Origin of the sequence: Streptomyces sp. NPDC013455, assembly GCF_040632975.1 — a bacterium.
Classification (GTDB): domain Bacteria; phylum Actinomycetota; class Actinomycetes; order Streptomycetales; family Streptomycetaceae; genus Streptomyces.
This window is the reverse complement of sequence record NZ_JBEYCX010000005.1, coordinates 1-56,096: the sequence shown is the minus strand read 5'-3', so window position 1 is coordinate 56,096 and position 56,096 is coordinate 1. Positions and strand designations below refer to the sequence as shown.

Below are 56,096 nucleotides of genomic sequence, written 5' to 3'. Positions count from 1 at the left end.
GCGCGCTCCTCGCCGCCGGCACGGTACCGGCCGCGGCGCACCCCGCACACCCCGGCCGCGGGACCGCGTACGTGGCGCTCGGCGACTCCTACACCTCGGGCCCCGGCATCCCGCGCCAGGTGGACGCCGAGTGCGCCCGCTCGGACCACAACTACCCCTCCCTCGTCGCCGCCCGGCGGCAGGTGGCGTCCTTCACGGACGTCAGCTGCGGCGGCGCCACGACCGCCGAGATGTGGCGGGCGCAGGGCTCCAACCCGCCCCAGCTCGACGCGCTGGACCGGCACACGGACCTGGTCACGCTCCAGATCGGCGGCAACGACGTCGGCTTCGGCCCGATCATCGGCACCTGCGCCCGCCTCGCCGCCCAGGACCCGGCGGGCAACCCCTGTGAGCGCTTCCACCGGTCGTCGGGGTACGACCGGCTGGCACTGGCCGTCGCGCGGGCCGCGCCGAAGGTCGACCGGGTGCTGCGCGAGGTGCGCGCCCGGGCGCCGCACGCCCGGGTGGTCGTCGTCGGCTACCCGGACCTGCTGCCCGACGACGGCAGCGGATGCTTCCCCCAGGTTCCCTTCGCGCGCGGGGACTTCCCCTACCTCCGGGACACCGAGAAGCGGCTCAACCTCATGCTGCGGCTGGTCGCCGGGGCGAACCGGGCCGAGTACGTCGACACCTACGGCCCCACGGTCGGCCACGACATGTGCAAGGCGCCCGCGGACCGCTGGATCGAGCCGCTCCAGCCCGCCTCGCCCGCGGCCCCGGCCCATCCCAACGCCACAGGCGAAGAGGCGATGGCGCAGGCCGTGCTGGCCCGGCTGGACCACGGGCGGGGGCGGGACTGAGCCGCGCGGGGCGGCCCCGTGACGGGGCCGCCCCGGCGTCCGGTCAGCCGCCGAGCGCCGCCAGCACCACGGCCCGGGCCTCCTCCTGCACCCGGGCGAGGTGGTCGGCGCCGAGGAAGGACTCGGCGTACACCTTGTACACGTCCTCGGTGCCCGAGGGCCGGGCGGCGAACCAGGCGTTCTCGGTGGTCACCTTGATGCCGCCGATGGCGGCGCCGTTGCCGGGCGCCTCGGTGAGGACACCGGTGACCGGCTCCCCGGCCAGCGTGTCCGCGGTGACCTGCGCCGGCGACAACCTGCCGAGCAGCGCCTTCTGTTCGCGGGTCGCGGGCGCGTCGACGCGGGCGTAGGCGGGCGCGCCGAAACGGGCGGCCAGTTCCGCGTAGTGCTCCGACGGGGTCTTGGCGGTGACGGCCGTGATCTCGGAGGCGAGCAGGGCGAGGATGATGCCGTCCTTGTCGGTGGTCCACACCGAGCCGTCCCGGCGCAGGAACGACGCGCCGGCCGACTCCTCGCCGCCGAACCCGAGGGAGCCGTCGACGAGTCCGTCCACGAACCACTTGAATCCGACGGGCACTTCGACCAGCGGGCGACCGAGGTCGGCGGCGACCCGGTCGATCATGGAGGAGGAGACGAGGGTCTTGCCGACGCCGGCCGTGGCCGGCCACTGGTCGCGGTGCCGGTACAGGTAGGAGATGGCGACGGCGAGGTAGTGGTTGGGGTTCATCAGGCCCGCGTCCGGCGTGACGATGCCGTGCCGGTCGGCGTCGGCGTCGTTGCCGGTGGCGATGCGGAAGCGGTCGCGCTGCTCGATGAGGGAGGCCATCGCGTACGGCGAGGAGCAGTCCATGCGGATCTGGCCGTCCCAGTCCAGGGTCATGAACCGCCAGGCGGGGTCGGTGTGCGGGTTGACCACCGTCAGGTCGATGCCGTGCTGTTCGGCGATCCGCCCCCAGTAGGCGACGGAGGCGCCGCCCAGCGGGTCGGCCCCGATGCGCACGCCGGCCGCGCGGATGGCGTCCAGGTCCAGCACGCTCGGCAGGTCGCCTACGTAGGTGCCGAGGAAGTCGTACCGCTGGGTGGTGTCCACCGCGAGCGCGCGCTCGTACGGCAGCCGGCGGACGTCCTTCAGGCCGCCCGTGATGATCTGGTTGGCGCGGTCCTGGATCCAGGAGGTGGCGTCGGAGGCGGCGGGGCCGCCGCTCGGCGGGTTGTACTTGAAGCCGCCGTCGGCGGGCGGGTTGTGCGACGGGGTGACGACGACGCCGTCGGCGAGGCCGGCGGTGCGGCCCCGGTTGTGGGCGAGGATCGCGTGCGAGACGGCGGGCGTGGGCGTGTAGCCGTCGGCGCTGTCGATGAGCACGGTCACACCGTTGGCGGCGAACACCTCCAGCGCGGTGGCCCGCGCGGGCTCCGACAGGGCGTGCGTGTCGGCACCGAGGAAGAGGGGCCCGTCGGTGCCCTGGGCGGCGCGGTACTCGCAGATGGCCTGGCTGGTGGCGGCGATGTGGTCCTCGTTGAAGGCGCTCGCCAGGGACGAACCGCGGTGCCCCGAGGTGCCGAACGCCACCCGCTGTCCCGGGTCGGCCGGGTCGGGATGCAGCGTGTAGTACGCCGTGACCAGCCGGGCCACGTCGACGAGGTCCTCGGGACCGGCCGGCCGGCCGGCTCGTTCGTGCGGCATGAGTGTGGTTCCTCCGCATCGGTGGGGTCGTTCGCTCACTGTCCATCTTTCCTCGTCAGCGGGGTGCCGTGCGAGTGCGCCCCTCCGGCCGGGGCGCACCGCGCGGCCCGCGATCAGCCGAGGTGGTAGCTGTCCCCGTACACCTTCCAGTCCAGCGGGGTGTTCAGGTCGAGGTTGCCCTCGCGCAGGAAGACCCGCTGCGCGGTGTCGACGCGGCTGGTGTCGCTGTGCGCCTCCTCCTGCTTCATGGCCCACACCCGGGCGTCCAGGAAGGCGTTCAGGTACGCGGTCTCGTCGCCGCCCCGGGCCGGCGGCTCGGCGGTGCGCAGGGCGCGCCTGCGGATGTTGCGGAAGCCGGTCGGGTCGTCGCCGTCGCCGTGCATGACGAGGGCGTCGTAGTAGACGAACTGGCCGAGGGCGCGCAGTCCGTCGGCCTTGCCCCGGGCGACGGCGGGGTTGAAGTAGACGCGGTCGCGTTCGTCGTCCTGGGCCCTTCGGAAGGCGGTGTCCCGGGCCGCCCTGCGCCAGTCCGCGGGGTAGTCGGGGTCCAGTCCGCGGTGCGAGTCGGTGCCGTCGACCTCGCGCAGGGCGGGCAGGTACCCGGCGAGGACGTTGCCGGGTCTGCGGTCGGTGTAGAGCCGGACGAGGTCGAGCATGTCGCCGGTGCCGGAGCAGAAGCCGATGATGCCCGCCGTGTAGCCGCGGCCGTCGCCGATGTCCTCGATGTACTGGTACTGCGCCTTCCAGTCGAGCGAGGAGTTCTCCGCGCTCGACACCAGCTTCATGGCCGTCTCCTTCTTCGCGGGGTCGTCCAGGCCCGGCGCGGCGGTCTGGTCCGCGGTCGCCCGGGAGGCTCCGAGGAGGGCGCCGGCGGCGACGGCGCCGAGTGCGGCGACGGCTCTCCGGCGGGAGGGGCCGGAGCGGCGGGAGAGGGCTGCCGTGTCACGGTCTGCCTGCGTCACAGGGGGCTCCAAGGACTGGTGGCGGGTGGGGAGTCGGTTCCGCACCATGACTGACAGGAAAGTTTCCTATCAGGTGCTGCGGAGGCCGGTAACCCGGCAGGCGTGAACTTCGTACCATCGGACAAGTATCGCGGCGCCTCCGGCCCGGTTCAGCCGCGCCGTACCGTCTCGCCCTTGCGCGCGAGGGCGTACAGCTCCTCCGACGCGGTGACGAGTTCGCGCCTCTCCTCGCGCGAACCGACCATCGGCTGCGACCCCTTCAGCGGGACCTGGGCACTCTCGGGCAGGAACCGGACGGTGAGCAGCCCGATGGCGCCGGCCAGCATCAGGTAGTAGGCCGGCATGAGGTCGTCGCCGGTGAGGTCGACCAGCGCCGCGGTGACCAGCGGGGTGGTGCCGCCGAACGCGGCGACGGCGAAGTTGAAGCCGATCCCCATGGCGGCGTAGCGGACGGCGGTCGGGAACAGCGCGGGCAGGGTCGCCGCACTGGGCGCGGCGAAGCACGCCAGCAGGGTGGCCAGGAGCAGCACACCGAGGACCGGCGGCCAGGTGCCCCGCGCCTTGATCAGCAGGAAGGCGGGTACGGCGAGCAGGACCAGGCCGGCCGCGGCACCGGCGTACAGCGGCCGCCGGCCCACGTGGTCGCTGAGCCGGCCGAGGAAGGTGATCAGTACGACGATCCACACCATGCCGACGAGCACCAGCACGTCCGCGGAGCCGCTGGAGCGGCCCAGGGTCTCGGTCTGATAGGTCGGCAGGTACCCGGTGAGCATGTAGTTGGTGACGTTGTAGAGCAGCACCAGGCCCATGCAGACGAGCAGGGCGCGCCAGTGGCCGCGGACGATGTCCTTGAACTCGCCGGCCGCCGATTCCTGCGCCACGGACTTCTCGTGGTCGTCCAGTTGCTTCTGGAAGGCCGGGGACTCCTCCAGTTTCAGCCGCATGTAGAGGCCGATCACGCCGAGCGGTCCGGCGATCAGGAACGGGACGCGCCAGCCCCAGGAGAGCATCTGATCGTCCGTCAGGGCCAGGTTCAGCACGGTGACCAGAGCCGAACCGAGGGCGTAGCCGACGAAGGTGCCGAAGTCGAGCCAGCTGGAGAGGAAGCCGCGCCTGCGGTCCGGTGAGTACTCGGCGACGAAGGTCGTGGCACCGCCGTACTCTCCGCCGGTGGAGAACCCCTGCACCATGCGGGCCAGCAGGAGCAGTACGGGCGCGGCGATGCCGATGGTCGCGTACCCGGGGATGACGCCGATGGCGAAGGTGCCCACCGCCATCATGATCATGGTCGTGGCGAGCACCTTCTGCCGGCCGATCCGGTCGCCGAGCGGCCCGAACACCAGCCCGCCCAGGGGGCGCACGAGGAAGGCGGCGGCGAACGTCGCGAACGAGGAGATGACCTGGGCGGCCGGGGAGGCGCCCGGGAAGAAGACCTTGCCGATGGTGGCGGCGAGATAGCTGTAGACACCGAAGTCGAACCACTCCATGCAGTTGCCGAGCGCCGAGGCGCCGACGGCCCGCCGGAGCAGCGTCGGTTCGACGACCTGGACGTCGTCGGCGCGGAAGGCCCCCCGGTTGCGGCGGAGCCTGCGGGTCAGCTCCTCCCTGACCTGCCGGGGCAGCCGCGCCACCGCCCCCGCCGCCCGCGGCCCGCTCCGGCCCTGCCGTTCCTCACCGGACCTCACACCGCTCACGGGCGCCTCCTCTCCCTCGCCGTTTTGATCATCCGCCTGCCCCGCCGGCCGATTCAGAAACGGAACCGCTCAATCCCATCCGGGACGGCGGTTGGACTTGCGCGGCGAGGGAGCGCAGGGTGGACGGGCTCGTGCGCACACGCAGGGGCACCCCTACGGCACCACCCGGAGAACACCCGATGACGTACGTCGCGGACCCCGCTCGCTACGACGGCACCATGCGCTACCGGCGCACCGGCCGTTCCGGCCTGGACCTGCCGGTCCTGTCCCTGGGCTACTGGCACAACTTCGGCGACGACCGCCCGTTCGAGACCCAGCGCGAGATCGCGCTGCGCGCCTTCGACCTCGGGATCACCCATCACGACCTGGCCAACAACTACGGACCGCCGTACGGCGCGGCCGAGAGCAACTTCGGAAGGCTGCTCCGGCGCGACCTGGCGCGGTACCGGGACGAGCTGGTGATCTCCACCAAGGCCGGCTGGGACATGTGGCCCGGCCCCTACGGGCAGGGCGGCGGCTCCCGCAAGTACCTGCTGGCCTCGCTGGACCAGTCGCTCCGCCGGACGGGCCTGGAGTACGTGGACGTCTTCTACTCCCACCGGCTGGACGCGAGCACGCCGCTGGAGGAGACGATGGGCGCGCTGGACACCGCCGTCCGCCAGGGCAAGGCCCTCTACGTCGGCATCTCGTCCTACGACGCCGAGCGCTCCCGGCAGGCCGCGGCGATCCTGCGCGACCTCGGCACCCCCCTGCTGATCCACCAGCCGTCGTACAGCATGCTCAACCGCTGGATCGAGACGGAGGGCCTGCTGGACGCCGCCCGGGAGGAGGGCTTCGGGGTCATCGGCTTCACGGCGCTCGCCCAGGGACTGCTCACCGGCCGCTACCTGGACGGCGTTCCGCAGGACTCACGGGCCGCGCGGGGGACGTCCCTGGACGCGGCCTGGCTGACGGACGACCTGCGCGGCCGGCTGCGCGCGCTGAACGACATCGCGGCCCGGCGCGGCCAGACACTGGCGCAGATGGCGCTGGCCTGGGCGCTGCGGGACGAGCGGGTGACCTCACTGGTGATCGGTGCCTCGCGGGTCGAGCAGCTGGAGCAGAACGTCGCCGCCCTGGAGAACCTCTCCTTCGACGAGGAGGAGCTGGCCGAGATCGACACGTACGCCACCGACGGCGGGGTGGACCTGTGGCGGGACGCCCGGCTGGGGAACCTGGGATGACCCGCTGGATGTGACCTACGTCACAGACATAGGGGAAAAGTAGGACATACTGGAAGCCATTCGGACAGCGTTGTCATCCCTGCCCTCGCGACATCCCCGCGACTTCGAGGAGCCGCTCACCGTATGGCGCACGGAGCCCACCACGCCCCCCTCCTGCCTCCCCACCCCGACCTGAGCCTCGCCCGCGACTGCGAGCAGTGTCTGGGCTGGGGGACCGTCGTCACCCGTGACGGGGACCACGAGCTGTGCCGCGCGTGCCAGCCCGAGACGGGTGACGACGAGGGCGGGACCGCCTCCGCCTGACCGCTCCTCCCCCGTTCCGCCCGCAGCGCGCCATCTGGCGCGCGCCAGGGTGTTACCTGCGGGTAATCCCGGATGGTTTGATGTGCGGCGCCACTTCGCCCCTTCATCGACAGGGAGATCCAGTGACGCCCTTCGCACCGCGCCGCGCCCTCGCCGCGGCCGTGCTCGCCCTCGCCCTGCCCGCCGCGGCGATCGCCGGGCCGGCACCGGCCGCCGCCGCCGAACCGGCACCGGCGCTGCGGGTCCTGACGTACAACGTCTTCCTCATGAGCAGGAACCTGTACCCCAACTGGGGGCAGGACCACCGGGCCGCGGAGATACCGAAGGCGTCCTTCTTCCAGGGCAACGACGTGGTGATCCTCCAGGAGGCGTTCGACAACTCCGCGTCGGACGCGCTGCGGCGCGCCGCGGCGGCCGGGTACCCGTACCAGACCCCGGTGGTGGGCCGCGGCCGGGACGGCTGGGACGCCACCGGCGGGGCGTACTCCGCCGCCACGCCGGAGGACGGCGGGGTCACCGTGCTGAGCAAGTGGCCGATCCTGCGCCAGGAGCAGTACGTCTACCAGGACGCCTGCGGCGCCGACTGGTGGTCCAACAAGGGCTTCGCCTACGTCGTGCTGAACGTCGGCGGCGCCCGGGTGCACGTCGTCGGCACGCACGCGCAGTCCACGGACCCGGGGTGCGGGGCGGGCGAGGCGGTGCGGACGCGGTCCCGCCAGTTCCGGGCCATCGATGCCTTCCTGGACGCCAAGAACATCCCGGCTGACGAAGAGGTGCTGGTCGCCGGCGACCTGAACGTGGACGCGCGCAGCGCCGAGTACCCGGCCATGCTCGCCGACGCGGGCCTGGCCGGCGCGGACGCCCGCACCGGGCACCCGTACTCCTTCGACACGCACGAGAACTCCATCGCCCGCGACCGCTACCCCGGCGATCCGCGCGAGGACCTGGACCACGTCCTCGCCCGCGCCGGCAACGCCCGGCCGGCCGGGTGGCGCAACGAGGTCGTCCAGGAGCGGTCGGCGCCCTGGACGGTGACGAGCTGGGGGACGCCGTACACGTACACGAACCTCTCCGACCACTACCCGGTCCGCGCCTTCGCCCCCTAGACCGCCCACTAGACCGCCCACTGGGCCGCCCCCTGGGCACGGCACACGGCGGCGGGCCCCGGCCGAAGCCGGGGCCCGCCGCCGTTCCGGAGCGAGTGGCGCGCTACCAGCGGTACCAGCGGCCCCGCCGGCCCCCGGTCCCGGCCGGGCGGACGACGAAGCCGACCAGCCACAGCACGAGCACGATGACCGCGAGCCACCACAGTGCCTTCAGCGCGAAGCCCGCGCCGAAAAGAATCAGAGCCAGCAGAAGAACCAGAAGCAAAGGAACCATGCTTATCAACCTCCGCTACGGCGGGTTCCCGCAAATCTCGCGCTCAGGCCTCCCGATGCGCGGCCGGAATGAATCCGATTTTCTGGTTTGGATGTGAGCGGAGCGGCAATCCGAATGGCGACCGCAGACCGAGTCGACGTTGGGATGTGACACGCGATGGCCGGCAATCAGAAGTCGAAGGCCAAGGCGGAGCAGGCCAAGGGCAAGCTCAAGGAGGCCGCGGGTCGCGCCGTCGGAAACGAGCGCATGGAGGCCGAAGGCCGTATGGAGGGCGCCCGCGGGGACGCCCGGCAGGCGAAGGAGAAGGCGAAGGACACCTTCAAGCACTGAGGGCGTTCACCTTCTCGCGCCGAGTGCGCCGATAGGACGTGTAACGGGTCCGGAAATCCGACGGAAGCGGATTTCCGGACCCGTTCGCGTTGTGCGGAGCCGCCGCGCCGCCCCTCAGCAGGCGTTCATGAGCATCCGGAGGATTCCTTGTGGACGTTCCTTTGACCGGCGGCCGAGCGGGTAGCCGGTCAGGGACGGCACGACCTCCCTGTGCACAGGAAGGGACCCTGACCCCAGAGGAAAAGGGCAACGAGGTATGGACATCCCGCTCAGGACCCACGCGACGACGCAGGAACGCCCCCGAAGCCTGCGCTACAGCCGCACCTGGGAGACCGGCGTGTCGAGCATCGCCGAGGCCAGAGACGCCGTCGCGGCTCTGCTCTCCCGGGCACGGCCCGCCCCGGTGCGACGCTCGGTGCAGGATGCCCAGCTCGTGGTGAGCGAGCTCCTCGCCAACGCGGCCGCGCACGCACCGGGCCGGTGCGCCCTGCTGCTGGAACTGCTGCCCGGAGCCGGTGCGCTGCGCGTCGCCGTGTCGGACACCTCCGGGCAGCCGCCCCGGCGGCGCCCGCCCGACCCCGGACGGGTCGGCGGCCACGGCCTGCACCTGGTGTCGATGCTCTCCCGCGACCTGGAGGTGACCTGGCTCTCCCTCGGCAAGCGGATCACGGCGACCGTGCCGCTTTGCCACGGAACCCCCGGCTGACCGGACGGGCCGGCCCGGATCCGACGGGCCGGCCTGATCCGACGGACCGGCCGGCTCAGTCCACGCGGATTCCGACGATGCAGGTGTCGTCGTCGGTGTCCGACCTGCTGTAGGTGAGCAGCCGGTCGAGCTGCTGGTCCAGGGTGCCGGGCGCGGTGCGCGCCGTGTCCACCAGGTGGGATAGGGACTCCTCCACCGACCGGTCCCGGCGCTCGATCAGGCCGTCGGTGTACATCAGCAGGGTGTCCCCGGCGGCCAGCTGCACCTCCGTCTCCTCGTACCCCGCCTCCGGCACCGCCCCCAGCAGCAGCCCCTTGACCGGGGGCAGTGCGGTGGCCTCCGACTCCCGGACCAGCACCGGCGGCAGATGGCCGGCCCGCGCCCACCGCAGGGTGCGCCGCTCGCCGTCGTACAGGCCGCACACGGCGGTCGCGGTCACGGCGCCCGTCAGATGGTGGGCGACTATGTTCAGCCAGGACAGCAGCTGCGCCGGGCCCGCGCCGGTCACCGCCAGGCCGCGCAGCGCGTTGCGCAGGACGACCATGCTGGTCGCCGCCTCGATACCGTGCCCGGCGACATCGCCGACGCAGAGCAGGACCATCCCGGAGGGCAGCACGACGGCGTCGTACCAGTCGCCGCCGACCAGGTTCTCGGTCTCCGCCGGCCGGTAGCGCACCGCCACGTGGAGGCCGGGCACCCGCAGCGGGGCCTGAGCCGGTGGCATGATCGCGTGCTGCAGCTGGAGGGCGAGCCGGTTGCGCTCGACGGCCTGCTGCTCGGTGTGGGCCAGCTGGTCGCGGGTGGCGGCGAGGGCTACCTCGGTCCAGTGCTGGGCGGAGATGTCCTGGTAGGCGCCGCGGACGACGAAGAGCTGGCCGGCCGTGTCCAGGACGGGTTCGGCGACGACCCGCATGTGCCGGGTCACGCCGTCGGGGCGCAGCAGCCGGAACGCGGCGGAGGCGGGCCTGCGGTGGTGCAGCACGGTCCGCAGGAACCGGCGGAGGGTCACCGCGTCGTCGGGGTGGGCGTGGGCCGGCAGATCCTGCAGGGCGACCGGGGTGCTGGTGGCCGGCCGGCCGTACAGGCTGAACAGCTGGCCGTTCCAGGTGATCTCGCCGGTGAGGAGGTTCTCCTCGAAGCCGCCGATCCGGCCGAGCCGCTGGGCGTGCTGGAGCAGGCTGGCCAGGCGCGCGGCCTCGTCCTCGATGCGCCAGATGAGCAGCACCGCCGTGCCGTGCCGGCTGATGCTGATGTCGGCGACGGCGGACAGCGGCACCTGGTCGACCAGGGCGGTCAGCCGCATCCGGTGGGCGCGGAACGGCTCACCGGTGGCGTAGACGCGCTCCACCCGCTGGAACAGCTCGCTGACGCCGGCGGCCAGCGGATAGGCCTCCAGCAGCAGGGCACCGCCGACGACGGCCCGCGGCCGGCCCGCGGGGTCGAGGAAGCGGTTGTTGACGTGCTGGATGCGGAAGTCGACCAGCTGCCCCGAGTCGTCCAGGTGCGGCACGAGGACCAGGGCCGGATCGTGCAGCCCGTCGGCCAGGTCCATCAGCTCGACCACGTCGGGCAGCAACCTGGGCTCCGGCCCGGTGGCCGGCAGCGCGGACGTCTCCAGGGTGTGCGCGCACAGCTCGGCGAGCGCCTCCACCTGCCGCACCACCGGGCGCGGCAGCGGTTCCTCGGGCTTGGGCCAGGCGATCTCCAGCACCCCGTGGATCCGGCCGCCGGTGCCCGCGGGTACGGCGATGCGCGCGCCGTCGGCGTACTCGCGGCGGCCGATCGTGGGCAGCCCGGACCCGGACAGCGAGGACAGCCACTGTCCTTCCGGCTCGGTCAGGCCGCGCCGGGCCACCGTGGCGACGTCGGGCGGGACGTAGCGCCAGCGGGCGGCCTCGCCCGGCGGGAACCCGGCGCTCCCGGCGAGGGTCAGCGAGCCGTCCGGGCCGGCCGCCCAGATGGCCACGGCCACCGCGCCCAGGGGGCGCAGGGCGTGTTCGAGCAGCGAGTCGGCCATCGCCTGGGTGTCGTCGGCGGCCAGGACACCGCTCTCGGCGGCGCGCAGCCGTACGGCGGCGCTCTCCTCGGCCGGCCCGGACGGGTCCGCGGCGGCCGAGAGGAAGGCCTCGGTGATCTCCGCGACCCGGTCCCGGGCCGCCTGGTTGATGACGTCCACCGCGAACTCCAGCGGCGTCATCTGCGCCTGCGCGGTCAGTTCCGCGAGCTGGCGGGCGGCCTGGGCCGGTCCGCAGCCGAGGCGTTCGACCAGGATGCCCTTGGCCAGTTCGAGGAGCGCCCGGCCCTCGGCCTCGGCCTGCGCGGCCCGTACCTCCTCGCGCAGCCGTTCCACGGTCGCGGCGAGCCGGCCCACCGGGGAGCTGGCCGGGACGTCGGGCACGACCACTTCGACGACGGGGAGTTCGAGGGGCGCACCGGCCGGGGCGTCGGGTCCGGCGGGCGGTTCGTGGGTGGTCACCGGATCGGTACTCCTCGGCCTGTTCGGCCTGCGAAGGGGCGGGCGTGCGGTGCCGTGCTCATGCGGGGAGCCAGCGCCGGACACAGGCGATGAGGTCATGGGTGTCAACGGGTTTCGTGACGTAGTCGCTGGCGCCGGAGGCAAGGCTCTTCTCCCGGTCGCCCTGCATGGCCTTGGCGGTCACCGCGATCACCGGCAGGTCGGCGTACTGCGGCATCCTGCGGATCTCGGCCGTGGCCGTGTAGCCGTCCATCTCGGGCATCATCACGTCCATCAGGACCAGTTCGACGTCCGGGTTGTTCACCAGTGTCTCGATGCCCTTGCGGCCGTTCTCGGCGTGCAGGACGCGGAAGCCGTGCAGTTCGAGGATGCCGCTGAGCGCGAACAGGTTCCGCGCGTCGTCGTCCACGACCAGGATGGTACGCCCGCGGGTCCGCTCGTCGATCAGGTGCGGGGCGGTGCGCTGGGGCTCGTCGCCGCGGACCAGGGTGAGCACCTCGCCGGGCTCCTCGGCGGACAGGTGCAGGGCGATCCGCTCGCGCAGCTCGTCCAGGCTGTAGAGGTACTCCGGGGAACCGCCCGCGGCGGACTCGGCGAGGGGCTCGGTGCGGTGCGAGACGTGGACCAGGACCGGGACGCCGGCCAGGGCCGAGTCGCCGCGCAGGGCCTCCAGGAAGCGCGCCGACTCCCCGCCGGGCATGCCCAGTTCCACCACGACGCAGTGGCAGGGTTCGGCGGCCAGCGCACCGGCGGCCTCCTGGGCGCCGACCGCGGTGATGATGTCGACGGGGGTGCCGCCACCGTCGGCGCGGCCGGAGTCCAGGTCCCCGACCACGCTCTCGGCGACCAGCGTCAGCAGCCCGCGCGGGCGCTCCTCCACGACGAGCAGCCGGCGCGGCCGCTGTCGCCCGTAGGAGGTGGCCGACTGCGGTTCCGGGGCCGCGCCGGGCCCGTGCGTGCCGTCCGCCCGCTCCCCCTCGGCTTCGGCGACCGGGTGCCCGGCCGGCGGGCTCAGCTCGAAGTCGGGCCGCGAGACCGGCAGGAAGAGGGTGAAGGTGCTGCCCTTGCCGGGGGTGCTGTCCACGCTGACGGCGCCGCCGAGCAGATGGGCGATCTCCCGGGTGATCGACAGACCGAGCCCGGTGCCCCCGTACTTGCGGCTCGTGGTGCCGTCGGCCTGCTGGAACGCGCCGAAGATGGTCTCCAGCTGCTGCTCGGGAATGCCGATGCCGGTGTCCGTCACCCGGAAGGCGACGACCGCGCCGCCCCGCACGACGCCCTCGGGCACCTCGTCGTCGGCGGCGGGTTCGACGCGCAGTCCGACGCCGCCCTGTTCGGTGAACTTCACCGCGTTGGACAGCAGGTTGCGCAGGATCTGGCGGAGCCGGGAGTCGTCGGTGAGCAGGTCGGCGGGGGCGCCGGGGGCGGTGGTGACGGTGAAGTCCAGGCTCTTCTGCGTGGTCATCGGCCGGAAGGTGGCCTCGACGTAGTCGATGAGCTGGCGCAGCGGGACGCGCTCGGGCGTGACGTCCATCTTGCCCGCCTCGACCTTCGACAGGTCCAGGATGTCGTTGATGAGCTGGAGCAGGTCGGAGCCGGCGGAGTGGATGATGCCCGCGTACTCGACCTGCTTGGGGGTGAGGTTGCGGGAGGGGTTCTGGGCCAGCAGCTGGGCGAGGATGAGCAGGCTGTTGAGCGGGGTGCGCAGCTCGTGGCTCATGTTGGCGAGGAACTCGGACTTGTACTTCGAGGCGAGCGACAGCTGCTGGGCGCGCGCCTCCAGCTCCTGCCGGGCCTGTTCGATCTGGAGGTTCTTCGCCTCGATGTCCCGGTTCTGCTCGGCGAGCAGCGAGGCCTTCTCCTCCAGTTCGGCGTTGGAGCGCTGCAGTTCTTCCTGGCGGGCCTGCAACTCGGCCGAGCGCGACTGGAGTTCGCTGGTGAGGCGCTGCGACTCCTCCAGCAGTTCGTCGGTGCGGGCGTTGGCGACGATGGTGTTGACGTTGACGCCGATGGTGTCCACCAGCTGCTGGAGGAAATCCCGCTGGACGGGGTTGAACGGGGTCACGGCGGCGAGCTCGATGACGCCGAGGACCTGCTCCTCGAAGACGATGGGCAGCAGCAGCAGCGCGGTGGGCTCCACCTGTCCGAGACCGGAGGAGATGGTGACGTAGCCGGGCGGCAGCTGGTTCACGGCGATGGTGCGCCGGCTGCGCGCGGCCTGGCCGACCAGGGAGCGGCCGAGGGCGAAGCGGACCGGCCGGGTGTCCTCCTCGGGCCGGCCGTAGGAGCCGACGAGCCGCAGCTCGGGCCCGGAGTCGCCGTCCTCGGCGAGGTAGAAGGCGCCGTACTGGGCGGACACCTGGGGCACCAGCTCGTCCATGATGAGCTCGGCGACGACCGGCAGGTCGCGGTGGCCCTGCATGAGGCCGGAGATCCGGGCCAGGTTGGTCTTGAGCCAGTCCTGTTCCTGGTTGGCGCGGGTGGTCTCGCGCAGGGACTCCACCATGGAGTTGATGTTGTCCTTGAGGTCGGCGACCTCACCGGAGGCGTCGACGGTGATGGACCGGGTCAGGTCGCCCTCGGCGACGGCGCTGGCGACGTCGGCGATGGCGCGGACCTGCCGGGTGAGGTTGCCGGCGAGCTCGTTGACGTTCTCGGTGAGCCGCTTCCAGGTGCCGGAGACACCCTCGACCTCGGCCTGGCCGCCGAGCCGGCCCTCGGTGCCCACCTCCCGGGCCACGCGCGTGACCTCGTCGGCGAAGGCGGAGAGCTGGTCGACCATCGTGTTGATGGTGGTCTTCAGTTCGAGGATCTCGCCGCGGGCGTCGACGTCGATCTTCTTCGACAGGTCGCCCTTGGCCACGGCGGTGGTCACCAGCGCGATGTTGCGGACCTGGCCGGTGAGGTTGTTGGCCATGGAGTTGACGTTGTCGGTGAGGTCCTTCCAGGTGCCGGCCACGTTGGGCACGTGGGCCTGGCCGCCGAGCCGGCCCTCGGTACCCACCTCGCGGGCCACCCGGGTCACCTCGTCGGCGAACGCCGAGAGCGTGTCGACCATGGTGTTGATCACATCGGCGAGGGCGGCGACCTCGCCCTTGGCCTCGACGGTGATCTTCTGCGAGAGGTCGCCCCGGGCGACGGCGGTGGCCACCTGGGCGATGGAGCGGACCTGGCCGGTGAGGTTGGAGGCCATCACGTTGACGTTGTCGGTGAGGTCCTTCCAGGTGCCGGCGACCCCGCGCACCTGCGCCTGGCCGCCGAGCCGGCCCTCGGTACCCACCTCCCGGGCCACCCGGGTCACCTCGTCGGCGAACGCCGACAGCTGGTCCACCATCGTGTTGATGGTGTTCTTCAGCTCCAGGATCTCGCCCCGGGCGTCCACCGTGATCTTCTGCGACAGGTCGCCCTGCGCCACCGCGGTGGCCACCTGGGCCACGTTGCGCACCTGGGCCGTCAGGTTCCCGGCCATGAAGTTCACCGAGTCCGTCAGGTCCCGCCAGGTGCCCTTGACGCCCTTGACGTCCGCCTGGCCGCCGAGCCGGCCCTCGGTACCCACCTCCCGGGCCACCCGGGTCACCTCGTCGGCGAACGCCGACAGCTGGTCCACCATCGTGTTGATGGTGCTCTTCAGCTCCAGGATCTCGCCCCGGGCGTCCACCGTGATCTTCTGCGACAGGTCGCCCTGCGCCACCGCGGTCGTCACCTGCGCCACGTTGCGCACCTGGGCCGTCAGGTTCCCGGCCATGAAATTGACCGAGTCCGTCAGGTCCCGCCAGACGCCCGCGACCCCGGGCACCTGGGCCTGGCCGCCGAGCCGGCCCTCGGTACCCACCTCCCGGGCCACCCGGGTCACCTCGTCCGCGAACGCCGACAGCTGGTCCACCATCGTGTTGACGGTTTCCTTCAGCTGGAGGATCTCGCCGCGCGCGGGCACGTCGATCTTCTGGGAGAGGTCGCCCTTGGCCACGGCGGTGGCGACCTGGGCGATGTCGCGGACCTGTGTGGTGAGGTTGCCCGCCATCGCGTTGACGGAGTCGGTCAGATCGGCCCAGGTGCCGGAGACCCCGGGCACCTGCGCCTGACCGCCGAGGGTGCCCTCGGTACCCACCTCGCGGGCCACCCGGGTGACTTCGGAGGTGAAGACGGACAGCTGGTCGACCATGCCGTTGAAGACGGTGGCGATGTCGCCCATCAGTCCGGTGGAGTCGTCCGGCAACCGGGTGCCGAAGTCCCCGTCGCGCACCGCGGTGAGCCCCGCGAGCAGTCTCCTCAGTTCGTGGTCACCCGGGACAGCCTCGGTCGTCCCGGTCGCCTTGCCGGCCATGCGCACCCTCGATCCGCTCCCCAAGAGCCCTCGCGCCGAGGGCTCGGAACCGCGGCCGGGAGCGGTACGCCGCCCGGCCGGTGGTGTGTGCATTTCCGCAGTTCACGGATTTGCATGATGAGAAAAATACGCCGCAGGCTAACCCACCTGGACGGCCTCGGACAAAGTAATCGGCCAACTCGCCAGACGCCTCGAAAAGCTCCTGTGCCGCCAGGTGTGAGAGTGCGACGACCGGGTACTCGAGGAGGTTTGTTCCCCCTCGGTCCACCGGTCACGCGCCCTTCGGTGCCGGAGCGTCCTCGCTGCCGGCGGCCGCCGTCCCGGGCCTGGCCGTGGCCACCGAAACCGCACTGCTGGGCCATGCTCATGCCACAATCACCCTCGTCGTCGCCGTGACCGGGTGGGCGGCGCGCGGGGCGCGGGCATGTGTGGGGGGAACGTGGGGCGGCGCGAAAGCAGCATCGATCCGACGAGAGGGCCCTTGGAGCGGTTCGCTCACGACTTGCGTCTGCTGCGGAAGCGGGCGGGGTCGCCGTCCTACCAGCAGCTGGCGGCGCACACGCATTTCGCGCCGTCCACGCTGGCCGCGTGCGCGTCGGGCAAGCGGCTGCCCAGCGCCGCCGTGCTGCGGGCGTACGTGCTGGCCTGCGGGGGCGATGCCGTGGCGTGGGAGGCCCGCCGGGTGCGCACACGGATCCTGCTGGACACGGGACAGGCGGACGACGCGTCCGGAGCCCCGGCGGCACAGCCGCCGTCGCCTCCCGCCTCGGCGCCGGACGGGGACGACTTCGCGGCGGCGGGCGGTCACGACTTCGCGGGGCCGGGCGGGGCCGTCCCGGCGGGTACGGCCCCTTCCGCCGAACCCGGTGCCGCCCCGTCCGCCGCCACCGGACCCACTGCCGCGCAGCCCGCCGCCACCGACACCACCACCGCCGACACAGCTGCTGCCGGCATCCGCCTCGTGGCGCCGCCCGGACCGCGGCCGGCCGCCCGGCGCGCACGAGGACCGTGGGTGCCGCGCCCGGCCGCGCTGTGGTGGCGTATCGCCGTGCTCGGGCTGCTGCTCTTCGGCTGCGTCGCCTCACAGCTGCGGGCGGCACCGGACACCTCCGCGGCCCTGTCGGCCGACACGTCGAAGTGGCTGAACCCGCGCGCCGCGATACCGGACAGGTACCGGCCCGCCATCGTGCGCGCCGGGACGATGTGCCCCATTCCCCAGATCACGCCCGCCCTCGTCGCCGCGATCCTCGCCGCCGAGAGCGGTTTCGATCCCGACCTGGCCGATCCCGCCGCGCAGGAGTACGGCATCGCCCGCTGGACGCCCCGTGTGCTGCGGTACTACCTGCCCGAGGACCGGCAGGACCGCGTGCCGGTGCCGCCGTTCGACCCCGAGGAGTCGATCCTGGCGCTGGGCCGCATGCTGTGCACGCTCACCCCGCAGCTGGAAGGTGTCGCCGGTGACCCGGTGATGAACCTGGCCGCCGCCTGGCGCACGGCGACCTACGTGGTGCAGAAGGAGAACGGCGTCCCCGAGCGCCTGCGGCCGTACACCGACCGGGTCCGCGGCCACCTGCTGGACTTCGCCCCCGCGCACGGGGCGTGCCTGCCCTACGACGTCGTGGACAGCTCGTACCCGGCGCCCTGTGCGGGTGTGCGGCAGCGGCGGTGAACGGCGCGGCACCGGCGCCGGTGACGCGCTGAGCGCCCGCCGCGCGATGGGCGCGGCGGGCGCTCCGTCCGGCGGACGCTCTGTCCGGCGGACGCTGCGTCCGGCGGTGCGTCGGACGACGTCCCTGTCAGACGACGTTCGGCGGGTCGCCGGGGCGGCGGCTGGCACAGGCCGGCACGTCGTCCAGCCAGGCCGGGCCCTGGATGAAGATGTTGCTGATCCAGCCGCCGTAGTCCGGGAGGTAGGACCAGGCGCTGTTGGTGATCCCTTCGGCCGTCACCGACTCCCCGCGGTCCTGGCACAGGACGCGTACGGTGGTCGGGCCGGTGAAGGTGTGCACCGTGGCGGTGGCCGTCGAGGCGTCGGCCCGCACCTTCACCCCGGACCCCCAGGTGCTGTAACCGGAGTTGCCGACCGGTGCGTCGTTGCCGCCGCAGGGCGGTACGCCGTCGAGCCAGGCCGGGCCCTGGATGAAGATGTTGCTGATCCAGGCCTGTTGGTCGGGCAGGTACGACCAGGCGTCGTTGGTGACGCCCGCGGCCGTCACGGACTCGGCGTGCTGCTGGCACGAGACGGTCACCGTCGTGGGCCCGGAGAACACCGGCCCCAGGGGGGCGGAGGTGCTGGGCCGCTGGCGGGTGTTGACGTCCGAGCCCCAGGTGCTGAACCGTCCGTGGCCCGCGCCCGTGTTGCCGTCGCACGCGGGGACGCCGTCGAGCCACTCGGGGCCCTCGAGGTAGATGTTGCTGACCCAGCCCCGGTAGTCCGGCAGGTACGACCAGGCGTCGTTGGTGTAGCCCTCCGCCGTCACGGACTCGGCCCGCTTCTGGCACTGGACGGCCACGGACATCGGCGCGGAGAAGGTGGCCACGGGTGTGCCCGCGCGGGAGGGCAGTGGCCGTACGTTCACGCCCGAGCCCCATGTCCGGAAGCGTCCCGAGCCCCCTCCCGTGCCGGAGCCGTCGCAGGCGGGCACCCCGTCCAGCCACTCGGGTCCCTGGACGTAGATGTTGCTGATCCAGCCCTGGAAGTCGGGCAGGTACGACCAGGCGTCGTTGGTGTACCCCTCCGCCGTCACGGACTCGGCGTGCTGCTGGCACTTGATGTTGACGGCGGTGGGGCCGTCCAGGGTGAGCACGACGGACGCCGACCGTGAGGCGGAGGCACGGACGTTCACCGAATCGCCCCAGGTGCTGTGCGTCGCCGAACCGCCGCCCGTTCCGGAGTGGGCGAGCCGGATGGCACCGGCGTACCGGTTGTGGCTGCCGAACGCCGACACCATCAACCGGGTGTCCGACTCCCGCGCCTCGACGATCTTCCCGTCGCCCAGGTACATGGCGACATGGGTGATCGGCGCGCCCCAGAAGACCAGGTCACCGGGTTCCAGCGGGGCGGAGCCCTGGGCGGCGGTGAAGCGTTGGGTGGCCGGCAGCTGGAACTCCTGGGCGGCCGTGCGCTGTCCCATGAGGTCGTAACCGACGGCTTTCGCCCAGGCGTAGCGTACGAAGCCCGAGCAATCGAAGCCCTGGCGGTACGGATCGTTCTTGCTGCGTTCGGGGTCCGAGGCGTCGACCAATCCGTAGGTCGGGCCGGGGGCCGGGCCGTGGCCGCCGCCCCAGGTGTACCAGGTGCCCAGTCCGACCTCGCGGCAGGCCCACTCGACGGCCCGGCCCGCGGCGTCGTCGGGCGGGACGACCGTCACGCCGCAGTGGCGGCCCGGGTTCCAGCTGGGGGCCGGCGGCGGGCCGCTGATGCCCTTCATCTGACGCGCGAACCAACTGCCCAGACTCTGCCGGTAGTCGACCTGCCCGCAGCAGCTCTGGTAACTGGTGTGGATCTCGCCGCCGTTCGACCCGCTCTGCCTCGGGTCGCAGACGGGGTCCCCGATGATGCAGAAGTCCAGGCTGCGCCCGGCGATGTCGGAGGGCAGCACCCTGGGTTCGAGGACCCCGCCCTGGGTGGTCTTGTCGGTGGCGCCCGAACGGTAGTCCACGTGCAGTCCGTAGGAGCTGCGGCCGGCGGCGCTGTGCGGGTCGGCCAGCAGCAGTACGGCCCCGATGTGGCCGCGCTCGTCGGCGGACAGCAGGTCGAGCGCGTCGTGCACCACGTTGGCGCCCTGGGAGTAGCCGACCACGCCGATCCGCGAGTCGGGGCAGGTCCCGGCCCAGTACCGCACCACCTGGACGAGCTGCTTGGTCCCGGTGTTGCGGGAGTTGACCCACCGGGAGTCACCGAACCAGGACAGGATGTTGTCCGCGGTGGCGTCGGCGGCCTCGTAGGGCAGCGGGTAGTAGTCGGTGGAGGATCCGCTGAGACCGGCGATCTGGGCCTGCCTGAGGTAGGCGCCGACCCGGTTGCCCATGTGCTCGAGCCCGGGGTACGCCGGGTTCTCGGCGTAGTTCTCCCCCGAGCCGCGGACGCCGATGACGAGGTTCGTCGAGCAGAACAGGGGCAGGCCCTCGTCCCACGGCTGGGCGTCGACGGGCGAGAACCGGGCCGCGTGGGCCGGTGCCGCCGTGACGAGTGGAAGCAGGGTCAGGGCCAGTGCGGCGGTGACCAGCCGCGCGATCCATGTGGCCCACGGGGACAGTCGGCCCTTCAGCACTGCGGTACGCCGTCGATCCAGTTGCTGACGTTGGAGATGTAGTACCCGGCCATGTAGCCGCGGGCACCGCTGGGCGTGCGGACCCACACCCAGTACGGGTTGCCGCCGACCACCTGGGCGCCCTCCTGCTGGCAGTACACCCACACGGACTGCGGGGCGCCCACCGTGCCCTCCACGGTGGGGCAGTTGGCGACGGACGGGTACAGGTAGCAGGTCTCTCCCCCGCCGGCCCGCACGTTGACGCCGGACGCCCACACGCCGTAGTAGCCCTCGCCGTGGCCGTCGGCGTGGGCCACCCCCGCGGCGGACAGGCCCGCGGCGGCCGCGGCGAGCGCCACGGCGCCCACGCTCGCGGCGGTACGCGAGCCGCGCCGGCGGACGGGACCGCCCTGCGCGGAGTGACTTCCTCCGCTTCCTCGCGCGGTCGCGTCTCTTCTCGCACGTGTACGGAACATGTCTGTCTCTCCCCGATGAGATGGGTGATGGCTGCCCGGCCGTCGGCGCGACCGGCGAGCACCACGGCGACCGTGGGCGCCGCCCGCCGCGTCCGGCGGCCGACGCCCATGCAACACGCCACCGGACGCCCGGCGCGGGGAGGTGGAGAATCCGCGGACAATCCGTCGACAACGCGTTCCGGCTCGTCCGGGGAGCCGGGCCGTGCCCGGCCTGCGCACAGGCTCCGGTCCGGCAGCCGCCCCCGGTCCGGGAAGGGACCCCTGGGCGCCGGAAGGGACCCCTGGTCCCGGAAGGAACCCCTGGTCCGGGGGGAAGCCCTAATGCAGGAGGGGCCCCTCGTCGTCCTCGCCCGCGTCGACCAGTCGCTGCTGGGCGCCGAGGCGGTCCGCCAGATCCCGCACTCCGGTGGCCTCCAGCGCGGCGGGCAGCTGGGCCGCCGGGTAGGGCTGGGGGGTGCGCCGCAGCCAGGCGGTGGCCAGACCGGCCCGGGCGGCGCCGTCGATGTCCCAGGGATGCACCGACACCAGCACCACCTCGTCGGCCGGGACGCCCGCGGTCTCCACCGCCTGTGCGTACGCCTCACGGGCGGGCTTCCAGCGGCCCACCGCCGCGACGTCGAGATGCGTCTCGAAGCAGTCGGTCAGCCCGGCCCGGCCCAGGACCGCGCGGGCGGTGTCGGCGGAGCCGTTCGTCAAGGTCACCAGGCGGAAGCCGGCGGCCCGCAGGGCCCGTACGCCGCCCGGCACGTCCGGACGCAGGGGCAGCTCGCGCAGTCCGGCCAGGACGTGGTCGGCGGCGGCCTCGGGGTCGGTCACGCCCGGCGTGCCCATCGCCAGCGTGCGCAGCCCGTCCCGGGCCACGGCGGCGAACGGGGCCCGGCCGCCGGCCAGCGTCAGGGCGACCCCGTCCCGCAGCACCCCGGCGTACCAGGCCGGCAGCAGCCGGCCGGGCAGGCCCGCCTCCGCCAGACGGGTGCCGAGCGCGGAGAGATCGGTGAGCGTCTCGTCGACGTCGAACACGACGACGTGCGCGCGGTGGTCACCGGGCATGGGGCTCACCGTCGCGCACCTGCGTCCCCGGCGCCGCCGTCCCGCGTGCGACGCTCCCGTCCTTCGCCCGGGACCGTGACCACATGACGACCATACCGCCGCATACCGGCACGGATACACCGCAGGCGGCAGGGGTACGCCTCCGGGGGCCGGGCGGCTTCGCTGCGGCGGCCGGGCTCCGCGGGGTGTCCTGGTCTGTCCGTCCTGGTGCCGGCCGCTGCTCCGTGCCGCCGCTGTCCCCTTCGGTCCGGCCCGGCCCCTGTGCGGCGCCCGCACGGGCTGCGCCCCTCGTCTGCCGTGGCGTTCGGCGGGCCGTCCGGCGCCCCGGGAAGGACGTTGACGGAGCCACGGCCCGGGTACTCGGCGGCGCATGGACGACCACGACCGCAAGCGCCAGGACGAGAACGCGACCGAGGCGGAGCGGGCCGCACGCCGGCAGCGTGAGGCGGACCGCGAACGCGCAGGCTCCGAGCCCTTCGACTACCCCTACCCGGAGCGCCGGGCGGGGGTCCGGGCCCGGCGCCACATCAGCGAGGCGGCGGCCGCCGCGGACACACCGCCGGGGATTCCCGGCGGCTACGGCACCACGGGCGGCGGACAGCCCGGCGCCACCGGTGCCGCCCACCCGCCGGCCCCGGGCCGCCGTGCCACGGCGGCGGGCACACCGGCCGCCGAGCCGGGCAGCGACGACGAGGGACCGGTGAACCGCTCGAAGGACTGACACCGCCGAAGGACTGACACCGCCGGGCCGGCCCCCGCACACCCGGCTGAGCAATCGCGCCCGGCCGAGCGGCCCGTCCGCCGCCCCCGGCCGAGCGGCCCACCCTTGCCCCGGCCCGCCCCCGGCCGAGCGGCCCACCCTTGCCCCGGCCCGCGCCCGCACGGCCCACCGCTGCCCCGGCCCGCCCCCGCACGGCTCACGGGGCTCCGGTCGGCCACGGCCGGTCGTCGCGGTGGTCACTGCTCTCGGCGGCGCTCTGCGGGCGGGGCGGCGGGGCCTCGCCCGCGTTGAGGTGCTCCAGGACCTCGACCAGTTCCTGACACGCGTGCTCCACCGAGCGCCGGGTGTTGCGCTGCTCGGTGATCACGGCGGACAGCAGCAGCGCGGTCAGGGCCATGGCGCCGTTGAACGCCTGCAGCTTCAGCATGACCTCGATCCGGTTCAGCCCCGCGAACGCCCCGTGGCGGTCCGTCGCCGCGACGGTGGCCGTCACGGACGTCAGCAGCACGCAGAGCGCACTGCCCACCAGCTGGAAACGCAGGGCCGCCCAGATGATGAGCGGGTAGACGAGGAAGAGCATGCTGATGGGGCTGTAGGCGGCCAGCGGGATGAGCAGGCAGGCGACGACGGCCAGCGCGGTCGCCTCCTTCCAGCGCCGCAGCGGCAGCGGTCTGCGGGCGCCGCTGAGCAACAGCAGCAGCGGGGTGACGATCAGAACACCCATCGCGTCGCCGACCCACCAGGCGAGCCAGACGGTCCAGAAGCTGTGGGCGGGCAGGCTGTTGTTGAGCACGAGGAGGCCGACGCCGACGGTCGCGCTGATCAGCATGGCGCCCAGCGCGGCCAGGAACACCAGGGCGAGGCCGTCGCGCAACCGGCTCAGACCGGTGCGGAAGCCGGCCCGGCGCAGCAGCAGGGCCGCGCACACGGGGGCGGCGGTGTTGCCGAAGAGGATGACGAGGACGTCGGGGCCGGGTGTGGTGAGGGACAGGACGGAGAAGAAGGCGCCCAGGGTGATGCCGGGCCAGCAGCGCAGGCCGAGGATCAGCAGCGCGGCGACGGCGACGCCGGTGGGCGGCCAGACGGGGGTGACGATGGCGCCCTCGACGGTCAGCTGACGCAGCAGGCCGAGCCGGGCCGCCGCGTAGTAGCAGGCGGCGACGGCCAGTACCTGGACGGCGCGTCCGCCCGGCCGGCGCAGCTGCTCGATACCCACCACAGCAGCAATCTCACACCGGTGGCCGCCGGTCGGCGAGGCGAGACCCGTTCCGGACCGGCCCTCCGGCTGAATACCGGGCCGTAGCGGGCCCGGACCCGAGCGGAACCGGATCTGAGCGGAACCGGACCCGAGCGGAACCGGCCGCGAGCGGTACCCCGAGCGGATCCGGCCGGGCCGGTCTCCGGTCAGGGTGCCCCGCCGATTCCGTCGAGGCCCACGACCAGGACGGCCGCGTCGTCCTCGTGCCCGACGCTCTCGGCGCCCTTGATCACGGCCGCTGCGAGCGCGTGCGCCTCCAGGCCGGCGACGGCGGCGATGCCCGCGAGCCGTACCACCTGGTCCAGACCGTCCTCGATGTTGAGCGACGGCCCCTCCACGACTCCGTCGGTGAGCAGGACGAACACCCCGCCGGTGGTCAGCCGGTGCCGGGTGACCGCGAACTCCATGCCCTGCTCGATGCCGAGCGGCGGCCCGCCCTCGTCGTCGACGACGCCGGACTTCCCGTCGGCCGTGGCCCACACGAACGGGATGTGGCCGGCGCGGGCGCTCTCCAGCACGCCGGTGGCCGGGTCGAGCCGCATGAAGGTGCAGGTGGCGAAGAGGTCGCTGCCCAGGGAGAGCAGCAGGTCGTTGGTGCGGGCGAGGAGTTCACCCGGCTCGCCGGTGACCGAGGCGAGCGCCCGCAGTCCGGCCCTGACCTGGCCCATGAAGGCGGCGGCCTCGATGTTGTGGCCCTGTACGTCGCCGATGGCGAGCCCGATCCGGCCGTCCGGCATGACAAAGGCGTCGTACCAGTCGCCGCCCACGTTGAGACCGCGGTTGGCGGGCGCGTACCGGACCGCGAGACGCAGGCCCGGTACGGCGGGAAGGTCCCGGGGCAGCATGCCGCGCTGGAGGGCGATGGCCAGCTCGACCTGGGTGCGCTGCTGCTCCGCGCGCTGGCGCGCCTGGGCGGTGAGCGAACCGAGTCGGGACAGCAGCTCGTCGCCTTCGTCCGTGGAGCGCTTGCTGGGCATCGATCACTTCCGGGGCGGTGACTGGCCGACCGCCTGCGTTATCGGCAAATGCCTAGATTTTACCCATTTAGGGTGATCGCGCCCAGGGGGTGATCGGGCCGGGGCCCGCAGCCGGACCCCGCGCCGCCGTTCGGTCAGCGGACCTCGGAGTCGATGCCGGTGATCACGGCGGGCCCGAGCGGTGCGGACCGCTCGTCCAGGCCGGCGTCGCGCAGCGCGGAGTGCGCCAGCCGGTGCGCCGCCTCCTCGGCGTGCGGGCCGGTGTCCGCCTCGACGGTCAGGCGCAGGGTGAACGTGTTGTCCTCGTTGACACTGAGCACGTCCAGGTCCTCCGCGCTGCCCATCTTCGTGCCGTGCGGATCGGCGGGCCGCAGCGCCTGGGCCAGCCGGGTGCGGGTACCGGCCTCGACCCCGGTGGTGAAGGTGCCGGGGACGCTGATCACATAGGTCGTCATGGGACGGTCCTTTCCTCGGGCGTACCCCCGCCTACCCCGATTCCCGGCCTTCGCACAGTGGACGGCGGGACCCCCACGGGATCTCCCCGCCCACCCCCCCCGCCCGCTGCCCTCGCCCGCCCCGTCCCGCCCCTGCCCGTTCCCCTCGCCCCGCCCCGCCCCCGCCCCCCGTCCCCCGTCCCCGTCCCCGTCACCCGGACGGTGGACGTGCCCGTGTCGGCTCCGGGGCCGGGCGGGGCGCCGGTGGGACATTACGGATGCGGCCTCGGTCCGCTCCCCTACCGTCCCCGTCAACGAAGGACACCCTCATGCGCCTGTGTCGTCCGCTCGCCGCCGTGCTCGGCGGTGTGGCCCTCGTCCTGACCACCACCGGTTCCGCGCTCGCCGCCGACGGCACGTTCGTCTGGGTCGGGCCCCAGGGCAAGGCGTACGCCCTCGACAACCCTCCGGACAACAAGTGCTTCGACATGGCCCAGGAGGCGCGCGGCGCCCGGAACTCGACGAAGAAGCCGCTCGTCGTCTACACGCAGAAGAAGTGCAAGGGATCGGCGACGCGCCTCGCCCCGGGCAAGTCGGCGCCCAGCGGCGCGCGCTTCGCCAGCGTGATTTTCAACCCGCGCTGACCCCGCTCCGCGCCGAGGGGGGCGCGAGCCCCCCTCAGATCCAGCCGTCCAGCGCTCCCATGAAGCCCTTGAAGTCGTCCCGGTACACGGTGTGCCCGGCACCTTCCACGGTACGGACCTCGAAGCCCCGCCGCGTCAACTCCTCGGCCCGTCCGGGCCGTACGAGCGCGCCCGTGCCGGCCAGCACCACCAGCGAGGGCACCACCGGGTACTCCGGTGTCCGGTCGACCGCGAAGATCTCCGGGTGCACGCGAGCCGTGTCCGGGTCCCAGTCGGCGAGCGTGGCCATCTCCACGTCCAGGTCGTCGTCGTCCCAGCCCGGGTTGAGGCCGCTGATCATCGCGCGCGGCGCGGTCTTGAAGACGGTGAAGTACACGGCCGCTTCGGCCACCTTCCCGCGCAGGTCCCAGGCCGGGTCGCAGTAGACCGCCCGGGCGGGCGCCAGCCGTTCGACGGCCCCGGCCAGCGCCAGGGCTCCCAGCGAGTGGCCGATCGCCAGCTCGGGACGCTCCGGCAGGGTCTCGACCAGGTCGCCCGCCCAGCTCTCGGGGCTGTACTCGCCCCGGCCGCTCTTGCCGTGGCCGCGCAGGTCGACCCCGATGACCCGGTATCCCTTGTCCGCCAGGACAGGTGCGACCCGGTGCCAGGTGCGGTGGTCGGACATCAGCCCGTGCACGAGGACGGCGACCCGGTCGCCGGTCCCCCACTCGTGCGTGTGCAGCCTCATCGGCGATCCTCCCCGTGGATTGACTCGGATCATGCCATCACGGGACGCGCCGCATCCACCCGTGCCGGGCGGTCACCGCGCGCCGGACCGGTGAACATCCGACGGCGTCCGCGCGTTCGCGCGTTCGCTCGTTCCCGTCTCCGTCTCCGTTCCGGGCGCTCACAGCGGGGAGTGGGCCACCGCCGTCACATAGGCGCCGCACAGCAGGGAGACCAGGACGAGGGCGCCGTAGACGACCAGCGCCTGGGGCCGGCGCAGCCACCAGGTGCGGGTGAGCGCCCGGGCCGCCGGGATGAGCAGCGGGAAGGCGGGCAGCAGGAAGCGCGGCTTGGAGGAGAAGGAGCCGGAGCCGCCGACCACGAGCAGCACCAGGACCCCGGCGAAGACCAGCAGCGCGAGCGGGGCGCGCTCCAGGCACAGCAGCGTGAACAGCAGGACGCCCACCGCGACGGTCAGCAGCGCGGCCGGGTACACGACGTTCCCGCCGTGCAGCAGCAGGGCCTTGAGGAAGCGCAGGGAGCCGGCTCCGAAGTCGAAGCGTGACCCCCAGGCAGCCTGGACGGTGAAGTAGCCGCCGAGGAGGTCTCCCGTCCGGCCGCCCACCCAGAGCACGTAGCCGGTCCAGCCCAGGGGTGCCAGGAGCGCACCGGCCCAGACGCGCGCCGGGGCCCGTCCCCGCCGCCGCAGCGCCTCGTGTGCGGCAGCGGTGCAGACGGCCGCCGCCACGGCGAAGCCGCTGGGCCGGGCCAGGCCGGCCAGCGCGGCCAGGGTGCCGGCCCACAGCCAGCGGTCTTTGAGGACGCAGTACAGGGACCAGGCGGCGAGCGCGGCGAACAGCGACTCGGTGTAGGCGATGGTCAGTTCCACCGCGTGCGGCAGGGCGGCCCACAGGGCGACCAGCGTGGTGGCGGCCCCCCGGCCGTACAGGTGGTGGCCGACGAGGTAGACGCCGTGCGCGGCCACGCCCGCGGCCGTCCAGGCCAGGAGCAGCGCGGCCTGGCCCGGGGTGAGCGGCAGCACGGCGGTCAGCGCTCTGATGAGCGCCGGGTAGAGCGGGAAGAAGGCCCAGTCGGTCTGCACCGCGCCCTGCGGGCTGATCCAGATCAGGTCGCCGTAGCCGTGGGTGGCGATGTGCAGGTACCAGCGGGAGTCCCAGGCGTGGGCCAGGTTGCCGACGAGTGGGTGCCCCCTGAGGTGGTTGGTGAGGATGACGGCGAGGATTCCGGTGAGCCGGACGGCCGCGAACAGGGCGAGTGCCGGCAGCAGCCCGGGGGGCGCGCCGGAACCGGTCGGCCGGGGCGGCCGGGGCCGGCTCAGCGGTCCGGCGGGCGCCGTCGGCTCGGGCCGCGGGGCGGAGGAGGTGCGCACACCTGCGACCTTGGGCACGCCGGGGAGGACGCGCAATCCGCGACCCGGGTTTCTCGCGTACTTCCACCTGGATTCAGGAGGGGTTACGGCGATCCGGCCGAGTCCGCGCGGTGTGTGCGGGAGGGCCTGCCGATCCCCGAAAAGCGTGTGGTTATCATATGAGCGCTGCCTAGCTCGAAAGATGGATCTTGTGACTGTCAACGACGACTCGTTCACCAACTGGAAGATCCGCGAAGAGATCGCGGAGTCGATGATCCCGCTCATCGGGAAGCTGCACCGCGAGCGGGACGTGACCGTCCTGCTGCACAGCCGCTCCCTGGTGAACAAGTCGGTGGTCAGCATCCTGAAGACCCACCGCTTCGCCCGGCAGATCGCGGGCGCGGAGCTGTCGGTCACCGAGACCATGCCGTTCCTGGAGGCCCTGACCACCCTGGACCTCGGGCCCTCCCAGATCGACCTCGGCATGCTGGCCACCATGTACGCGGCCGACGACCGCGGCCTGAGCGTGGAGCAGTTCACGGCCGAGGCCGTCGCCGGCGCCACGGGCGCGAACAAGATCGACCGCCGTCAGCCGCGTGACGTCGTCCTCTACGGCTTCGGCCGCATCGGCCGCCTCGTCGCCCGCCTCCTCATCGAGAAGGCCGGCTCGGGCAACGGCCTGCGGCTGCGCGCCATCGTGGTGCGCGGCGGCGGTGGCCGGGCCGCGGAGGACCTCGTCAAGCGCGCCTCGCTGCTGCGCCGCGACTCCATCCACGGCCAGTTCCAGGGCACGATCACCGTGGACGAGGACCGCAGCACGATCGTGGCCAACGGCAACGAGATCAAGGTGATCTACGCCGACGACCCCTCGCACGTGGACTACACCGAGTACGGCATCCGGGACGCCATCCTCATCGACAACACCGGCAAGTGGCGCGACCGCGAGGGCCTGTCCAAGCACCTGCGCCCCGGCATCCAGAAGGTCGTGCTGACCGCGCCGGGCAAGGGCGACGTCCCGAACATCGTGCACGGCGTCAACCACGACACCGTCAAGCCGGACGAGCAGATCCTGTCCTGCGCCTCGTGCACCACCAACGCGATCGTCCCGCCGCTGAAGGCGATGGACGACGAGTACGGCGTGCTGCGCGGGCACGTGGAGACCGTCCACTCGTTCACCAACGACCAGAACCTGCTGGACAACTACCACAAGTCCGAGCGCCGTGGCCGCTCCGCGCCGCTCAACATGGTGATCACCGAGACCGGTGCCGCCTCCGCCGTCGCCAAGGCGCTGCCCGACCTCAAGGCGAAGATCAGCGGCAGCTCGATCCGCGTCCCGGTGCCGGACGTCTCGATCGCGATCCTCAACCTCCAGCTGGCCCGCGAGGCCACCCGCGAGGAGGTCCACGACTACCTGCGCGAGGTGTCGCTGACCTCGCCGCTGAAGCGCCAGATCGACTTCATCACGGCGCCCGACGCGGTCTCCAGCGACTTCATCGGCTCGCGCCACGCCTCGATCGTGGACGCCGGCGCCCTGAAGGTCGACGGTGACAACGCGATCCTCTACCTCTGGTACGACAACGAGTTCGGCTACTCCTGCCAGGTCGTCCGCGTCGTCCAGCACGTGTCGGGCGTGGAGTACCCGACGTTCCCGGCGACGGCGGTCTGATCCGCCACGCTCCGAGGACCCGTACGGCCGCCGACCGGGGTTTCCGGTCGGCGGCCGTCGTCATGGGCGCGGGTGCGGTCAGGCCGCGGCCGGCCTGCCGCACGCGCCCGCGGCGCACGCCGTGAGCCACTGGTCGAAGTCGGCGTCGTAGCGGGTGCCGATGCCGTCGTGGTAGACGGCGTATCCGCCGGTGTAGTCACCGACGCGGAAGCGGGCGAGCATGCGCTGGACGTCGTCGGGGTGCTCCTCGACCATGTAGCGCACGGCGAGGTAGCCCCAGGGGTAGGTGCGGGTCACGTCGCTGTTGTCGTAGGTGTTCTCGAACAGGGTGCTCAGCTTGTAGGTGTGCCTGCCGGCCTCCTGCACCGCCTGCTCGTCGACCAGGCCCCGGTAGCCGTAGGAGACGTACTCGGCGATGCCCTCGATCCACCACACGTCCGGCACGGAGATCTGCCGTGCGAAGTCGCCCTTCATGTCGTCACGGGCGTCCAGGAAGTGCGCGTACTCGTGGTTGAGGTTCCAGATCCGGGCCGGGAAGCCGTTGTCGTAGCCCTTCTGGTACATGACCGACATGGGCTGGTTGGCCGGGTCCGACGGGTCGCCGCCCAGCGTCATGCCGCCGTTGTCGGTGCTGATGCCGTACATCGCGCCGGCGTACGTCTGGTAGTCGGCGCGGCTCGCGAAGACCACGAGCCGCAGGGTCGAGGCGTACTGGCCGGGTATCGGTCCGTCGGCCCGCACGGCCGAGCGGAAGTAGGCGTCCTGGCCGAGCACGCTGGCGCAGGCGGCTTCGAGGTCGGCGGCGCCCAGGGACTGGGCGCGGACGGTGACGTTCGTGTCGCAGGGGTGCGTGACCGGCAGGACGGCTCTGGTGAGCTTGTCCGGCAGGTCGCAGACGCCGTAGTAGGCGCAGTTCGCCCTGTCGTGGTAGTCGGCCTGCGTGGCCACCGCCACCCACAGTCCGGCCGTCGGGCCGGTGATCCGGGTCCGGTCCAGCAGGTCTTTGGCCAACGGCCGTACGGTGTCCCGCAGTCGCGGGTGCTCGACGTAACGGGCCAGGTTCATCCCGGCGTTGGAGTCCAGGAAGGCCAGATCGGTGCCGAGCAGGTCGGTGTGGGCCAGCGCGAAGCCGTAGAGCGTGTCGACGATCCGCGGGTCCGCCTCGACCGCCTGCACGTACCGCGGGTTCCAGTTGCCGCGCCACAGGGGCGTGTAGACGTCGTTGACGGCCCTGATCATGCTGTCGACCGCGTCGTAGGAGCTGTCGTAGTCGTCGAGCAGCCGCCGGTAGACCTGCAGGTAGCGGCCCTGCTGGTCGGCGCTGTCGGTGAGGATGACGGTCTCGCCGAGGATGTCGCCGTTGGCCGCCGTGACGTCACGGGAGTGGGAACGGGCGAAGAAGGTGTCCATGCCGCTCGTGACGGAGGCGGTGAGGCGGGAGGTGTACGGGCCCACGTCCCCCGGGTGGTTGAACTGCACGTAGTAGCCGGCGCGCAGGAAGAGGACCAGCTGCAGGAGGCCGCCGGAGTTGTCCCCGCGGTACCGCCCGGCGGTGCGTGTGAAGGCGTTCGCCACGGTCAGCATCTGGTCCTGGCGGAAGACGTCACGGGCCTGGGTGCCGGTGACCGAGAAGAGCGTGTTGACGCAGTCCGGCGTCGCGGCCTTGACGAAAGTGACGAGGGCGGAGCCGGTACGGCTGCCGAAGTCCGCCGGGGTGCAGGCGGCCGCCTTCGCCGCGACGACGGACGGCCGGGTGAACGACGGCTGCACGGGCGGGAGTTGGGCGGGGCTGAGCCGCTCGGCCTGCGTCGCCGGACGCTCGGTCGCGGCGGTGGGCGCGGCCGAGGGCGACGGCACGCCGAGGTGCGTACGGGGCGCGCCGGCCGTGCCGGGCGGCTGCGGTGCCGCCAGCGCCGGTGCGGACAGCAGGGCGGCCAGGGTGGCGCAGACGGCGGCGACGCCGGCTGCGCGCCCGGCCGTGCCTCTCGGCACGCGTCCGGGCAGCGCGAAGCGATAGCGCATCGGGATTCCTCCAAGGGATGCGCCTCTGTGGGGTGTCGAGGCGTGTGAGGCACTGTCTCAGCGCACCAGTCGCCCCAACAATGGCGTGTGACATAGCACATGGCACTCGCCGCTCATAACACCGCGGTGTGGCGGCGCGGCACTACGCCCCGGTGACGCTCCAGGTGCGCGAGGCCCAGGTACGCAAGTGCGGCGCCTGCGCGACCAGGTCGCGGTACGCGTCCATGGCCGCCCCGAACACCGTCTCCACGGTGTCGCCGGTGACGGTGTCCGGCCGCCAGGCCAGCACGTAGCGGCACCACAGCGGGGAACCGGCCAGCGGCTTCACCACGACGTGCGGGATCGGCCGCAGCGTCGGCTGCACGAGGGACACCCCGAGACCGTCGGCGATCATGCTCTGCAGCTGGGTCTGGTCACCGAGGAACTCGTGCACGGCGACCGGGGCGAACCCGGCCGCGGCGCAGGCGTCGTAGAAGACCCCGGGCCACCCGGCGCCGTCGTCCGGGGTCACGAACCAGGCGTCCTCGGCCAGGTCGGCGAGGTGCACCTGGGCACTGAGCCGGAGCCGGTGGCGGGCGGGAAGGGCGACGAAGGTGGGCTCGGTGACGATCCCGCGGTGCCGCACGGCGGTCGAGTGCCGCAGTTCCATGCCCGGGTAGTCGGCGGCGATGGCCACGTCCACCGCGCCCTCCTCCAACAGCTCCACGATCCGCGAGGACGCGTAGACGCTGGTGACCGCGAGGGTCAGTTCCGGCAGCCGGGCGCGGACCCGGGAGAGCGTGCCGGAGAGCATGGGCGAGTTGGTCGCGGCGACCCGCAGGGTGCGGCCGGGCCGGGCCGGGGCCGGGCGGTGTCCGATCGCGGCGGCCCGCACCAGGACGTCCCGGGCCTGCTCGACGACCTCGGCGCCGTACCGGGTCGGCCGGACCCCGCTCGGCCCGCGCTCGAAGAGCGGCTCGCCCAGGTGGCGTTCGATGCGCCGCAGCTGGGTGCTCACGGCGGGCTGCGAGTAGCCCAGCTGGGCGGCGGCCCGGCCGACGCTGCCCGCGTCAGCGATCGCGCACAGCACCCGCAGGTGCCGCAGCTCCAGCTCCATCGGTCACTCCCCGCTCGTCCCCGGGGCCGGTCCGGCGCCCTGTGCCGCGCCGCCGGGCGCGGCCGGCGTCCACCGCCCGCGCCGGCCGTGGCCCCGGCCGGCGGACCGAAGCGTTCCATGCCGCCTTCCACGACACAAGTCGCAGGTCCGCCAGGGTGCGGCCGATCACAGGAGCCGCGGGGCGCCAGGGCCGCACGGCCTCAGGAACGCACGGGCGCACCGGCGCACGGCCTCAGGGACGCAGGCCCCACGGCCCTCGGGACCCCAGGCCGCCCTCGGGACCCCAGGCCCTCGGGGCCTCAGGGAGTCAGGCCCTCGGGGAGTCAGGCCCTCGGGGCCTCGGTGCCCCGGTGGCGTCCCAGGACCTCGGCCGCCCGGATGAATCCGTCCGTGCCGTGACCGAGGCCGATCACCCGGCGGGCCAGGCCCTCGACGGACCGCATGACGCCCGCGTCGATGCCGTGGGACTCGGAGACCTCGACGACGTGGGCCATGGTGGAGGCGGCCGAGGTGACGGGGTTGATCCTGCCGGAGTAGGTGCCGCTGTCGGCGTCCTCCGCGAACTCCTCGAACAGCGGCGGCAGGATCGCGCCGATGCCCTGGGCGAAGGGGGCGAGCTCCCGGGCGGTGACGCCCTCCGCCCGGGCGATCGCGACGGCGTGCGCGTAGCCCGCCATCGCGGTCCAGAAGAGGTCGAGCAGCGCGATGTCGAAAGTGGCGGCGCGCCCGATCTCCTCGCCCAGGTGGGTGTGCGTACCGCCGAGGAACTCCAGCACCGGCCGGTGCCTGTCGTAGAGGTCGCGCGGGCCGCTGTGCAGGAAGACGGCCTCGGGGGTGCCGATGCTGGGGGCCGCCGTCATGATCGCGCCGTCCAGGTAGCCGATGCCGTGGGCGGCCGCCCAGGCGGCGGTGTCCCGGGCGCGGTGCGGGGTGTCCGCCGTCAGGTTCACGACGGTTCGGCCCCGCAGCGCGCGGGTGACGTCGTCGGGGCGCAGGATCGCGTCGGAGGCGTCGTTGTTGACCACGCAGACGACGGTCAGCTCGGAGGCGGACACGGCCTCTTCGGCCGTCCGGGCGCCGGTGGCGCCGCGCTCGGTCAGCTCCCGGTCCTTGCCGGGCGTGCGGTTCCACACGGTGGTCCGCAGCCCCGCCTCCAGGAACGCGCCGGCCAGCGAACGGCCCATGGGACCGAGGCCGAGCACCGTGACGGCAGGAAGATCCAGGGTGGTGGACATGTTGTAACTCCCGTTGGTGTTGAGGAATAAGCGGCCGAGAGGCCATGGAGAGACAGAGGACGACGATGACGCGCAGCCGCGCCCAGGACCCCGGCGTCTGCGGAGTGACCGCCGCGATCGCCGTGATCGACGGCAAGTGGAAGACGTCGCTGCTGTGGCTGCTGGAGTCCGGCCCGCGGCGGCCGGGCGAGCTGCGCCGCCGGCTGGCGGGGCTGAGCGAGAAGGTGCTGACCCAGGCACTGCGTGAGATGGCGGAGGACGGCCTGGTGCACCGAGAGGTGCACGACGTGCTCCCGCCGAAGACCGTGTACTCGCTGACCGGGTTCGGCCGTGATCTGGCCGCGGCACTGGACCCCATGGCGGAGTGGGGCCACCGACGTCTGGAGCGGCTCCGCGAGCGCGAAGCGGCGTCCCGACGTCCTGCGGCTGTCACCTCCACTTCGTTGTCCGGCAGCCCCTGACCTCGGGAAAAGCCTCTCCCGACGGTCGGGAACTGCCAAGTACCCACAAAAAAGTGGGTGTTCGCCCGCCCGCTCCCCCGGGCGGACGGCGACCGGGGCCCGTCGCCCCGCACCGGGCAGCCTGACCTCCTCACCCATTTGCCTAAAGGGTTTAGGCAGCCGCACAATCCGTTTCGGCAGGAGGGAGAGGAACGATGGTGCGTGCGGGCTTGTCCGCCGAGCGGCTGGTCCGGGCCGGCGCGGAGCTGGCCGACCAGGTCGGCTTCGACCAGGTGACGGTCTCCGCGCTGGCCCGGCGGTTCGACGTGAAGGTCGCGAGTCTGTACTCACACCTGCGCAGCTCCCAGGACCTGAAGACACGGATCGCGCTGCTCGCCCTGGAGGAACTGGCCGACCGTGCCGCGGAGGCGCTCGCCGGCCGGTCGGGGAAGGACGCCCTCGGGGCCTTCGCGAACGTCTACCGCGATTACGCCCGCGCCCACCCCGGCCGCTACACGGCCGCCCGTCACCCGCTGGACCCCGAGACGGCGGCCGCCGGCGCGGGGGTGCGGATCGCGCAGCTCACCCGGGCCACCTTGCGCGGTTACGACCTGGCCGAGCCGGAGCAGACCCACGCGGTCCGCCTCCTCGGCAGCGTCTTCCACGGCTACGTCAGCCTGGAGGCGGCCGGCGGCTTCAGCCACAGCGCGCCCGACTCGCAGGAGTCGTGGACGCGGATCCTGGACGCCCTCGACCACCTGCTGCGCGACTGGCCCACCGCCCGACCCTGACGAAGCAGGCACCCGACCATGCACACCATCCGCCTCACCCCCGCCCTCGTGCGCGGCGCCCTCGAACTGGAGCGCACCACGCACGGCCTGCTGCCGCACCGGCTGCCGGCCCGGGCCCGCGCCCAGTGCGCCGACCCGCAACTGGCCCTGACGGAGTCCCAGCCCTCCGGCGTGCGCCTGGTCTTCCGCACCCGCGCCACCGCCGTCGAGCTGGACGCCCTCCCGACCAAACGGGTCTACCCCGGCGTTCCGCCCCGCCCGGACGGCGTGTACGACCTGCTCGTGGACGGGCGCCCGGCCGGCAGCGCCTCGCTCCCCGACGGCAACACCCTCACCATCGACCTGGGCACCGGCTCCGTCGAGCACCGGCCGGGACCGGTCGGCACGGTGCGCTTCACCGGCCTGCCGGACACCGACAAGGACGTGGAGATCTGGCTGCCGCACAACGAGACGACCGAACTGGTCGCGCTGCGCGCCGACGCACCCGTCGAGCCCGTACCGGACCGGGGCCGCCGGGTGTGGCTGCACCACGGCAGTTCGATCAGCCACGGCTCCGACGCCGCCGGCCCCACCACCACCTGGCCGGCGCTGGCCGCGTCTCTGGGCGGAGTGGAACTGGTCAACCTCGGCCTGGGCGGCAGCGCGCTGCTCGACCCCTTCACCGCCCGCGCGCTGCGCGACACGCCCGCCGATCTGATCAGCCTCAAGCTCGGCATCAACGTGGTCAACACCGACCTGATGCGGCTGCGCGCGTTCGGCCCCGCCGTGCACGGGTTCCTCGACACCGTGCGCGAGGGACACCCCGGCACCCCGCTGCTCGTCGTCGCGCCGGTGCTGTGCCCGATGCACGAGGACACGCCCGGCCCCACCGCCATGGACCCGGCCGCCCTGGGCGAGGGACGCGTGCGGTACCGGGCCGCCGGGGACCCGGCCGAGCGGGCGGCCGGGAAGCTCGCCCTGGCCGACATCCGCCGGGAGCTGGCCCGGATCGTGCGCGAGCGGGCGGCCGAGGACCCGGACCTGCACTACCTGGACGGCCGGGAGCTGTACGGCGAGGCCGACGCCGCCGAGCTGCCGCTGCCCGACGGCCTGCACCCGGACGCCGCGGGCCACCGCCGGATCGGCGAACGGTTCGCGGCGCTGGCCTTCGCCGCGGACGGCCCCTTCGCGGACCGCCCGGCCCGGCCGCGCCGGCCCACGGCGGAGGACCGGACGGCCTGACCCCGCCCGCCCGGAGCGGAGGACCGGACGGCCCGACCGCACCCGCCCGGAGCGGAGGACCGGACGGCCCGACCGCACCCGCCCGGAGCGGAGGACCGGACAGCCCGACCGCACCCGCCCGGAGCGGAGGACCGGACGGCCCGACCGCGCCTGTCGGCCGCGGCCGCTCAGACCAGATGGGCGAAGACGACCAGGTTGTCGGTGTAGTCGCGGGCCGTGCGGTCGTAGTCGCCGGCACAGGTGATGAGCCGGACCTCGGGGCGCGAGGCGTCCGCGTAGACCCGGCGGCTGGGGAAGTCGTCCTTGGCGAAGGTCTCGGCGCTGTCCACGACGAACTGCGCGCTGCGCCCGTCGGCCCGCTCCACGGAGAACCGGTCGCCGGGCGCCAGCGCGTCGAGGTCGGCGAAGACGGCCGCGGAGGTCACCGTGTCGACGTGCCCGGCGATGATCGCGGTGCCGGGCTCACCGGGCGAGACGCCGTCGGCGTACCAGCCGACGAGATTGGTGTCGCCCGCGGGCGGCGGCTCCAGCTGGCCCGACGCGCCGATGGCCAGGGTGGTGAAGGGAGCGTCCACGGAGATCTTCGGGATGTGCAGGCGGGTCGGTGCCGAGCGGGGCAGCGTCTCACCGGACGGCCGGGGGGCCGCCGACGCGGCGGCGTCGGTGCCCGAGGCACGCGCCTGCGGCGTCTCGTCCGGCTGGTGCCGGCCTCCGAACACACTGAGGGCGAGGAAGACGGCCGCCACCCCCCACAGCGTCAGCCGCCCGCCGCGGCCGGGGTGCCGCTCGTCCGACGCGGGTCCTGACGGGGGCTGGGCGGAGGGATCTGCTGCCATCGGACACCACCTCACTCGGGCACGGCAGCGCGGGGATCGGGGCACGGGGCGGACGGCGCCGGAGCCGCCGTCCGGGACGGAAGGCGGGGAGCGCGGGCCGCCGACGCGGTGGGCGGTCGGCGGCCTCCGCAGCCCCTCGGTGGTGCCGGCGGGTCACGCCACCGGCTGCGTGGCCTTCTTGCGGCGCAGCGCGTAGGCGCCGGCGGCGGCTACGCCCAGCACGGCGACGCCGCCCGCGGTGACCCCGGGCGTGGCCAGGCCACCGCCACCGGTGTGCATGCCACCGCGCGGCTTGTCGTGGTCGTCACCCCACTCCTCCTTCTCCCGTCCGCCGTCGTGCCCCTTGTCGCGGTAGCTCTCCGGGTCGAACTTGCTGTCGCGGCTGTCGCCTCCGGAGCCCCAGTCGTCACCGCCGGCCGCGGCGAGCGCTCCGCCACCCGTGTGCATTCCGCCGCGGGGCCCGTCGTGTTCGCCTCCGCCGTCGCGCTTCTTGCCGTAGTCCTTGTCGTGATCGCTGTCGGAACCCTTGTCGTGGTCACGGTCGGAGTCGCTGTCGTGCTCCCTGCTGTACGAGGAGTCGTCGTGGTCGGCCGGGGCGGCGAACGCGGCGCCGGGCGAGCCGAGTGCGAGGGCGGCGGCGGCAGCCGCCGGGGCCAGGAGCATGCGGGCAGAGCGCATAGTGATGTCCTTCCGCCGTGGCCGGGCAGCGGATACCTCATCAGCTGGTTGGACCCGGCTCCGACATGAACCACCGTCAGCGAGGCCCTCGGCTCCCACCATCCGGGCCGCCCAGCCGGGTCACCACGCCACCCGTCTGCCCCAGCGTCCCCGCTCCGCCGCCCCTCGTCCGGCCCAACCGCAGGGGCCGTCGTGCGCCCTGGCGGGTGAGCGGGTGCCGGGCGGCCGGGGGGCTGTCGGCATCCTGTCCGACCGGTCATCGCGGTCCGGCGGTGTCGCCGGGCCGAGAAGGAGGCGTGCATGCCCGCGAACACCCCGGTGGCCCGTCGGCTCGTCACCGCGTGGGCGGGAGCCCTCCTCTCCGTCGCCGTCTGCTGCGCCCCGGCGCGGGCCGGCGCGGAGACGGTGACGGAGTATCCGGTGACCACCGCGGCCGGGGCCGAACCCGCCGGCATCACCGCCGGCCCGGACGGTGCGCTCTGGTTCGCCGAGCACGGCGCCGGACGGATCGGGCGGATGGCGGCCGACGGCACGGTCACCGACTTCCCGACCTCCGGAGCGGACACCGGTCCGGCCGACATCACCCAGGGGCCGGACCGGGCGCTGTGGTTCACCGAGGCCACCGCCTCACGGATCGGGCGGATCACGACCTCCGGCCGGCTCACCGAGTTCCCGCTGCCGGCGGCCGACGCCGGCCCGGCCGGGATCACGTCCGGCCCGGACCGGGCCCTGTGGTTCACCGAGTCCGCCGGCAACCGGATCGGCCGCGTCACGGCCACGGGCCGGATCACCGAATACCCGGTCCCCACCCCGGACGCCTCCCCGCACTCCATCGCGGCGGGCGGTGACGGCGCCCTGTGGTTCACCGAGCTGAACGCCGGCAAGGTCGGGCGGATCACCACCTCGGGACGGATCACCGAGTTCCCGCTGCCCGGGCCCGCGGCCTTCCCGGCCGGCATCGTCGCCGGGCCGGGAGGCATGTGGCTGACCGCGTCCGGCACGCGCGAGGTCGTGCGGATCGACTACACCGGACGCCTCACCCGGTTCCCGCTGCCCGGCGCGGACAGCCTTCCGGGCGGCATCACCCGCGGGCTCGACGGCCGCGTCTGGTACGCCGACCAGGCGGGGCGCATCGGCCGGATCGGCGCGACCGGGGCGGTCACCACCGTCCCGGTGCCGGACGGCGCCGACAAACTGCCGCTGCACCTGACCGTGGGCCCGGACCGCGCCGTGTGGTTCACCGAGCTCCTCGGCAACGCCGTCGGCCGGGTCCGGACCGAGGCGGACTGACACCGGCATCCCCCTGCACCGGCCCCCCTGATCCGCCGTTCCTCCCGTTCCCCTTGTTATGACCGCTGTCATAACGCAGGCTGGTGCCGACGGGACGGCAGGCGACGCGGTGGGAGGAAGCGGTGGCGGACGGGATGGCACGGGCCCTGTGGGAGCGCTACGAACCGGTGCACGACCTGGTGTACTTCGCTCCGGAGGCGCACCGGGCGGCGGCGGACGGGCTCGGCCTGCGCGGGTACTGGATGGGCTACTTCGCGCTGCGTGCGGCCCCGCTCGGCGCGGTGCCCGCGTCCGTGGTGACGAGCTGCTTCTACGTCTTCCACCCCTCCCGGGTGGCCCGGGCGCTGCCCGACGCCTGGTCCTACGCGGCCCCGGCGGATGTGCTGGCGGCCCGTCAGGAGGCCATGGACGCGGCGATGACCCGCCTGTTCGGGGCGGACGTCGTCGGATCCGCCGCGTTCGCCGAGACCGCGGACCTGGCCTGGGAGGCGGCCCAGGCCGCGGACACCTCGGGCCGGGTGCTGGCCGGCGCCAACCAGGCGCTGGAGCGCCCCGGGCGGCCCGCGGCACGCCTGTGGCAGGCGGTGACGACCCTGCGCGAGCACCGGGGCGACTCCCATGTGGCGGCACTGGTGACCCTGGGGATCGGGCCGGTGGAGGCCATGGTGCTGAAGACGGCGGCCGGCGAGTCCGACGGGGCCTTCCTGCGGGAGACGCGGAAGTGGCCGGAGGCGGACTGGGAGGCGGCCGTGGCGCGGCTGCGGGCGGACGGCCGGCTCGCGGCGGACGGTTCGCTCACGCCCGCGGGGGCGGCCGTGCGGGCGGAGGCCGAGGCGCTCACCGACGCGGCGGCCGAGGGACCGTGGACCGCGCTGGGCGCCGAGCGGAGCGCGCGGCTGGCCGGGCTGCTGGAGCCGCCGGCCCGCGCGGTGGAGGAGTCGGGGCTGCTGCCGCCGGGGAATCCGGTGGGGCTGACCCGGGCGTCGGACTCCGCGAGCCGCTGAGGGCTCCGCGGCCGCCGGGCATCCGGTGGAGCCGGCCGGGGGCATGGTGCGTGAGCCGTCGCGGCATGGTGCGTGAGCCGTCGCGGCCGCCGGGGGATGCGGTGGGCCTGGCCGCGGGTCGTACCCCCTGAGCTGTGAGGGCGCCGCGGCCGCCGGGGCCCCCGCCCGGGGTGCCGGGCCGGGGACGCCGTACGGGTGGCGGGGTGGCACGGTTACCAGGACACCGGCAGCCGTTCGGGGAGCCGCTTCATGAAGCCGGTACGCCAGACCAGTTGGCCCGGCGGGACGGCGAGGGCGAGGTCCGGCAGCCGGTCGAGCAGGACCTCCAGGGCGATGCGGGCGTGCGCGCGGCCGAGCGCGGTCGCGGGGCAGTAGTGGGCGCCGCCGCCGAAGGAGAGGTGGTCGGCGGTGTTGTCACGGTGGACGTCGAAGCGGTGCGGGTCGGGGAACTTCTCCGGGTCGAGGTTGGCGCCCTCCACCAGGACGAGGACCAGTTCACCCGCGCGGACGGCGACGTCGCCGAGCCGGACGTCCTCCAGGGCGAGGCGGGGCAGGGCGTCGCCGATGGAGAGGTTGACCCGCAGCAGCTCCTCCACGCCCGGGCCGATCAGGTCGGGCCGGTCCCTGAGCAGGTCGCGGGCGATGGGGTGGGTGAGCAGGTAGACCAGGGCCATGGCCAGGAAGCCGGAGGTGGAGATGACGCCGGCGCCGAACAGGGTGACGCCGACGGTGGCCAGCATCTCGTCGGTGAGGTGCGCGTACTCGGGGTCGTCGCGCAGGGCGGCGAGCTCGCCCATCAGACCGTGCGTCGCGGGGTCGTCCAGCAGGGCCGCCATCCGGGCGATGTCCCGGTCCCAGTTGATCCGCGCCCCGCCGACCGGGCACGGGGAGTTCATGAAGGCGATGTCGAGGCTGCGCAGGAAGGCCGGGGCCTCGGCCTGCGGGATGCCGAGGATCCGGCAGTGCAGGCCGGCCGAGTACGGTTCGCAGAACGCCGCGCGCAGATCCGCCGTCGGTCCCTCGGCGACGATCAGGTCCACCAGCCGGTGGGCCTCGGTGCGCAGCCACTCCGTCAGGCCCGGCGCCTTGGGGTTGAGCGCCTTCATCACCGCGCGGCGCAGCCCCGCGCCGGTGATGTTGCCCATGTTGTTCACGACCTCGGGCGGGATCGTCAGCACGTACTGCCGGGGCACGCCGGGTGCGGAGGTGTCCTTGAGGGAGAACCGGTCGTCCTTGAGCACCTGCGCGCACAGGTCGTACGACGAGACCAGCCAGGCCTCGTCGCCGGCGATGGTCCGCACGCGCCGCACCGGGGTGGCCGCGCGCAGCTCTCCGACCTCGGTGGGCACCCGGGTGCCGTCCCAGGAGAACGGGAAGTCGAGCAGGGGCGGTTGGCCGGTACGGGTGTCGGGGGCGGTGGTCATGGTGTGGCTCCTTCCGGGGCGGTGGGGGTGACGATGGCGTGGCCCTGGTTGCGGGAGGCCCGCAGACCGGCACCGCGGGAGTACAGCAGCTCGGCCATCGGCAGGAGCTGGTGGTAACAGTTGAGCGAGGAGGGCACCTTGAGGATGGCCGGGGTGTCCAGGAAGAGCGGGGCCTCCGCGCACACGTACTCCAGGCACACGGCGCGCCGGCGCTCGGTCGGCTCCTCGCCGCGCGCGGTGAGGAAACGATTCACCAGAGCCTCGCAGACGGCCCGGAAGGCGTTGTCGGAGCCCAGCCGGGACTTCAGGTGCCGGTGGATCTCCTGGTAGTCGGGGTTGGTGCGGAACTCCGACATCGGGTGCCAGTCCAGCCGGGCGCCCGCCGGGTCGGCCGCCGAGACCGCGTCACGGACCTTGGCGCGCACCCCGCGCAGGTTCTTCACGGCCTTGCGGCGGGCTTCCTCCGGCGGGTAGCCGGAGGCCTCGAACATCTCGGCGACGTACAGGTCGGTGTAGACGAAGTCGACCCGGTCGAAGTGGTCCAGTCCCCAGCGGGCGAGGTCGTGCAGGCGTTGGGCGGAAAAGTAGCTGTTGCCCGGGGACACACCGATCACGGCGTGCGCGCCCTCGCCGAGGATGACCTCGCAGTGGGAGGTGTATGGCTGGACTTCGAAGACGTCGGCCATCAGCACGGATGCTGTGGTCACGGGGGAAATCCTCCGCCGCGCGCTAGTCCCTGGAAGGCCCTGTGCCCCCGGTGTGGCGACGCGGCGCCCTCACGCTAGCCGTACCGGATCAGCACGGGTAGTAACTGCCTGGGTTTGGCCGAAAACCGTCGTATCAACCATTGAAGTGCCCTGCGGGGGCCTCGATCGGGAGCCGTACTCTGGGGCCGTGGTCAACCGAGACGAGGCTCCAGGAGAGGTGGCGGCCCGGCTCACCGGGCGCCCGGCGAGGGCGGCCCGGCGGCCGTCGGACTCACCCGCCGAAGTACTGCTGGACGGCGGCACACCGGTGATGGTCAAGCGTGGCGACGGCCCCGGGGCGGTGCGCGCGGAGGTGGCGGGACTGCGCTGGCTGGCCGCGGCGGACGCGGTGCGGGTACCGGCGGTACTCGGCCACGACGAGCAATGGATGGTGACCGAGCTAGTGCCGACCGGCCCGCCCACCCCCGAAGCAGCGTTACGTTTCGGCCACCGGCTCGCGGCGCTGCACGCGGCCGGCGCCCCTCACTTCGGGGCCGCCCCGCCCGGCGGGCCGGAGGACGCCTGGATCGGCCGCGCGCCCATGCGCAACGCGCCGGGCACCGACTGGCCCCGCTGGTACGCCGAGCACCGCGTGCTGCCGTACGTCCGCGGGGCGGTGGACCGCGGCGCACTCCGCCCGGGCGAGGCCGCCGTGTTCGAGCGGGTCTGCGCGCGGCTGCCGGAGCTGGCGGGCCCTGCCGAGCCGCCCGCCCGGCTCCACGGCGACCTGTGGAACGGCAATGTGCTGTGGGGTGCCGACGGTGACGTGCGTCTCATCGACCCGGCCGCGCACGGCGGACACCGGGAGACCGACCTGGCGATGCTCCGGCTGTTCGGCTGCCCCCACCTCGACCGGGTGCTCGCCGGATATGCGCAGGCCGCGCCGCCGGCCGACGGCTGGCACGCCCGGGTGGGGCTCCACCAGCTCTTCCCCCTGCTGGTGCACGCCGTCCTGTTCGGGCGCGGCTACGCGGAACAGGCGCTTACGGCGGCGCGCGAAGCACTCGCGGAGTGAACCGGGCGGAACGAGGAACACCTTCGTGCGTTCCCTCGTTCCGATACCGACACGCCCCCTCCCCCCGCTGTGGTCACGCAGCGTGAGGAAACCAACCACCCGTTCGATTCGTATAAGGACGTGAAAGCCGAATCAGGGAGAGACCATGCAACCGTTCACGCTCAACTACGCGAGGCCCGCAGTGCAGTTGGACGTCACCGCTCCGTACGCGTACGACTCCGGACTGCAGTTGAACGTCCTCCCGGACGGGCGGATCGCCGCCACCGACCACGCGACCCTGAGAGCACTCGGAACCACGACGTCGACGGCCGGTTCCAAGACGCACTTCGACGACTGAACCGCGGACTTGCGGAAGATGACCGTGCTCATCCTGACCAGTGAAGAGGACGTGACGGCGGACATGGTGGTCCTCCGGCTGGGCGAGGCCGGTGTGCCCGTCGTCCGGCTCGACCCCGCCGATCTGACCAACGGGGTGGCGCTGTCGGGCGAGTACGTGCAGGGCGCCCGCCATGGACATCTGTCCGTCGGCGGGCGCCTGGTGAGCATGAACGGCCTGCGCTCCGTCTGGGTGCGCAGGCCGGGAACCCCGGCCGCCCGCGCCGCCCAGCCGTCCGCCTGGCTGACCGAGGAGTCCTCGCAGGCGCTGTACGGCATGCTGCGGTGCAGCGACGCCCGCTGGATGAACCATCCGGACGCGGCCCGCCGCGCCCGTCACAAGCCCTGGCAGCTGTACCTCGCCCAGCGCACCGGTCTCGCGGTGCCGGCGACCCTCATCACGACGTTCCCGCAGGCGGCGCGTGAGTTCGCGGCACGCTTCCCGGACCTGGTGGTCAAGCCGGTCTCGGGGGCGCACCCGCAGGAACCGCCGCGGGCGGTGCCGACGAGCCGGGTGGCGCCGGACGCCGACTTCACCGCCGTCGCCTTCGGGCCGACCCTGCTGCAGCGGCGGGTCGCCAAGCGGGCCGACATCCGGCTGACGGTCGTCGGCGGCACGCTGCTGGCCGCGCGCAAGCCCGCCGACCCGGACGCCCACCCCGACGACGTGGACGTCCGCTTCGCCCCCTCGGTCTCCCCCTGGCTGCCCGTGGACGTGCCGCCACGCGTCGCCGAGGGCGTGCTGCGCTACATGGCCGACGCGGAACTGGCCTACGGCGCCTTCGATTTCGCGGAGGACGCCGACGGGATCTGGTGGTTCCTGGAGTGCAACCAGTCCGGCCAGTTCGGGTTCGTGGAGATGGACACCGGCCAGCCGATCGCCGCCACCATCGCCGACTGGCTGGCGGGGCACGGCGATCCGGACGGCAGGTGTGCGGAGGGCGACCGGAGCGCAGCATCCTGAGGGTGCGGGGAACGGCTGGGAGAAGGGAACGCCACATGCGTATCGGACTGCTGGGAACCGGCCCGTGGGCGCGGGCCGCGTACGCGCCCGCCCTCGCCGGGCACACCGGACTGGAGTTCGCCGGGGTGTGGGGGCGCCGGCCGGAGGCGGCCACGGCGCTGGCGGAGCAGTACGGGGTCGCCGCGTACGCCGGCGTGGACGCGCTGCTGGCCGACGTGGACGCGGTGGCGGTGGCCCTGCCGCCGTCCGTGCAGGCCGAGCTGGCGGTGCGGGCGGCCCGGGCGGGCCGCCATCTGCTGCTGGACAAACCGCTGGCGGTGTCGGTCGCCGAGGCGCGGGCCGTGGCCGCGGCGGTGGAGCGGGCCCAGGTGGCGTCCGTGGTCTTCTTCACCGCGCGCTTCCAGAAGGAGCCGGAGGCGTGGATCGAGGAACAGGCCGCGGTGACGGGCTGGTTCACGGCGCGGGCGCAGTGGCTGGGGGCGGTGTTCACGACCGACAGTCCGTTCGCGGCCTCACCGTGGCGGCGGGAGAAGGGCGCCCTGTGGGACGTGGGCCCGCACGCCTTGTCGGTGCTGCTCCCGGTCCTCGGGGACGTACGGCAGATCGTCGCGGCGGCGCACGCTCCGGCGGACACCGTGCACCTGGTGCTCGACCACGCCACCGGCGCGTCGAGCAGCCTCACGCTGAGCCTGTCGGCGCCGCCCGCGGCCGCCGGGGCCGAGGTGGAGCTGCGCGGCGAGGCGGGCGTGACGCTCCTGCCGGGCAGCTCCGAGGGGGCGGTCCCCGCGCTCACCCGGGCCGCCGACGCGCTGGTACGGGCCGCCCGCACGGGCCGCCCCCACGCCTGCGACGCCGCGTTCGGCCTCCGGGTCACCGAGATCCTGTCCCTGGCCGAGGCCCGGCTGGCGGGCGGCGGGGACTAGGGGGTGTCTCGGCTCTGCGCGGCCGGGTGCGGTGGGGTGCCGCCGTGGTCGGGGGCCGTCCACGCGTCCGGGTCGTCGGTGGTGGTCCGGGCGCCGTAGACGACGCGCATGAACCCGAGGACGGCGTCGTACGGCAGGTGCAGGGCGGCGGTGCAGTCCGTCAGGACGGTGATGTGGAAGCCTTTCTGGAAGGCCGTACGGGCGGTGGAGTCCACGCACACGTCGGCGTACAGCCCGGCGAGCACCAGGTGCCGGACGCCCCGCTCGGCGAGGTGCTCCGCGAAGCCCTCGCCGAGGAAGGCGTCGAAGCAGGCCCGCTTGGTGAAGACGCGCTCGCCCGGGGCCGGCGCGACCGCGTGGAACCGGGCGCCCCAGGAGCCCTCCAGGCACTTCGGCCGCTTGCCCCGGGTCCGGTCGCGCCGCCGCCAGCTGGCGCCCTGGTGCTCGGGGTCCCCGGTGAAGCGGACGAAGACGACCTCCACGCCCCGGGTGCGCGCCGTCGCCACCGCCCGGACGCTGCCGGTGACGGCGGCGTCCAGGGCGGCGGGGTCGTGGGCGAAGCGGGCCCGGGCCGCCGGTGAGGCGCAGAAGTCGTTCTGGAGGTCCACCACGACCAGCGCCGTGCCGTCGCCCGCGGTCACAATCCGGGCTCCGGGACGCGGGTGTCCCGCTCGCCGTGGACCGGCTGGGCGCGGTCGGCCGCCTCGGTGGTGGGCATGGGCAGGCACCTCTGCTTTCCGGTCGGGCGCCGGGGTCCGGTGGGCCGGCGCCGACTCCACTATCGGACCGGTGGCGGGCGCCCGGCCCGGAAACGCGGAGCCATGCACACGAACGGACGGAATCCGCCGGCCGGCGCACGGAGCTCCGCGTCCCCGGTGGGCACCGGCCACCGCGCGGTCAGCGGCTCACCCGGTGCCGGCGGTGCCGTCGGCCCAGTAGTTGACGCGCTCCCGTACGACCGGGTAGCCGGCCCGGGTGAAGTGTGCGGCCATGGGGTGGTTGCCCTGGTCGGTCGCGGCGACGATGGACCGGGCGCCCTGTTCCACCAGGAAGTGGGTGCATTCGGCGAGCAGGTCGTAGGCGTAGCCGTGGCCGCGGTGTTCCGGCACCACACCGACGAAGCCGATGCACGGCCTGGACGGATTGTGCGCCGGGATGTGGATGCCGACCGGATCGCCCGCCGGCGTCCGGGCGACCTGCCACCAGGCCCTCGGTGACGGGAACCAGTGGAAGATGTCGAGGTCCTCCTTGGCCGCCTGGTCCACGCCGCCCTGCGCGATGGCCCGGCGGGCGTGGGCGTCCAGGGTGGCGGAGCTGATGCGGCGCAGCAGGTCGTAGAAGACGGCGTCGTCCGGTTCGGCGGTGTACACGAGCCGCCCGGGCCGCTCGGGCAGGCCGAGGTCCGGGGTCCAGTGGTAGATGAAGCGTTCCACCAGCGGGGCGTAGCCGGCCCGGCGTGCGGCGCCGTCGCGGGCGTCGGCCGCCGCCCGCAGACGCGGGTCGTCGCGCCAGCCGGGGAGCAGGTCGATCTCCACTTCGGGGGTCTGCCAGGGCGCCGTGCGCAACAGCTCGGCGGCGGCCTCCTCCTCGCCCTCGGCGACGTCGAGCCAGTTGACCACGAGGGGCTCGGGGTCCTCGGGGCGCGCCCACCAGGCGGCGCGTGCCACGGTGCGGCCGCCACGCAGGGCGATGCGCTGCCAGTCGGGGCGGAAGCGGGTCGTGCGGTGCTTCTCGGCCATGTCGAGCGGGTCGGGCATGGTGTGGAAAAGATGGGCACTGCTCTCGTCGAGCGTGCGGATGACCAGGTCGGTCAAGGAATCCTCCGGGATGCGTGTGGTGTGCGGCGCTCCCGGTCGGATCTCAGACGTGACACGCCCGCGGCACGGGGAGGGGGGAGCGCTCGATGGTGATCTGCATGACGCTCGCCTCCTTCTTCCGTGCGGCCGTGGCGTGGTGATCAGAGACTAGGGGGCGGCCGCGCGGGCGTCCACCGTTTTTCCACGGGGCGCGGTGGGCCCGCCGCGGCGTAGCTTGGGGGTGTGGGATCGGTACGCGGCCGGTTCTCGCGCAGGGACCGGGAGGGCCGCGGCTGGCTGCGGGGCGCGCCGCCGCCGTGGTGGGTACGGGTGCTGCCCGTGCTGCTGCTCACGGCCGTCGGCTCGGCCACGCTGGCCACGGCGCACGCGCGTGATCTCGGTTTCCTGCTGGGGGCCATCCCGCCGCTGGCGGTCCTGTCGTACGGGCCGCTGATGACCGGCCTGCTCGGGGTGGGTGTGGTCGTGGTGCTGAACGTGCCGGCCACGCATCTGAACCGCCCCGGTGACACGGACCTGCTCACCATCGTGTTCGTGGCCGCGCTGAGTGTGTTCGTGTCCTATGTGCGCAGCCACCGGGACGCCCAGCTGGACACGGAGCGCGCGATCGGCGAGGCGGTGCAGCGGGCCGTGCTGCCGCCGCTGCCGGAGCGGGTCGGCCGGGTCGGCTGCTGGGCCTTCTACCGGGCCGCGCAGGACGGGACGCTGGTGGGCGGGGACTTCTTCGACGTCCGGGAGGGGCCGTACGGCGTCCGCGCGGTGATGGGGGATGTGCAGGGGCACGGGCTGACGGCGGTCGCCTCGGTGGTGTCGCTGCTCGGCGCGTTCCGCGAGGCGGCCCTCGACCAGCCGGATCTGGAGTCGGTGGCGGCCCGGATGGACCGCCGGCTCGCGGTGGACTCGCGGGACGTGCGGCACGCGGAGCTGTTCGCCACGGCCCTGCTGCTGGAGTTCGGCTCCGGTACGGCCGCGGTGCGGGTGCTGGCCTGCGGTCATCCGGCGCCGGTGCTGCTGCACGACGGGCGGGCCCGGGAGGTGGCCGTCGCGCCCGGTCCGCCGCTGGGGATCGGGCTCATGGGCGTGGAGCCGCCGAAGGAGGTCACCGTGGCGCTCGGCCCGGGCGACCGGCTGTTCCTGGCCTCGGACGGCGTGTGGGAGTCGCGGGACGCCGGCGACGGCTTCTACCCGCTGCCCGAGCGGCTGGCCGGGCTGGCCGGCGTCCCGTCCCCCGAGCTGCCCGGCGCGGTCTGGGCGGACCTGGTGCGGCTGCGCTACGAGGTCCGTGACGACGCCACGATGCTGGTGCTGGCCCCTGAGCCGCCGGTCACCTGACACCGGGAGACACCGGACATGACGCACCGGCACCCGCCGGCCGGCACGGGCGGGACGCGGAGAGCCGCCCGTCACCCCGGGGCGCGGCCCGGCGGCACCCGGGCGTCACCGCTCAGCCCACGTCCCACAGGAAGCGGTGGGTGTGGATGCCGAAGTACGGGAAGGACTGGATGTCCCGGACGCCGTCGACGGGGCGCACGACGTCGTTGACGAAGTCCAGCAGCGCCTTGGGACCGGGCGCGACGACCTCGGCGAAGAGGTCGAAGCCGCCCGAGGTGAGGACCGAGTAGACGACCTCGGGCCGCTCGGCGAGGGCGTCGGCGACGGCCCGGGGGTCGCCGTCCACGCGGATGCCGAGCAGGGCCATGGCCTGCCCGCCCATGGCCATCGGGTCGGTGACGCCGACCACCTGGACCGCCTTGGCGTCCAGCAGGCGCTGGAGCCGCTGCCTGGCCGCCGAGGCCGACAGGCCGACCCTGGGGCCGAGATCGGCGTAGGCGATACGGCCGTCGGTCTGGAGTTCCCGCAGGATGGCGTGGTCGATGTCGTCCATGCTCCCGGCTCCCCGCTCAGCCCGTCAGTTCGGTCAGCGCGGCGGCGAAGACCTCGGTATGCGTGTCGACGTCTCGCTCGGTGGTGTCCGGGCACATCAGCGCCATGTTGTGGAACGGGGTGAGCAGGATGCCCCGGTTCGCCAGGTAGAGGTGGAGGAAGTCCTCCAGCTCGGGGTCGGCGGCGGCCGCGGACTCGGTGCCGGTGCGCGGGGCCGGGGAGGTGAAACGGTACTCGGTGCGGGCGCCGAGGCGGCTGACCGACCAGGGCAGTCCGTGCGCCTCCACGCCGGCCCGGACGCCCGCCTCGAAACGCTCGGCGAGCCTGCCCATCCGGGCGAACGCCTCGTCCGTGAGCACGTGTTCCAGGGTGGCCCGGGTGGCCGCGACCGACAGCGCGTTGCCGGCGAGGGTGCCGCCGACGCCGCCCATGTCGACGAGGTCCAGGTCGGTACGGGACAGCAGCCGGTCGGCGAGCCCGGCGGACAGCCCGTAGGCGCCGGCCGGGATGCCGCCGCCGATCGCCTTGCCGATCGTGAGCAGGTCGGGTTCCAGGTCCCAGGCGGCCGTGCAGCCGCCGGGGCCCGCGGAGAAGGTGTGCGTCTCGTCGTTGACGAGCAGGGTGCCGTACCGCCGGGTGAGTTCGCGGACGCCCGCGAGGTAGCCGGGTTCCGGCAGGACGATGCCGATGTTGGTGAGGGCGGGCTCCATGAGGACGGCGGCGACGTCGCCGTGGGCCAACTCGCGCTCCAGTCCGGCGAGATCGTTGAACTCGGCGACCCGGCTGGTCCGTGTCACGTCGCAGGGCGCGCCGATGTTGCCGGGGCGCGCGGTGCCGGTGCCGTCGGGGCCGGTGACGATCAGCGACTCGTCGACGCTGCCGTGGTAGCAGTAGCTGTTGACCAGGATCTTCGGCCGGCCGGTGACGGCCCGGGCGAGCCGGATTGCCCAGCGGTTGGCATCGGTCGCGGTGAGCGAGAAGCTCCAGCGGGCCAGGCCGAAACGGCGGGTCAGCTCGGCGCCGACCCACTCGGCGTCCTCGGTGGGCAGCATGGCGGTGGCTCCGCCCAGCTCGGAGTACCGCCGCCGTACCGCCTGGGCGACGGGCTCCGGTGAGTGGCCGGCCATCGCGCCCGTGTCGCCGAGGCAGAAGTCGACGTACTCGTGGCCGTCGATGTCGGTGACCCGGGCGCCGCGTGCGCCGGCGAGATAGCGCGGGAAGCCGCCGGCGGTCTTGTTCATCCAGGTCATCGGCACCCGGCCGAAGAGGTGGTCGGCGCGCGCGTAGGCCGCCCGGGAGCGCGGGTTGCGGCGTTCGGCCTCGGCGCTCTCGCGGGCCAGGAGGGCGTGCAGTCGCGTGCGGTCCATGGAACACCTCGGCGAAGGGGGCAGCGGATTTCGGTGAGGGTACGACCGATACATCGAAGAGATCAAGGATCAGCACTCGATTCCGTTGCATGCACGCCGGAATCGAGTGTCGGGGGCCGGGAGAACACCGTAAAGGGTGACGGATCACCCGTCGCCCGGCTGACGAACCGGCGCGCGGAACTCGAACGTCCCGACTCAAACGCCAGGCCACGCCACCCCTTCCGCCACGTAGAAATATCTACAACCATGCATATGCCGGGTTGGCGTGCGGACGCACCAAGTGCCCGGCCACGGCCGTTCCCTGCGCTCGGGCAGGCGAGCGAGGAGACCCGGAGCAGTGCATGACGAACACGATGTGGATGCGGGGCGTGGAATGGCTCGCGGCGGCGTCGGCCGATCCGCGCTCCTGCAAATGGGAGTGGGACCACGGCGAGGGCATCGCCTTGCTTCAGGCGGGCCGCTTCTGGGACATGCTGAGCGTCCCGGACCGGCTGGGCCTGCTCGCGCTCGACCTGCTGTGGGGGCCGGCGCTGCCCGTGCCGGGGCCCACGCTCGTGGACACGGCGGCGGGGCGGGTCGGCTTCTTCCTGCCGCCCGACCCGCACGGTGGCTGGGTGGGCGCCGGGCTGCGGTACGCGACGAGGGGGTCCTGGGTGGCGGCGCCACCGCCGTACCGGCCGGCCCGTTCCCTGGAGTGGCTGGTCCCGCCCGACGGCACCGGCGCGCTCCACTCGCCCGGCTCCCTGGAGGAGGCGCTGCGGCAGGCCAACGGCACCCTCACGGTCCTGGCGCCGTTGTGCGGGCGGTAGGGCGGGGACGCGGTGGCGCGTGGACCGGGGGGACTTCGGGACCGTCCACCCGGCGGACGAGCACCCCGCACGGTGGTGCGACGGCCCCGCGCCGCCGTCCGGCGCGCGCGGCACGGTGGCCGCTCCTATGCTGGGAGATCCGGGCTTCGACGTCCCGCCCATCGCGCGGTCACCTCTCACGTGCTGGAGTCAGCCCATGTCGCCTACGTCCGTACGCCTGCGCCGGGGGGCCTTGGCCGCCGTTCTGACGGGAACGCTGCTGGCACCGCTGACGGCGGGGGCGGCACCCCCCGCCGTGCCGGCCGCGCCCGCCGTCGACTCGCCCAGCCCGTCGGCCTCCGAGCCGGACGTACGCTCCCTCTCCCCCGACGTGGCCCGCCGGCTCGACGCGTCCATCCGGCGCGTGATGCGCGAGGGCGACGTCCCGGGAGTGACCGTCGGCATCTGGACGCCGGGGCAGGAGAGTTACGTCCGCTCGTTCGGCCTCGCGGACAAGGCGACCGGCCGGAAGATGACACCGGACCTGTTCACGCGGATCGGCAGCGAGACGAAGACGTTCACGGTGACCGCGCTGCTGCAGCTGGTCGACCAGGGCAAGGTCGGCCTGGACGATCCGATCGGCAAGTACATCGACGGCGTACCGAACGGCGACAGGATCACCCTGCGCGAACTCGCCGGCATGCGCAGCGGGCTGTTCAACTACTCCGAGGACGACGACTTCTTCAAGGCGCTGACGGCCGATCCCCGACGGTCCTTCACACCGCGGCAGTTGCTCGACTACTCCTTCAGGCATCCGGTGCTCTTCGAGCCGGGCCGGAAGTTCTCCTACTGCAACACCAACCTGATCCTCCTCGGCCTGGTGGTGGAGCAGCGAAGCGGTCAGTCGCTCGGTGACTACCTCGACGAGCACGTCCTCGGCCCGGCGGGCATGAAGGACACGTCCCTGCCGGCGGGCAGCGAGTACCCCACGCCGCACGCGCAGGGCTACACGGACCAGACGGCGGACGGCAAGGTCGAGGAGACGGCGGACTGGAACCCGTCCTGGGGCTGGGCGGCCGGAGCGATGGTCTCGACCCTGGACGACCTGCACGTCTGGGCACGCACCGTCGCCACCGGCGTACTGCCCGACGGCACCCGGATGGTCAGCGCCGCCACGCAGAAGCAGCGCCTCACCACCCCGCCGACACCGATCCCGGGCGTCGGCTACGGGCTGGGCATCTTCGACGTGCAGGGGTGGATCGGCCACAACGGCTCCCTGCCCGGCTACGAGTCGCTGACCATCTACCTGCCGGCGACCCGGACGACCGTCGTGGTGCTGCTCAACACCGACATCGACATCGGCCGGGACGAGCCCAGCACGCTGTTCGGCGAGGCCATCACCGAGATCATCTCCCCGCGCCATGTGTTCAACCTGCCCGCGGCGCCCGCGGCCAGGTAGGGAGTCGCTCCGGCCGCGTTCCCCGGCTCCCGGCACCCGCACGGTGCGTGTCCGGCCCACGACGGTGCCGGAAAAGGCTCCGCCGGCGGCCTGGGGGGGGGAGTGGCCGCCGGCGGAGACGCCACGCCCGGGGCGGGGGGACGGCCCCGGGCGGCTCAGAGGTCGGATGCCCGCGATTCCCCCGCGCACACCGATGATTTCCGGACGACCGGAAAATCGCGGCCGCCGCGCGCCCCACGCGGGCGCACGCGGTGCCGCCGCTGCGCGCCCCGTGTCCGGGGACGGCATAAGCTCGGCGGATGGCGAAGTACTTCGACGTTCACCCCGACAACCCGCAGCCCCGCAGCATCGCCCAGGTCGCCGACGCGATCCGTTCGGGGGCGCTCATCGCATACCCCACGGACTCCTGCTACGCGCTCGGCTGCCGGCTGGGCAGCCGGGACGGCATGGACCGGATCCGCTCCATCCGCCGGCTGGACGACCGGCACCACTTCACCCTGATGTGCCGGGACTTCGCGCAGCTCGGCCAGTTCGTCCGGGTGGACAACGACGTGTTCCGGGCCGTGAAGGCGTCCACGCCCGGCAGTTACACCTTCATCCTGCCCGCCACCCGGGAGGTGCCGCGCATGCTCCAGCACCCGAAGAAGAAGACCGTGGGCGTGCGCATCCCCGACCACGTGGTCACCCAGGCGCTGCTGGCGGAGCTGGGCGAGCCGCTGGTGTCCAGCACGCTGCTGCTGCCGGACGAGGAGGAGCCGATGACCCAGGGCTGGGAGATCAAGGACCTGCTGGACCACGCGGTGGATGCGGTGGTGGACTCCGGGGACTGCGGGACCGAGCCCACGACGGTGGTCGACTTCTCCGGTGGGGAGGCGGAGATCGTCCGGCGGGGGGCCGGGGACACCAGCCGCTTCGAGTGAACGCCAGGGGCACCGGACGCGGCGCGCACGGTGCGTGACAGCATGGCCGCAGCCGCGGCGCCGGGCGGGCATCCGCCGTCCGCCGCCCGTCCCCGAGGGAGGACCTTCTCAGCATGACCGATGTCCAGGCGAGCGTCGTCGACATCCCCACCGAGGACGGCGTCGCGGACGCCTACCTCGTCCATCCGGCCGACGGCCGGCCCCGCCCGGCCGTGCTCTTCTACCAGGACGCCTACGGGCTGCGCCCGCACCTGCGGTCGATGGCCGACCGGCTCGCCGCCGCCGGCTACACGGTCCTGGTACCGAACGTCTTCTACCGGCTCGGCCGGGCGCCGGTGCTGGAGCTGCCCGAGTTCATCGACCCGGCTGCCGACCCGGCCATCTGGGAGCGGCTCGGCCCGATGCTGGCCGCGCTGACACCGGACCTGGTCCGGCGGGACGCGGGCGCCTACCTGCGCCGGCTGGCCGACAGCCCCGTCGCGGCCGCCGGCCCGGTCGCGCTGACCGGCTACTGCATGGGCGCCCGGCTCGCGCTGTGGACCGCGGGCGCCTACCCGGACCGGATCGCCGCCGCGGCCGGTTTCCACGGCGGACGCCTGGCCACCGACGACCCCGACAGCCCGCACCTGGAAGCCCCGCGGATCACCGCGGAGCTGTACTTCGGCCACGCCGACGAGGACCCGTCGCTCCCTCCGGACCAGGTGGCCCGCTTCGCGGAGGCACTGGCCTCCGCCGGGGTACGGCACACCTGCGAGGTGTACCGCGGCGCCCACCACGGCTACACCCAGGCGGACTCCCCCGCGTACGACCGGGAGGCCGACGAGCGCCACTGGGCGGCGCTGTTCGGCCTGCTCAAGCGCGCGTTCTGACCCCGGGCCCGGCGCCCCGCGACGGCGGAGTGCCGGGCCGATCCGCCGAAGTCATTGACATGAACTCGTCTCACAGCGAATCTGAGAGCGCTCTCAGACAGGTACGGACCAATTCCGTACGGCCCCGACCCCACACGGAGGTGGAGAGTGCCTCTCATGCTCACACGCCGCGCGCTGCCCCTGACCGCCGCCGCGGCGCTGGTCGGCGGACTGCTCGCGCTCGGCACACCGGACCGCGCCGACGCCGCCGTCCCGGACACCATCCCCCTGAAGATCACCAACAACTCGGGCCGCTCCGAGCCGCTCTACATCTACGACCTCGGCACCCAGCTCTCCTCGGGACGACAGGGCTGGGCCGACGCGAGCGGCGGCTTCCACGCCTGGCCGGCCGGCGGCAACCCGCCGACCCCGGCGCCGGACGCGGCGATCCCGGGCCCGGCCGCCGGCCAGTCGACGACCATCCGGATCCCGAAGTTCTCCGGCCGTATCTACTTCTCCTACGGCCAGAAGCTCGACTTCCGGCTCACCACCGGCGGACTGGTGCAGCCGGCCGTGCAGAACCCCTCCGACCCCAACCGCAACATCCTCTTCAACTGGTCGGAGTACACGCTCAACGACTCCGGGCTGTGGCTCAACAGCACCCAGGTGGACATGTTCTCGGCGCCCTACGCGGTCGGCGTGCAGCGCGCCGACGGCAGCGTGAGCACCACCGGGCACCTGAAGTCAGGTGGCTGGACCGGCTTCTTCAACGCCCTGCGCGGACAGCCGGGCGGCTGGGCGAACCTGATCCAGACCCGCTCCGACGGCACCGTGCTGCGTGCGCTGTCCCCGCTGTACGGCGTGGAGACCGGCGCGCTGCCGGCGAACGTGATGGACGACTACGTGAACCGGGTCTGGCAGAAGTACACGACGTCGACGCTGACCGTGACGCCGTTCGCCGACCAGCCGAACACCAAGTACTACGGCCGGGTCTCGAACGGCGTCATGAACTTCACCAACTCCTCCGGCGCGGTCGTCACGAGCTTCCAGAAGCCCGACGCCTCCAGCATCTTCGGCTGTCACCGGCTGCTGGACGCGCCCAACGACGCCGTCCGCGGGCCGATCTCGCGCACCCTGTGCGCCGGCTTCAACCGGTCGACCCTGCTGGTCAATCCCAACCAGCCGGACACCACGACGGCCGGCTTCTACCAGGACGCGGTGACCAACCACTACGCGCGCAAGATCCACGCGCAGATGGCGGACGGCAAGGCGTACGCGTTCGCCTTCGATGACGTCGGCCACCAGGAGTCACTGGTGCACGACGGCGCCCCGCAGCAGGCGTACCTGACGCTGGATCCGCTGAACTGACCCGGCGCCCGTCCGCACGACAGCGGTCCCGCACCCGGCGAACGGGTGCGCGAAGGCGAGACGCTCGATCTCCATGATGCCCCCCGACACCCGTCGCTCCCTGTTTGACTGAAG

The 56,096-nt window shown here is 73.3% G+C and carries 50 protein-coding genes (1 of these 50 running past the window's edge); 25 read left to right on the top strand and 25 right to left on the bottom strand.

Annotated features, from left to right (window positions below):
- Nucleotides 1–839, top strand: the 3' portion of a protein-coding gene (locus ABZ576_RS10675) for an SGNH/GDSL hydrolase family protein (protein ID WP_360738544.1). Its footprint begins 79 nt before the window's first position; only the last 839 of its 918 coding nucleotides appear in the window; its start codon lies beyond the left edge, outside the window; the stop codon is at nt 837–839.
- A gap of 43 nt (nt 840–882) precedes the next feature.
- Here ABZ576_RS10675 and pgm read toward each other — a convergent pair whose 3' ends face one another.
- The 3 genes from pgm to ABZ576_RS10660 form a co-directional block, all read right to left on the bottom strand.
- A complete protein-coding gene (gene pgm / locus ABZ576_RS10670; protein WP_360738542.1) occupies nt 883–2,523 on the bottom strand; it encodes a phosphoglucomutase (alpha-D-glucose-1,6-bisphosphate-dependent) in 1,641 nt (546 codons plus the stop codon).
- A 113-nt stretch (nt 2,524–2,636) separates the two neighbouring features.
- A complete protein-coding gene (locus ABZ576_RS10665; protein WP_360738539.1) occupies nt 2,637–3,485 on the bottom strand; it encodes a chitosanase in 849 nt (282 codons plus the stop codon).
- Nucleotides 3,486–3,634: 149 nt separating this feature from the next.
- Entirely contained in the window at nt 3,635–5,170 is a 1,536-nt protein-coding gene (locus tag ABZ576_RS10660) for an MFS transporter (protein ID WP_360739134.1), read from the bottom strand.
- 188 nt (nt 5,171–5,358) lie between these two features.
- On the opposite strand from ABZ576_RS10660, the gene mgrA reads away from it, so the two are divergent.
- The 3 genes from mgrA to sph all read left to right on the top strand — a co-directional run bounded on the left by mgrA (nt 5,359) and on the right by sph (nt 7,811).
- The gene (mgrA, locus tag ABZ576_RS10655; protein WP_360738536.1) at nt 5,359–6,402 is read left to right on the top strand and encodes an L-glyceraldehyde 3-phosphate reductase; all 1,044 of its coding nucleotides are present in this window, start codon (nt 5,359–5,361) and stop codon (nt 6,400–6,402) included.
- Nucleotides 6,403–6,525: 123 nt separating this feature from the next.
- A complete protein-coding gene (locus ABZ576_RS10650; RefSeq protein WP_360738533.1) occupies nt 6,526–6,705 on the top strand; it encodes a hypothetical protein in 180 nt (59 codons plus the stop codon).
- 122 nt (nt 6,706–6,827) lie between these two features.
- Nucleotides 6,828–7,811, top strand: coding sequence for a sphingomyelin phosphodiesterase (gene sph, locus ABZ576_RS10645; protein ID WP_360738531.1), 984 nt, complete (start codon nt 6,828–6,830; stop codon nt 7,809–7,811).
- A gap of 103 nt (nt 7,812–7,914) precedes the next feature.
- On the opposite strand, the gene ABZ576_RS10640 is transcribed toward sph, so the two are convergent.
- Nucleotides 7,915–8,085 carry a hydrophobic protein gene (locus ABZ576_RS10640; RefSeq protein ID WP_360738529.1) on the bottom strand — a complete coding sequence of 57 codons (171 nt, stop codon included), beginning with the start codon at nt 8,083–8,085 and terminating at the stop codon, nt 7,915–7,917.
- A 156-nt stretch (nt 8,086–8,241) separates the two neighbouring features.
- Between ABZ576_RS10640 and ABZ576_RS10635 the strand changes: the two genes are divergently transcribed.
- Together ABZ576_RS10635 and ABZ576_RS10630 are read left to right on the top strand one after the other, a co-directional pair.
- Nucleotides 8,242–8,415 (top strand): CsbD family protein, encoded by a 174-nt coding sequence (locus tag ABZ576_RS10635; RefSeq protein WP_360738526.1) that lies wholly within the window; start codon nt 8,242–8,244, stop codon nt 8,413–8,415.
- A 256-nt stretch (nt 8,416–8,671) separates the two neighbouring features.
- Nucleotides 8,672–9,121 (top strand): ATP-binding protein, encoded by a 450-nt coding sequence (locus ABZ576_RS10630; RefSeq protein ID WP_360738523.1) that lies wholly within the window; start codon nt 8,672–8,674, stop codon nt 9,119–9,121.
- Nucleotides 9,122–9,176: 55 nt separating this feature from the next.
- Here ABZ576_RS10630 and ABZ576_RS10625 read toward each other — a convergent pair whose 3' ends face one another.
- Nucleotides 9,177–11,525: a SpoIIE family protein phosphatase gene (locus ABZ576_RS10625; RefSeq protein WP_360739133.1), complete on the bottom strand. Its 2,349-nt coding sequence runs from the start codon at nt 11,523–11,525 to the stop codon at nt 9,177–9,179.
- Nucleotides 11,526–11,655: 130 nt separating this feature from the next.
- Nucleotides 11,656–15,921: a HAMP domain-containing protein gene (locus tag ABZ576_RS10620; RefSeq protein ID WP_360738521.1), complete on the bottom strand. Its 4,266-nt coding sequence runs from the start codon at nt 15,919–15,921 to the stop codon at nt 11,656–11,658.
- A 502-nt stretch (nt 15,922–16,423) separates the two neighbouring features.
- Between ABZ576_RS10620 and ABZ576_RS10615 the strand changes: the two genes are divergently transcribed.
- Nucleotides 16,424–17,590, top strand: coding sequence for a hypothetical protein (locus ABZ576_RS10615; protein WP_360738518.1), 1,167 nt, complete (start codon nt 16,424–16,426; stop codon nt 17,588–17,590).
- Between the two features lie 127 nt (nt 17,591–17,717).
- Here the strand turns inward: ABZ576_RS10615 and ABZ576_RS10610 are convergent, their stop codons facing one another.
- The 3 genes from ABZ576_RS10610 to ABZ576_RS10600 form a co-directional block, all read right to left on the bottom strand.
- Nucleotides 17,718–20,195: a cutinase family protein gene (locus tag ABZ576_RS10610; RefSeq protein ID WP_360738516.1), complete on the bottom strand. Its 2,478-nt coding sequence runs from the start codon at nt 20,193–20,195 to the stop codon at nt 17,718–17,720.
- A complete protein-coding gene (locus ABZ576_RS10605) occupies nt 20,189–20,650 on the bottom strand; it encodes a hypothetical protein (RefSeq protein WP_360738513.1) in 462 nt (153 codons plus the stop codon). The genes ABZ576_RS10610 and ABZ576_RS10605 overlap by 7 nt, the downstream gene beginning before the upstream one ends.
- Nucleotides 20,651–20,968: 318 nt before the next feature.
- On the bottom strand, nt 20,969–21,700 hold the full coding sequence (locus ABZ576_RS10600; protein WP_360738511.1) for a haloacid dehalogenase type II: 732 nt from the start codon (nt 21,698–21,700) through the stop codon (nt 20,969–20,971).
- 370 nt (nt 21,701–22,070) lie between these two features.
- On the opposite strand from ABZ576_RS10600, the gene ABZ576_RS10595 reads away from it, so the two are divergent.
- Nucleotides 22,071–22,421, top strand: a complete 351-nt coding sequence (locus ABZ576_RS10595; RefSeq protein WP_360738508.1) for a hypothetical protein — start codon at nt 22,071–22,073, stop codon at nt 22,419–22,421.
- A 196-nt stretch (nt 22,422–22,617) separates the two neighbouring features.
- Here the strand turns inward: ABZ576_RS10595 and ABZ576_RS10590 are convergent, their stop codons facing one another.
- The 3 genes from ABZ576_RS10590 to ABZ576_RS10580 all read right to left on the bottom strand — a co-directional run bounded on the left by ABZ576_RS10590 (nt 22,618) and on the right by ABZ576_RS10580 (nt 25,111).
- Nucleotides 22,618–23,640 (bottom strand): MASE1 domain-containing protein, encoded by a 1,023-nt coding sequence (locus ABZ576_RS10590; RefSeq protein ID WP_360738506.1) that lies wholly within the window; start codon nt 23,638–23,640, stop codon nt 22,618–22,620.
- 185 nt (nt 23,641–23,825) lie between these two features.
- Nucleotides 23,826–24,656 (bottom strand): PP2C family protein-serine/threonine phosphatase, encoded by an 831-nt coding sequence (locus ABZ576_RS10585; protein ID WP_360738504.1) that lies wholly within the window; start codon nt 24,654–24,656, stop codon nt 23,826–23,828.
- Nucleotides 24,657–24,790: 134 nt separating this feature from the next.
- Complete coding sequence (locus ABZ576_RS10580) at nt 24,791–25,111, bottom strand: hypothetical protein (RefSeq protein ID WP_360738501.1); 321 nt, start codon at nt 25,109–25,111, stop codon at nt 24,791–24,793.
- A 308-nt stretch (nt 25,112–25,419) separates the two neighbouring features.
- Here ABZ576_RS10580 and ABZ576_RS10575 point away from each other — a divergent pair, with 308 nt between their 5' ends.
- Nucleotides 25,420–25,734: a hypothetical protein gene (locus tag ABZ576_RS10575; RefSeq protein ID WP_360738499.1), complete on the top strand. Its 315-nt coding sequence runs from the start codon at nt 25,420–25,422 to the stop codon at nt 25,732–25,734.
- Nucleotides 25,735–25,768: 34 nt separating this feature from the next.
- On the opposite strand, the gene ABZ576_RS10570 is transcribed toward ABZ576_RS10575, so the two are convergent.
- Together ABZ576_RS10570 and ABZ576_RS10565 are read right to left on the bottom strand one after the other, a co-directional pair.
- Nucleotides 25,769–26,461 carry an alpha/beta hydrolase gene (locus tag ABZ576_RS10570; protein ID WP_360738497.1) on the bottom strand — a complete coding sequence of 231 codons (693 nt, stop codon included), beginning with the start codon at nt 26,459–26,461 and terminating at the stop codon, nt 25,769–25,771.
- A gap of 159 nt (nt 26,462–26,620) precedes the next feature.
- Complete coding sequence (locus ABZ576_RS10565) at nt 26,621–27,847, bottom strand: hypothetical protein (RefSeq protein WP_360738495.1); 1,227 nt, start codon at nt 27,845–27,847, stop codon at nt 26,621–26,623.
- A 172-nt stretch (nt 27,848–28,019) separates the two neighbouring features.
- Here ABZ576_RS10565 and ABZ576_RS10560 point away from each other — a divergent pair, with 172 nt between their 5' ends.
- A complete protein-coding gene (locus ABZ576_RS10560) occupies nt 28,020–29,474 on the top strand; it encodes a glyceraldehyde-3-phosphate dehydrogenase (protein WP_360739132.1) in 1,455 nt (484 codons plus the stop codon).
- A 78-nt stretch (nt 29,475–29,552) separates the two neighbouring features.
- On the opposite strand, the gene ABZ576_RS10555 is transcribed toward ABZ576_RS10560, so the two are convergent.
- The 3 genes from ABZ576_RS10555 to ABZ576_RS10545 all read right to left on the bottom strand — a co-directional run bounded on the left by ABZ576_RS10555 (nt 29,553) and on the right by ABZ576_RS10545 (nt 33,827).
- The gene (locus tag ABZ576_RS10555; protein ID WP_360738493.1) at nt 29,553–31,496 is read right to left on the bottom strand and encodes a collagenase; all 1,944 of its coding nucleotides are present in this window, start codon (nt 31,494–31,496) and stop codon (nt 29,553–29,555) included.
- Between the two features lie 142 nt (nt 31,497–31,638).
- The gene (locus ABZ576_RS10550) at nt 31,639–32,592 is read right to left on the bottom strand and encodes a LysR family transcriptional regulator (protein ID WP_360738491.1); all 954 of its coding nucleotides are present in this window, start codon (nt 32,590–32,592) and stop codon (nt 31,639–31,641) included.
- 323 nt (nt 32,593–32,915) lie between these two features.
- The gene (locus tag ABZ576_RS10545) at nt 32,916–33,827 is read right to left on the bottom strand and encodes an NAD(P)-binding domain-containing protein (RefSeq protein WP_360738489.1); all 912 of its coding nucleotides are present in this window, start codon (nt 33,825–33,827) and stop codon (nt 32,916–32,918) included.
- A gap of 65 nt (nt 33,828–33,892) precedes the next feature.
- Between ABZ576_RS10545 and ABZ576_RS10540 the strand changes: the two genes are divergently transcribed.
- The 3 genes from ABZ576_RS10540 to ABZ576_RS10530 all read left to right on the top strand — a co-directional run bounded on the left by ABZ576_RS10540 (nt 33,893) and on the right by ABZ576_RS10530 (nt 36,279).
- Nucleotides 33,893–34,288 carry a helix-turn-helix domain-containing protein gene (locus ABZ576_RS10540; protein ID WP_360738486.1) on the top strand — a complete coding sequence of 132 codons (396 nt, stop codon included), beginning with the start codon at nt 33,893–33,895 and terminating at the stop codon, nt 34,286–34,288.
- A 194-nt stretch (nt 34,289–34,482) separates the two neighbouring features.
- Complete coding sequence (locus tag ABZ576_RS10535; RefSeq protein ID WP_360738484.1) at nt 34,483–35,058, top strand: WHG domain-containing protein; 576 nt, start codon at nt 34,483–34,485, stop codon at nt 35,056–35,058.
- Between the two features lie 18 nt (nt 35,059–35,076).
- Complete coding sequence (locus ABZ576_RS10530; protein ID WP_360738482.1) at nt 35,077–36,279, top strand: GDSL-type esterase/lipase family protein; 1,203 nt, start codon at nt 35,077–35,079, stop codon at nt 36,277–36,279.
- Between the two features lie 167 nt (nt 36,280–36,446).
- On the opposite strand, the gene ABZ576_RS10525 is transcribed toward ABZ576_RS10530, so the two are convergent.
- Both ABZ576_RS10525 and ABZ576_RS10520 read right to left on the bottom strand, forming a co-directional pair.
- A complete protein-coding gene (locus tag ABZ576_RS10525; RefSeq protein ID WP_360738479.1) occupies nt 36,447–37,115 on the bottom strand; it encodes a class F sortase in 669 nt (222 codons plus the stop codon).
- Between the two features lie 153 nt (nt 37,116–37,268).
- Nucleotides 37,269–37,793, bottom strand: a complete 525-nt coding sequence (locus ABZ576_RS10520; protein ID WP_360738476.1) for a hypothetical protein — start codon at nt 37,791–37,793, stop codon at nt 37,269–37,271.
- 300 nt (nt 37,794–38,093) lie between these two features.
- Between ABZ576_RS10520 and ABZ576_RS10515 the strand changes: the two genes are divergently transcribed.
- Nucleotides 38,094–39,083, top strand: coding sequence for a hypothetical protein (locus tag ABZ576_RS10515; protein ID WP_360738474.1), 990 nt, complete (start codon nt 38,094–38,096; stop codon nt 39,081–39,083).
- An 83-nt stretch (nt 39,084–39,166) separates the two neighbouring features.
- Nucleotides 39,167–40,087, top strand: coding sequence for a hypothetical protein (locus tag ABZ576_RS10510; protein WP_360738472.1), 921 nt, complete (start codon nt 39,167–39,169; stop codon nt 40,085–40,087).
- Nucleotides 40,088–40,299: 212 nt separating this feature from the next.
- Here the strand turns inward: ABZ576_RS10510 and ABZ576_RS10505 are convergent, their stop codons facing one another.
- Both ABZ576_RS10505 and ABZ576_RS10500 read right to left on the bottom strand, forming a co-directional pair.
- The gene (locus ABZ576_RS10505) at nt 40,300–41,511 is read right to left on the bottom strand and encodes a cytochrome P450 (protein WP_360738470.1); all 1,212 of its coding nucleotides are present in this window, start codon (nt 41,509–41,511) and stop codon (nt 40,300–40,302) included.
- Nucleotides 41,508–42,218 carry a tRNA-dependent cyclodipeptide synthase gene (locus ABZ576_RS10500; protein WP_360738468.1) on the bottom strand — a complete coding sequence of 237 codons (711 nt, stop codon included), beginning with the start codon at nt 42,216–42,218 and terminating at the stop codon, nt 41,508–41,510. The genes ABZ576_RS10505 and ABZ576_RS10500 overlap by 4 nt, the downstream gene beginning before the upstream one ends.
- A gap of 187 nt (nt 42,219–42,405) precedes the next feature.
- Here ABZ576_RS10500 and ABZ576_RS10495 point away from each other — a divergent pair, with 187 nt between their 5' ends.
- The 4 genes from ABZ576_RS10495 to ABZ576_RS10480 all read left to right on the top strand — a co-directional run bounded on the left by ABZ576_RS10495 (nt 42,406) and on the right by ABZ576_RS10480 (nt 45,534).
- Entirely contained in the window at nt 42,406–43,272 is an 867-nt protein-coding gene (locus ABZ576_RS10495; protein WP_360738465.1) for a fructosamine kinase family protein, read from the top strand.
- A gap of 145 nt (nt 43,273–43,417) precedes the next feature.
- The gene (gene tgmA / locus ABZ576_RS10490; RefSeq protein ID WP_014670659.1) at nt 43,418–43,609 is read left to right on the top strand and encodes a putative ATP-grasp-modified RiPP; all 192 of its coding nucleotides are present in this window, start codon (nt 43,418–43,420) and stop codon (nt 43,607–43,609) included.
- Nucleotides 43,610–43,627: 18 nt separating this feature from the next.
- Entirely contained in the window at nt 43,628–44,611 is a 984-nt protein-coding gene (gene tgmB, locus ABZ576_RS10485; RefSeq protein ID WP_360738463.1) for an ATP-grasp ribosomal peptide maturase, read from the top strand.
- Nucleotides 44,612–44,646: 35 nt separating this feature from the next.
- Nucleotides 44,647–45,534, top strand: coding sequence for a Gfo/Idh/MocA family oxidoreductase (locus ABZ576_RS10480; protein WP_360738461.1), 888 nt, complete (start codon nt 44,647–44,649; stop codon nt 45,532–45,534).
- Here the strand turns inward: ABZ576_RS10480 and ABZ576_RS10475 are convergent.
- Entirely contained in the window at nt 45,531–46,175 is a 645-nt protein-coding gene (locus ABZ576_RS10475) for an isochorismatase family cysteine hydrolase (RefSeq protein ID WP_360738459.1), read from the bottom strand. The genes ABZ576_RS10480 and ABZ576_RS10475 overlap by 4 nt on opposite strands.
- 264 nt (nt 46,176–46,439) lie before the next feature.
- Nucleotides 46,440–47,348 carry a GNAT family N-acetyltransferase gene (locus ABZ576_RS10470; protein WP_360738457.1) on the bottom strand — a complete coding sequence of 303 codons (909 nt, stop codon included), beginning with the start codon at nt 47,346–47,348 and terminating at the stop codon, nt 46,440–46,442.
- Nucleotides 47,349–47,573: 225 nt separating this feature from the next.
- Here ABZ576_RS10470 and ABZ576_RS10465 point away from each other — a divergent pair, with 225 nt between their 5' ends.
- A complete protein-coding gene (locus tag ABZ576_RS10465) occupies nt 47,574–48,680 on the top strand; it encodes a PP2C family protein-serine/threonine phosphatase (RefSeq protein ID WP_360738454.1) in 1,107 nt (368 codons plus the stop codon).
- Nucleotides 48,681–48,792: 112 nt separating this feature from the next.
- Here the strand turns inward: ABZ576_RS10465 and ABZ576_RS10460 are convergent, their stop codons facing one another.
- Both ABZ576_RS10460 and ABZ576_RS10455 read right to left on the bottom strand, forming a co-directional pair.
- Nucleotides 48,793–49,233 (bottom strand): Lrp/AsnC family transcriptional regulator, encoded by a 441-nt coding sequence (locus ABZ576_RS10460; protein ID WP_360738450.1) that lies wholly within the window; start codon nt 49,231–49,233, stop codon nt 48,793–48,795.
- Nucleotides 49,234–49,249: 16 nt separating this feature from the next.
- On the bottom strand, nt 49,250–50,599 hold the full coding sequence (locus ABZ576_RS10455; protein ID WP_360738447.1) for a transaminase: 1,350 nt from the start codon (nt 50,597–50,599) through the stop codon (nt 49,250–49,252).
- Between the two features lie 341 nt (nt 50,600–50,940).
- Here ABZ576_RS10455 and ABZ576_RS10450 point away from each other — a divergent pair, with 341 nt between their 5' ends.
- The 5 genes from ABZ576_RS10450 to ABZ576_RS10430 all read left to right on the top strand — a co-directional run bounded on the left by ABZ576_RS10450 (nt 50,941) and on the right by ABZ576_RS10430 (nt 55,982).
- Nucleotides 50,941–51,408 carry a hypothetical protein gene (locus tag ABZ576_RS10450; protein ID WP_360738445.1) on the top strand — a complete coding sequence of 156 codons (468 nt, stop codon included), beginning with the start codon at nt 50,941–50,943 and terminating at the stop codon, nt 51,406–51,408.
- Between the two features lie 196 nt (nt 51,409–51,604).
- Nucleotides 51,605–52,846 (top strand): serine hydrolase domain-containing protein, encoded by a 1,242-nt coding sequence (locus ABZ576_RS10445; RefSeq protein ID WP_360738443.1) that lies wholly within the window; start codon nt 51,605–51,607, stop codon nt 52,844–52,846.
- Between the two features lie 299 nt (nt 52,847–53,145).
- On the top strand, nt 53,146–53,766 hold the full coding sequence (locus ABZ576_RS10440; protein ID WP_360738440.1) for an L-threonylcarbamoyladenylate synthase: 621 nt from the start codon (nt 53,146–53,148) through the stop codon (nt 53,764–53,766).
- 113 nt (nt 53,767–53,879) lie between these two features.
- Nucleotides 53,880–54,635, top strand: a complete 756-nt coding sequence (locus tag ABZ576_RS10435) for a dienelactone hydrolase family protein (RefSeq protein ID WP_360738437.1) — start codon at nt 53,880–53,882, stop codon at nt 54,633–54,635.
- A gap of 156 nt (nt 54,636–54,791) precedes the next feature.
- Nucleotides 54,792–55,982, top strand: coding sequence for a glycoside hydrolase family 64 protein (locus ABZ576_RS10430; RefSeq protein WP_360738435.1), 1,191 nt, complete (start codon nt 54,792–54,794; stop codon nt 55,980–55,982).
- The last annotated feature ends 114 nt before the right edge of the window (nt 55,983–56,096 follow it).

Excerpts from the sequence above, each read along its gene's own strand:
- ABZ576_RS10455 (WP_360738447.1), bottom strand. The coding sequence starts at position 50,599 with ATGGACCGCACGCGACTGCACGCCCTCCTGGCCCGCGAGAGCGCCGAG.
- ABZ576_RS10480 (WP_360738461.1), top strand. The coding sequence starts at position 44,647 with ATGCGTATCGGACTGCTGGGAACCGGCCCGTGGGCGCGGGCCGCGTAC.
- tgmB (WP_360738463.1), top strand. The coding sequence starts at position 43,628 with ATGACCGTGCTCATCCTGACCAGTGAAGAGGACGTGACGGCGGACATG.
- ABZ576_RS10515 (WP_360738474.1), top strand. The coding sequence starts at position 38,094 with ATGCCCGCGAACACCCCGGTGGCCCGTCGGCTCGTCACCGCGTGGGCG.
- ABZ576_RS10505 (WP_360738470.1), bottom strand. The coding sequence starts at position 41,511 with ATGACCACCGCCCCCGACACCCGTACCGGCCAACCGCCCCTGCTCGAC.
- ABZ576_RS10635 (WP_360738526.1), top strand. The coding sequence starts at position 8,242 with ATGGCCGGCAATCAGAAGTCGAAGGCCAAGGCGGAGCAGGCCAAGGGC.
- ABZ576_RS10575 (WP_360738499.1), top strand. The coding sequence starts at position 25,420 with ATGCGCCTGTGTCGTCCGCTCGCCGCCGTGCTCGGCGGTGTGGCCCTC.
- ABZ576_RS10595 (WP_360738508.1), top strand. The coding sequence starts at position 22,071 with ATGGACGACCACGACCGCAAGCGCCAGGACGAGAACGCGACCGAGGCG.
- ABZ576_RS10600 (WP_360738511.1), bottom strand. The coding sequence starts at position 21,700 with ATGCCCGGTGACCACCGCGCGCACGTCGTCGTGTTCGACGTCGACGAG.
- ABZ576_RS10445 (WP_360738443.1), top strand. The coding sequence starts at position 51,605 with ATGTCGCCTACGTCCGTACGCCTGCGCCGGGGGGCCTTGGCCGCCGTT.
- ABZ576_RS10430 (WP_360738435.1), top strand. The coding sequence starts at position 54,792 with ATGCTCACACGCCGCGCGCTGCCCCTGACCGCCGCCGCGGCGCTGGTC.
- pgm (WP_360738542.1), bottom strand. The coding sequence starts at position 2,523 with ATGCCGCACGAACGAGCCGGCCGGCCGGCCGGTCCCGAGGACCTCGTC.
- ABZ576_RS10640 (WP_360738529.1), bottom strand. The coding sequence starts at position 8,085 with ATGGTTCCTTTGCTTCTGGTTCTTCTGCTGGCTCTGATTCTTTTCGGC.
- ABZ576_RS10460 (WP_360738450.1), bottom strand. The coding sequence starts at position 49,233 with ATGGACGACATCGACCACGCCATCCTGCGGGAACTCCAGACCGACGGC.
- ABZ576_RS10525 (WP_360738479.1), bottom strand. The coding sequence starts at position 37,115 with ATGGCAGCAGATCCCTCCGCCCAGCCCCCGTCAGGACCCGCGTCGGAC.
- ABZ576_RS10520 (WP_360738476.1), bottom strand. The coding sequence starts at position 37,793 with ATGCGCTCTGCCCGCATGCTCCTGGCCCCGGCGGCTGCCGCCGCCGCC.
- ABZ576_RS10585 (WP_360738504.1), bottom strand. The coding sequence starts at position 24,656 with ATGCCCAGCAAGCGCTCCACGGACGAAGGCGACGAGCTGCTGTCCCGA.
- ABZ576_RS10540 (WP_360738486.1), top strand. The coding sequence starts at position 33,893 with ATGACGCGCAGCCGCGCCCAGGACCCCGGCGTCTGCGGAGTGACCGCC.
- ABZ576_RS10555 (WP_360738493.1), bottom strand. The coding sequence starts at position 31,496 with ATGCGCTATCGCTTCGCGCTGCCCGGACGCGTGCCGAGAGGCACGGCC.
- ABZ576_RS10570 (WP_360738497.1), bottom strand. The coding sequence starts at position 26,461 with ATGAGGCTGCACACGCACGAGTGGGGGACCGGCGACCGGGTCGCCGTC.
- ABZ576_RS10440 (WP_360738440.1), top strand. The coding sequence starts at position 53,146 with ATGGCGAAGTACTTCGACGTTCACCCCGACAACCCGCAGCCCCGCAGC.
- mgrA (WP_360738536.1), top strand. The coding sequence starts at position 5,359 with ATGACGTACGTCGCGGACCCCGCTCGCTACGACGGCACCATGCGCTAC.
- ABZ576_RS10630 (WP_360738523.1), top strand. The coding sequence starts at position 8,672 with ATGGACATCCCGCTCAGGACCCACGCGACGACGCAGGAACGCCCCCGA.
- ABZ576_RS10435 (WP_360738437.1), top strand. The coding sequence starts at position 53,880 with ATGACCGATGTCCAGGCGAGCGTCGTCGACATCCCCACCGAGGACGGC.
- ABZ576_RS10535 (WP_360738484.1), top strand. The coding sequence starts at position 34,483 with ATGGTGCGTGCGGGCTTGTCCGCCGAGCGGCTGGTCCGGGCCGGCGCG.
- ABZ576_RS10620 (WP_360738521.1), bottom strand. The coding sequence starts at position 15,921 with ATGGCCGGCAAGGCGACCGGGACGACCGAGGCTGTCCCGGGTGACCAC.
- ABZ576_RS10530 (WP_360738482.1), top strand. The coding sequence starts at position 35,077 with ATGCACACCATCCGCCTCACCCCCGCCCTCGTGCGCGGCGCCCTCGAA.
- tgmA (WP_014670659.1), top strand. The coding sequence starts at position 43,418 with ATGCAACCGTTCACGCTCAACTACGCGAGGCCCGCAGTGCAGTTGGAC.
- ABZ576_RS10580 (WP_360738501.1), bottom strand. The coding sequence starts at position 25,111 with ATGACGACCTATGTGATCAGCGTCCCCGGCACCTTCACCACCGGGGTC.
- ABZ576_RS10545 (WP_360738489.1), bottom strand. The coding sequence starts at position 33,827 with ATGTCCACCACCCTGGATCTTCCTGCCGTCACGGTGCTCGGCCTCGGT.
- ABZ576_RS10650 (WP_360738533.1), top strand. The coding sequence starts at position 6,526 with ATGGCGCACGGAGCCCACCACGCCCCCCTCCTGCCTCCCCACCCCGAC.
- ABZ576_RS10550 (WP_360738491.1), bottom strand. The coding sequence starts at position 32,592 with ATGGAGCTGGAGCTGCGGCACCTGCGGGTGCTGTGCGCGATCGCTGAC.
- ABZ576_RS10450 (WP_360738445.1), top strand. The coding sequence starts at position 50,941 with ATGACGAACACGATGTGGATGCGGGGCGTGGAATGGCTCGCGGCGGCG.
- ABZ576_RS10605 (WP_360738513.1), bottom strand. The coding sequence starts at position 20,650 with ATGTTCCGTACACGTGCGAGAAGAGACGCGACCGCGCGAGGAAGCGGA.